The following is a 57,671-nucleotide window of genomic DNA, read 5'->3' as shown; positions in this document are numbered from 1 at the left end:
GTAAGCTATTGTGTGCAAAAGTATCTTCGTAATGTTTCATTTTGAAAAATTGTATATTGTATAATGTATAACAGTATATTGAACTTGAAAATACAATATACTTTTTACTTTTTATTACTTTTTGGTTTTAACGCTTTTTTCATTCCTTCCAATTGTTTTCTTTCTGTAGCTTTCAGTGGATATAAATGCGAAATTCCTGCTTTGTATTGATTTGGAATATCATCTGGTTCAAATTGTTCATTAGCTTGAGCATTTCGAACAAAATTAGCATCCAGCAATAAAGGTCTACCAAGTGCAACTAAATCGGCTCTTCCGTTTAATATTATCGTATTGATTTGGTCGATATCTTGAATAGAACCTGCAGTAATTGTCGGAATACGGACTGTATTTCGAATCGCATCTGAAAAAGGGGTTTGCCACATTCTACCTGTTGTTGGTTTTTGATAAGATACTGTATTTCCTGTTGAAACGTTGATAATATCGGCACCGGCATTTTTGAAAGCTGTTGCAATGGAGAAAATATCTTTTTCGGTTATTCCGTTTTCGGCCCAATCGGAAGCGGATATTCGCACTGACATGGGTTTTTCTTTAGGGAATACCTTTCGCATTTCATTAAAAACGCGCAATGGAAATTTTAATCGGTTTTCGATGCTTCCGCCAAATTCATCCGTTCTCATATTCGTTAATGGCGACAAAAAAGAAGCTAACAAAAATCCGTGATGTGCTTGCAATTCGATTAGATCAAAACCCGCTTCGTTGGCATTTTTGGTAGTATGAACGAATTGAGAAGTAACCAAATCCATATCGGCAAGTGTCATTGCTTTTGGAGGAGCGGAATTTTCATTAAATGGAATTGAAGACGCCGAAAGTAATTCCCAAGAAGTCCCATTAAAAGTTTCTTCCCAGGGTTTTTTAGTAGCACCTTTTCTACCAGAATGCCCTAATTGAATTCCGATTTTGGTTTGAGTGTTTTTATGGATAAAATTAGTAATTCTTTTCCAGGCAATGGTTTGCTCTTGAGTATAAATACCAGCACAACCCATCGTAATTCTTCCCGTTTCAGAAATGGCTGTAAGTTCAGTAAGAATAAGCCCTAAGCCTCCCATAGCTCGTGAGGTATAATGCTGAAAATGCCAATCGTTTACCACCCCATTTTCTGCCGAATATTGTCCCATGGGAGCCATAACGATTCGGTTTTGCAAAGCTACATCTCGTAATTTGAAAGGTGTAAAAGCAGCAGGAATTGGTTTTAGGTTTTGGGTTTTAAGTTCTAGAGTACTATTAAATTCCTCCAACACTTTATCAGTAAAAGAGGCGTCACGCAATCGTAAGTTTTCAAAGGTTACTTTTTTAGAACGCGTCATACATCCGAAGGCAAATTGATAAAACGGATGTTGTATGTTTCTATCCATGTTTTCAAACCAATCTAATGACACTAAAGCGGCATATTGAATCATTTCCACTGGATTTCTTCGTGTTTTGTCATATTGTTTGAAAGCGGCTTGCACATCATTTGGATTAGCAAGTACGGCATCGGATAATCCTATCGCACAATCCATCGCTAATTTAGTTCCCGAACCAATAGAGTAGTGGGCAGTAGCTTTGGCATCGCCTAATAGAACAATATTATCGTGATACCAATTTTCATTCGTTACGTGTGGAAATTGTCGCCAATGCGATTTATTCGAAATTAATGGATGTCCGTCTAATTCGTCTTTGAAAATTTCAGCTAATTTTTGAATGGTGTCTTCTTCATTCGTGATTTCAAAATTCAGGTTTTCCCAAGTTTCATTGCTGCATTCGAAAATCCAGGTACTCATTCCAGTTTCGTATTGATAGGTATGAGCCACTATTGTTCCGTGGGGTGTGCTTCTGAAAAAATAAGTAAATGCGTCCAATGGTTTAGTTGAACCCAACCAAACAAAACGGTTTTTCTTTAAAACAATTTTAGTACCAAAAGCGGCTTCGTTAGCTGTTCGAATACCGCTACCAATTCCGTCGGAAGCCAAGATAATATCAGCATCTTTATACTGACTTAGATCGTCTATGTTTTGTTCAAAGTGCAAATTAACACCTTCTTCACGACAGCGTTGTTGTAAGAGCTGTAACAAAGTTTTGCGTGAACATCCACAAAAACCATTTCCGGCAATACTTACTTGCTGACCATCACGAGCTACAATAATATCGTCCCAATAAGCAAATTTAGAACGTATTAATTCATAGGATTCCATATCACGCTTTAGGAATTCACCCAAAGTTTCATCAGAGAATACCACTCCAAAACCAAAACTATCGTCGGGTTTGTTACGTTCGTAAATATCTATTTGGCAATGAGGCATTGCTTTTTTGGTAAGAATCGAAAAGTATAATCCTCCTGGGCCACCACCTATTACTGCTATTTTCATATTTTAATTGATAATTAACAATTTATAATTGATAATTTTTAAGTTCTTTTAATTGAGAATACTTCTCCTATTTTACTGTAATTAGAACCAGCCAATCGTGCAACTGGCTTATAGGTTTCCATATTAATTTTATGATTGTCGAGCAAAATAGTTTCATCAATATGCATCATGACTATTCTACCAATTACGATGCAAGCACCGCCTTGTTTGTGGTTTTCTAGAAAATAATGGTGCACCATTTCACATTCAAATTGAATGGGACTTTCTTTTACCCGATTTGGTTTTATCTTGAGAGAAGCAATTGGAGTAAGTCCGACTAATTCAAATTCATCTACCTCAGCAGGAACCACTTGAGCGGTGGCATTCATTTGTTCAACAAGGTCTTCAGTGACCATATTTACAACAAATTGCTTCGTGGTCAGCACATTATTTAAAGTGTCTTTATTGGTATTGTTGTCTCTACGAGTTGAAAACATTACGTGAGGCGGATCATCGCCAATCATGTTGAAATAGGAGAAAGGGGCAAGATTGTTGATTCCATTTTCGTCGATGGTTGAAATCCATCCGATAGGTCTTGGAATAATGGAACCCGTTAGTAATTTGTAAATAGCCGACGCTTCGAGCGTATCGGGATTAAATTCCATAGTGAGATGTGTTTGTACAAATTAAAACTATTTTTTTGAATTTTTAGTACTATTCAGATGATTTTCTATCAATTCCTTAGTATTTTAATCAGTTTTATAGCAAAATAAGTTATATTCTCAGGCGGATGCCTTTTTTGTGACAATATGGTAGAAGCCTACAATGGGGTAGAAGCCCTTGCATATTATGAAAAACTAGAACAAGGCGCGGTGTCATTAGAAAATTTGCCCGAGGTTGTGTTGTTAGATTTGAATATGCATGTTATGGATGGATGGGATTTTTTTGAAACGTTTAAAAAAAGATTTCCCAAGTATTTTTCTCAAACCAAAATATTTATTTTATCCTCTAGCATCAATCCTTTGATGAAGCCAGAGCTAAAAAAGAAAAGAATATTGTAGCCTTTCTTGAGAAACCATTAAATAAAGAAAGTTTAGAGCATATTAGATCAAGTATTCGCAAGGATAAATCTTAATTAGGGTATTGACTACCTAAAATAGGTTTTTTGGGAATTACGCTGTATGTGTAATTAAGATTGTTTAACTCTGCTGTTGGAATTGAAGCTTAGATTTTGTAGTATTTGAACGGTATTAACACACACTCTACTACTAACTGTGTCATCATATTGATTTGTATACTCAAACCTTCTTTAGTAAGTCTTATAATGTTGTTATTAGTTGTAGGTAAACATGCCTTGTTTGTATAATAATCTATAAGCCGAGTGGTGCACGATTTACAATGGTATTGCTGCTTTCTATTTTTAGTAAAACCATTTTTAATGATTGCTTTAGATTTACATTTTGGACAAATTTGTGTATCACTAACTTTGACACATGAGGTTTCTTTAAGTATCATTTTATTCGATTTAAGACTTTATCTAATGTAAAAAGACAGCCGTACAGCTCGCCTTTCTTGCTTTAATTTTATAAGATTATTTGGTTTACAAATAGTTAAGTTCTTTAAATTAGTTCGTCACTAATTTTGATACATTACCCATTACCAACTTCATCGTTCAATGGGAAATTACAAGAGTTAATACTATATATGTTATTACAACTATAGTACTAATAATTTTTTCCCTATCGGTCTCTTTTTCATAATCTTTAATTATATAAAAGCATTTATCTTTATAAATAAAAATAAAAAAATTAAACAAACAAATAAATCCTATTAATATGGAGCCAAAGAATTTCGGAAAAGAAATTTTTTTAATGTTAATAAAATAAAATATCATTGGAGCAAAATTAAAAAATAATAATGCAGATATTAAAAGCATAGCTGTCCATGTTGCATCAACTGTACCAACTTTTTTTGCAAATTTATATAATCTAAAGTATAGATAATGATATAAATATTTAATCATATTTTTAAATTTAATTTCTAAACCCCGATAGCGCAGATTTGCAATCCGTGTCCACAATCAATATTAAAACAAATCTATCAAAATAATATTTAAATCATTATCTAATCCTGCATAATTTCTGGCTGAACTAAAATAATAATCTACTGTTGTTCTGGTTATAAAATAGGTTTCTTCGGTTGTTGCGGCTTTATACTTAGTTGACATGTTTTTAGCTTTTAACAAATTTAATAAAAAAAACCTACAAGTTTTTATCGTTGTAGGTTTTGTGTTTTTTATACTCTTTGTAAGCACGGATTGCAAATCGGAACTATCTGAACGGGGAGTTACAAGACAATCTTGTTAAAACACCTAATATGATGTATTCCCTAGTTTTTTACGGTACTAACTCGTTTTGATTTCGGAATACCAAAGCGTCATCAAAGGCATCTAACAAGATGATGCTTTCTGTAGTGACATGACCTCCTAAAATAGCTTTAGAGAGTTGGTTGAGGACTTCTTTTTGAATGATGCGTTTTACAGGACGTGCGCCAAATTGTGGGTCAAAGCCTTTTTCAGCTAAATATTCAATCGCCTCGGGTGTCGCATCCATAGTGATGTTTTGATGCGCCAACATTTTGATGATGTGTCGCAATTGAATGCCAACAATTTGTTTGATATTGGCATTGGTGAGTGGCGTGAACATCACAATTTCATCAATTCTATTAATAAACTCTGGGCGCACTGTTTGTTTTAACAAGCCCAGTACTTCTGTTTTGGCAGCTTCTATAGCGGCTTCTACTGAACCTTTTAAGTTTTCAAATTTCTCTTGTATGATATGACTACCCATATTGGAGGTCATGATGATAATGGTGTTTTTAAAATCGGCAAGCCTTCCTTTGTTGTCGGTGAGACGTCCTTCATCCAATACTTGTAGTAAAATGTTAAACGTATCGGGATGTGCTTTTTCAATTTCATCTAATAAAATCACCGAATAAGGTTTTCGTCGCACGGCTTCAGTCAATTGACCGCCCTCATCATAGCCTACATAACCTGGAGGCGCTCCTACCAAGCGACTCACACTATGACGCTCTTGATATTCGCTCATATCGATGCGGGTCATAGCATTTTCATCGTCAAAAAGATATTCGGCTAGTGCTTTGGCCAATTCAGTTTTTCCCACTCCTGTGGTTCCTAGAAATAAGAAAGTTCCAATCGGCTTTTTGACATCTTGCAATCCAGCACGACTGCGACGCACGGCATCACTCACCGCTTCAATGGCCTCTTCTTGTCCTACCACACGTTGGTGAAGTTCTTCTTCAAGATGGAGTAATTTTTCACGTTCCCCTTGTAGCATTTTCATGACTGGAATTCCAGTCCATTTTGCCACGACTTCGGCGATATCTTCACGAGTCACTTCTTCTTTGATAAGCGATTCCCCTTCTTGGTTTTCTTGCAATTGTTTTTGTAAGGCATCCAAGCGTACTTGGGCATCTTTAATTTTGCCATAACGAATTTCGGCTACGGTCCCATAATCGCCGTTGCGCTCGGCTTGCTCGGCTTGTGTTTTGAAATCTTCGATTTCTAATTTAACCGCTTGGATGCTATCTACGACATCCTTTTCTGATTTCCATTTGGTAAAAATTTCGTTGCGTTCTTCTTTAGCATTCGCCAAATCCAATCCCAAACCTTTCAATTTGGTTTCATCATTTTGTCTCACATTGCTATCTTTTTCAAAGGAGTTTGACGAATATTCTATTTCGCGTTTGATGGCTTCAATTTCTATTTCCAATTGCATGATTCGTCGATCCAATACATCCAATTCTTCGGGCTTCGAATTGATTTCCATACGCAATTTTGATGCCGCCTCATCCATCAAGTCAATGGCTTTATCGGGCAAAAAACGGTTGGTGATGTATCGTTGAGAAAATGTTACCGCAGCGATAATCGCATCGTCTTTGATGCGCACTTTGTGATGGGTTTCATATTTTTCTTTAATCCCTCGCAAAATAGAAATGGCACTTTCAGTATCGGGCTCGTCCACCAAAACTTTTTGAAAACGTCTTTCTAAGGCTTTGTCTTTTTCAAAATATTTTTGGTACTCATCAAGTGTAGTCGCACCAATAGCACGCAATTCGCCACGAGCCAAAGCGGGTTTCAAAATGTTAGCCGCATCCATGGCACCTTCGCCACCACCAGCACCAACGAGCGTGTGGATTTCGTCAATAAAAAGAACAATATCTCCCTCGGCTGCCGTGACTTCTTTAACCACTGCTTTGAGTCGTTCTTCAAATTCCCCTTTGTATTTTGCTCCAGCTATGAGTGCGCCCATATCTAATGAGAAGACAATTTTATCTTTTAGATTTTCAGGAACGTCTCCATCTACAATTCGGTGTGCTAAGCCTTCTGCAATGGCGGTTTTACCCACTCCAGGTTCGCCCACCAACATCGGATTATTTTTGGTTCTACGAGTTAGAATTTGGAGCACACGTCGAATTTCTTCATCTCGGCCAATTACAGGGTCGAGTTTACTAGAGCGTGCCAATTCGTTTAGATTTTTGGCATATTTATTCAAAGCGTTATAGGTTTCTTCGGCAGAGGCTGAAGTAACACGTTCTCCTTTTCGAACTTCTTGAATAGCACTTTCTAGCGCTTTTTCGGTAGCTCCTTGGTCTTTCAATATTTGGGCTACTTTACTTTTAGATTTAAAGATGGCCCAAACAATATGTTCTAAGGAAACAAAATCGTCTTTCATCTTTTTGGCGAGAAGACTAGCTTCGTTGAGTGTGGCTTGACACTCTCGAGACAACATGATGTCGCCACCCGAAACTTTCGGAAAACTTTGAAGCGTACTTTCTAGTATTTTTTTGAAAAGATCTGCTGAAATGCCTAATTTTTTTAGAAGAAAAGGAGTCACATTCGCATCTACTTCCAAAATGGCGCTACACAAATGTTCGTTTTCAATAAGCTGATGGCTATGAGCTTGCGCAATAAGTTGAGCTTGTTGTAACGCTTCTTGTGATTTGATGGTAAAATTATTAAAAGTCATTTTTTTGTGTTGTTTATTAGTTTTATTCAGGGTTTGTTTACTAGTGGTCAATTTATGTTCCACTTCAAACTTCGAGTCAAAATGACCGATTTTAGAGCCAATTTAGTGAAAAAACAAGTCAAAATGACCTAAACATACTGAAAAATTGTCTTGACGTTGCAAAAAAATGTTTCTAGAAGAAAGGAGTAAGTATCTTCTTAGTCAATTCCATTTAGAATGTATAAATTTGTAACCGAACTTATCTTGAACTTATGAATTGGATTGCATTGACCGAAAACGCACAATTGGATGAATTGATTTTACAATCACATGAAAAACCCGTAGTGATTTTTAAACACAGCACTCGGTGTGTGATTAGCCGTTTTGCATTAAAGAATTTTGAATCGGCGTTTCATTATGAAAACGAAATTTTACCTTATTTAGTTGATTTACTAAATTACAGATCAATCTCAGATGACATTGCGCGAGGGTTTCTAGTTGCACATCAATCGCCACAAATTTTGGTAATAGATAGAGGCGTTTCAGTTTATAACGCTTCTCATGAGTCTATTGATGCTCAGGATTTAAAACAATTTGTTGTTCAAAATAAATAAAGCTCTTACTTTTTTTGGTAAGAGCTTTTTCTTATTTTATCGCAATCATTGAAATTTCTACATTTACATTTTTAGGTAAACAAGCTACTTGCACGGTTTCTCGAGCTGGAGCAGTTTCATCTTTAAAGTAAGTTCCGTATACAGCATTAATTTTAGCGAAATCGTTCATATTGCTTATGAAAATCGTTGATTTAACAACATGTTCAAAAGACATTTCTGCAGCTTCTAAAACTGCTTTCATGTTTTCCATAACTTGTTTAGTTTCATTTTCTATGTTTTCAACAACCAATTTCATTGTTTCAGGATGCAAAGCAATTTGACCTGAAGTATACAATGTGTTGCCAACTAATACCGCTTGATTATAAGGGCCAATAGGCGCAGGAGCTTTTGAAGTTTGAATAATTTTTTTCATATAATAAAAAAAGGTTTTATCGTAATGTTCGGTCGGGTTGTGTTCGTTTATCCCATTTAATGTCTTTAAGCACCCCAGCTTTGATTCCAATGAAGAATCCCCAGTAGGAATTGGTGCCAAAAGGATTCCAGTTAAAACTCATGTTCCAACTTAGCAAATCTCTATTGAGACGTATTTGTGTAAATGTAACGCCTTTTCGAACAAAATCATACCCTGTAGAAACTCCAATTTTCCATTTCGGAGTCAAATCGGTATTGGCTGAAATCATTAAGGAGTTGCTAGCAATTTTTCGTTCGTTAAAATTATTTGAACAGGTAATAGAATAGGCTAGATTAAGATCCCAAGGAATTTTAGCATTATAAAAACCGCTAAATCCATCATCGTCTTCCTCTGATTTGGTGTCAGAATCTTTTGGGGTATTTAATTCGTCATTACTCCCAAATAAATCGTCTTCCCGTCCACCATTTTTCGAACCTTGCACATTTTTTTTCTTTTTGTCGTCTTTCGAACTTGCAAGCGTATAATTTATGGTCATATTGGCTGCTGTCATTCGGAAAAGACTACCACCCTCATCAATGTTGAACGTATTAATTCTTCCAGTTTTGGCCTTGTTTAAAGCATAAGGGTCTAAAGTGGCTGCAAAATTTACATTCATTTTTTGTTTGAACAACAAGGTTCCGCCACTCAAGCGCATGGGTGACCATCGCAAAGAATCGGCAGTGGCATCATAACTAGTAGAAAGATTGAAGTTATTTAACAGCATGATTTTCTTGGGCTCCGTTTTTGTCGAATCTTTATCACGTACTTTTGCTTCGAAAGTGTTGCTCAAACTAAAACCAATGTTATTTGAATAATATTTATTGGGCGCGCCTCCAATAGACCCTTCAAAACGAGAGTATTGGGTATAAATTGACTCAACAGGCAATCCTGTAGCTTTGGCATAAATTCTATCCGATTCGTAACTGTCGTAATATTTAGCATATCCAGGGACATAGGTGTGAGAAATTGCGGGACGCATTACGTGTCTAATCGACTGAATTTTTTTGTCTTTACCAAAATTAAATGTTCCATAGATAGTCGTCCCAACACTATTGGAGACCGAATAAGTTCTGTAAGAATCAAATCCATTTACTTTAGTGTCTACGACCTTGTAGGTTGCAAAATCCATACTTCTTTTGATGGTTTGAAGTGCCCATACTTCATTGTAATTAAAGGAAGATGAGACACTGAAATGCTTGAATATTTTAAAGTTTGTACTCAATGGAATCGTATGCTGGAATCCACTTCGAGCATTATCAAACATTTCTTTTTTAAAGAAGTAATCGTCTGTCGTTTGCATTTGATTTTCACCTCGAACACTATACTGTAAATTGATGTTTTTTATGAATCCTTTTTTAATCCCATTTTTTGGAACAAAAGGATAAATCCTATCAACACTCCCTTGAAATGTAGGCAGCGTCATATTAATTTGTTTAGTATTCGTGTTCTGTGAATGAGTGGCTGCCAACGAAAAATTTACTTGAGGCACACAATTGAAAGTTTTCGAATAGGAAACCGACGAACTCATGGTGTTGTTCAGGGTTGACCCAATATTGGCTAAGTTGATTGATTGTTGAAAGTATTGACTGCTTCCTAAGTTTACAGAAGCAGAGAATCTCGAATTGGGATTTGATTTTGCATCCTTAGTATGCGACCACTGAATGTTATAAATTTTAGTTTTGGAATAATCGGGATAGCCTCGCTCACTATTGATAAGATTTTCAAAACGGATATTGATACTTCCATTATATTTATACCGATTAGCATAACTGGATTGAAATCGTGTGGCATAACTTCCGTTTGTATAGTAATCACCTAAAACTTCCAAGTCATATTTGTCACTCAAAGCAAAGTAATATCCTCCATTTTGCAAGGCATAGCCTCGTGTATTGTTTTGTCCATAACTTGGAGGAATAATTCCCGAATGACTTTTTTCAGTAATCGGAAAGAAAGCAAAAGGTAACGCTATGGGAGTGGGTACATTTTCAATATACATGTTGGTAGTTCCGATAACAACTTTTTTTCCAGGTACAAATTTCATTTTACGAACATAGAAAAAATACTCAGGATCTTCGATGTCTTTAGCTGTTGTGAGGCGCGCGCCTTTCATAAAATAAACCGAATCGTTTTCTTTTTTTGAAAGATGTGCTTTTATGTTGAGTTCTTGTTGTGACGTTCGAGAGTTCCAAACCAAAGCTTTTTTGGTTTTATAATTAAAACGAATGGAATCGGGTTCTATCACACTTGAACCTTGTTTGAAATAGGGGATTTGGGTGTAATTTCCCATCGAATCCTTTAATCTTCCCGCATAGACTTCATTTTTTTCATAATCAAAAACAATAACTCCTGCTTTCAATTCATAATCTAAATAGTATAATTCGGCTTGATCGTGCAACGTAATTAGTTTCTTTTTTTGATCAAATTTTTCATATTTTTTAGCTCGATACTTTACTTTTCCTTCCAAAATAGACTTGACTTTAATTGTGTCGTTCTTTTTTGCAGAAGCATTAGAATTGGTGTTTTGGTCTTGTGTAGAAACTTTGTTGGATGTATTTTTTTTGGGAACGGATTGCCCATAAATAAAGGGCTTTCCAAAGCCTAGAAAGATTATTGTTAAAACGATATAAAATAAGTTTGTACGCAAAAGTTTAAATACTATTTTTGTAAAAATATGGCCCAATTTTTGGGATGCCAAACTTACATAATTATTTTTGTCAAAAATAGAGAATTAATAATTTTATAACAGCTTTGGAGTAATAAAATTAATGAAACTAAAACTATGATTTTTTCAAAGAGATACCGAATCGCTTTTTTTTCCTTTTTATTTTTAGGAATACCTTTTTTACAAGCGCAATCAGCTAAATTTAAAGTAACGTTGGATGCAGGTCATGGTGATCACGATTTTGGAGCGGTATATAACGGACATATCGAAAAAAATATCACCTTAGCCTTAGTGTTGAAAGTTGGGAAAATATTAGAAAAAAATCCTTCGATTGATGTGATTTATACGAGAAAAACCGATGTGTTTATTGATTTGATTGAGCGCGCTAACATTGCAAATCGAGCCGATGCCAATATTTTTGTTTCCATACATTGTAATGCCAACAAGAATACTGCTGCCGATGGAACAGAAACCTATGTGATGGGGATGTCAAAAAACGCTTCAAATTTGGAAGCAGCCAAACGAGAGAATCAAGTAATCACGATGGAGAAAGATTACAAAACAAAATATGAAGGGTATAATCCGAATAAGCCAGAGACTTTGTTGGGAATGACCATCATGCAGGAGGAATTTCTAGAAAACAGTATTGCATTGGCTGGAAAAATTCAGGATCGATTTGTGCAAGAATTGGGTAAAAAAAGCCGTGGAGGCGGTGTGAAACAAGCGCCATATATGGTTTTGCATAAAGCCTACATGCCTAGAGTTTTAATTGAAACAGGATTTATTTCCAATCCGGTGGAAGGTGAGCGCTTGGATTCAGAAGAGGGTCAGCAAGACATTGCAGAAGCCATTGCCAAAGCTATTGTTAGTTATAAAAAAGATTATTTTGATGGAGATGGTGATTCAGATGCGAGTTATAAACCTTCAGAGCGTTTAGATACAAAAATAAGTACACCAACTCCAGAAAATAAAAAAAGTGATATTGATGCAAAGAAAGTAGACAATACAGCCTCAGAGGATGTTCAAGATAAAAAAGGAATAGTTTTTAAAATACAAATCTCGGCTAGTCCAAAAAAAATAGAGTTGGAACCAAGTAATTTTAAAGGGTTGAAAAATGTTACTTGTGTGCATACAACTATTTATAAATACATGTATGGAAACACCTCTAGTTATGAAGAAGCTAAAAAACTATTGCAAGAGGCGAAGGCTAAAGGCTATGATTCGGCCTACATTTTAGCATTTAAAGATGGGAAAAGTGTCGATATTAAAGACATTATCAAATAATATAGTTATTTTTGCAAAAAAAAGAAGTTTTGAAAGTATCTAAAGAAGTTAAGACCGCCATATTAGTAATTGCTTCCATTCTTTTGTTTATTTGGGGGTATAGTTATCTTAAAGGAAGAGATTTATTGGTGAAATACAAAACATTGTTCGTAGAATATGAAAATGTAGAAGGGTTGGCAAAATCGGCGCCCGTAACCATAAACGGATTGGTCGTTGGTAAGGTAAGTAACATTACATTGGATAACACTACTGCAAAAATTAAGGTAGAAATTCAAATTAATTCCGATTTTCCCATTCGAAAAAATAGTGTAGCCGAAATTTATGCACCAAGTCCAATTGGAGGTAAAGAGATTGCGATTATTCCTTCAAAATCGGGACCAGAAATTGAAGACGGTGGCTTTTTTGTGTCCTCAAGTAAGTTGGGTTTAACCGATGAATTGGCAAAACAAATGGAACCACTTAAGGATAAAATCACAAAATTGTTAGACAATGCCAATGTCATGTTTGAAAATATAAATCAAGTATTGGATGCCAAGTCAAAAGACAATTTAAGAAAGAGTTTGGCTGATTTAAGCACTACTGTAGCACAATTTAAAAGTGTTGCTTCTGATGTCAATTCGATTGTGGCTCAAAACAAACCTAAATTAAACGCCACATTTTCTAATTTTGAAAAGACTTCGACTAATTTAAGTAAGATTTCAGACTCTATTTCTAAAGTTAATTTTGCGGCTACTGTGCAGTCTTTACAAAAAACATTATCACATGTTAACGGAATGATGGCCACTATCGAATCAGGAAAAGGGACTATGGGTAAAATCATGAACGATGAGGCTTTGTATCTGAATCTTAATAAGACTTCAAAAGAATTAGAATTGTTGTTACAGGACCTTAGATTGAATCCTACTCGATATATAAACGTTTCTCTATTTGGTAAGAAAAACAAACCGTATGCTGCTCCAGCAAAAGATACAATAAAATAGAACAATAAGATGATGAATTTAATAGATAATTTTTTCTTCGCAATACTACTAGCCTTAGGGTTTGGTTATTTTTTTAGTAATGTTAAAAAACTAATTAGAAACATTAAATTAGGTAAAGACATTAACCGAACTGATAATCCATCGGCTCGTTGGAACAATATGTTTATGGTTGCTTTAGGGCAATCAAAAATGGTAAAAAGACCTTTAGCGGGTTTTTTGCATATAGTAGTTTATGTAGGTTTTATTATCATAAATCTTGAATTATTAGAAATTATAATTGATGGATTGTTTGGAACCCATAGAGTTTTTTCGTGTTTAGGGGGTTTTTATAATTTTTTAATAGGTTCTTTTGAAATTTTAGCTTTGCTCGTACTTGTAGCGGTAACTTTTTTCTGGAGTAGAAGAAATATAGCCAAATTGAACCGATTCATTAGCAAAGATTTAGAGGGAGCGCCAAAAAAAGATGCAAATACAATTTTGTACTTTGAAATTGTATTGATGTCTTTGTTTTTATTGATGAATGCAGCCGATTTTTGGTTACAACAAGTAGGATTTTCTCATTACATACAAGCAGGTGCTTTTCCAGTGAGTCATTTTATTTCACCGATATTTAATGGAATGAATGAAACTACAGTAATGCTATTAGAACGTACTTTTTGGTGGTTACACATTATCGGAATTTTATGTTTTTTAAATTACTTATATTTTTCAAAACATTTGCATATTCTGTTGGCTTTTCCCAATACGTATTATGCCGATTTACAAGCAAAAGGGAAGTTTGATAATTTAGAGAGTGTAACTAAAGAGGTTAAACTCATGATGGATCCAAATGCAGATCCTTTTGCTGCACACCCCATAGATGAAAACGCTGTTCCAAGTAAATTTGGTGCCAGTGATGTCATGGATTTGAATTGGGTGCAACTATTGAATGCTTATACCTGTACAGAATGTGGTCGTTGTACCTCAGCTTGTCCTGCTAATCAAACAGGTAAAAAGTTGTCTCCACGTAAAATTATGATGGCAACACGTGACAGATTGGAGGAAGTTGGAAGAAATATTGATAAAAATAAAGGGGTGTTTATTCCCGATTCAGTGTCTTTGTTGAATGATTACATCACTACTGAAGAATTGTGGGCTTGTACTTCATGCAACGCTTGTGTTGAAGAATGCCCTGTAAATATTAGTCCATTATCCATTATCATGGATATGAGACGCTATTTGGTTATGGAACAAAGTGCTGCGCCTCAATCGCTCAATGCTATGATGACCAATATAGAAAACAACGGAGCTCCATGGCAATACAACCAAATGGATCGTCTAAATTGGAAAGATGAAAACTAATAATGACTGAGTGCGTTGAGTTGATTATTGAATTATAAATTATAAAAATAAGTACAAAAAGAATATATAAACCATGATGATTTTCCATAAGTGAGGATTGGAAACTTGTCTGAATGATAATTGAAAATTTTAAAAAAAATTAAAAGATGAAAGCAGAAGACATTAACAAATCCTTACAAGCAGTAACTCAAAATGGACAACATTTGAGCCCAATTTTACCCGAAGGAGTAAAGAATTATTTAATTGATATTGATGGAACTATCTGTGATGATATTCCAAATGAAGAGCCTGAAAGAATGCTAACCGCGGAGGTATATCCTGATGCTTTAGCTACATTAAATAAATGGTATGATGAAGGACATATTATTTTCTTTTTCACTTCAAGAACCGAAGCGCATAGAGAATATACAGAACGTTGGTTAAAACAACATGGATTCAAATATCACGGAATTCTTTTTGGTAAACCTCGTGGTGGCAATTACCATTGGATTGATAATCATTTAGTAAAAGCTACTCGTTATCGAGGAAAATTTACAGACTTAATTGAAAAAGAAGTAACCATCGAAGTTTTTGATGATGGAAAACATGAATAAATATATTGGATTAACGGATAAATCTTTAATCTAATAATCTAAAATCTAAATAAATGGCAGAAAATTTAGTTGTGCCAACAATGGCAGAAATGTTAGCTCAAGGTAAACAACCCGAAGTATTATTTTGGGTGGGTTGTGCAGGTAGTTTTGACGACAGAGCAAAAAGAATTACTAAAGCATTTGTTCTAATTTTAAATCGTGCCAAGGTCGAGTTTGCCGTACTTGGAACCGAAGAAAGTTGTACTGGTGATCCAGCCAAACGCGCAGGAAATGAATTTTTGTTTCAAATGCAAGCCATGATGAATATTGAGGTGCTCAATGCATATGAGGCAAAAAAAATAGTAACGGCTTGTCCTCATTGTTTTAATACTTTAAAGAATGAATATCCAGAATTGGGGGGAACTTACGAAGTGGTTCATCATACAGAATTTTTAAAACAGCTTTTGGAAGCAGGAAGATTAACGATTGAAGGAGGTCAATTCAAAGGAAAACGCATCACATTTCATGACCCTTGTTATTTAGGAAGAGCAAACAATGTGTACGAAGCTCCAAGAGATTTGATTCAAAAATTGGATGCCGAATTAGTTGAAATGAAACGCTCAAAAGCCAATGGTCTTTGTTGTGGGGCTGGGGGCGCTCAAATGTTTAAAGAGCCAGAAGCTGGAAATAAGGATGTTAATGTAGAAAGAACAGAAGACGCTCTTGAAACACGTGCCGAAATAGTAGCAGCAGGTTGTCCTTTTTGCAATACAATGCTCACCGATGGTGTGAAAGCTAAAGAAAAAGAGAGTCAAGTTGCGGTGATGGATATTGCCGAACTTATCGCTCAAGCACAAGATTTATAATTTTTTAGAAACAATGTTTGTACCATTTGATCAATTACCAGAAGATTCAAGAATTTGGATATACCAATCGAGTAGAAAATTTACAGAGGAAGAAGTTGTAGCCATAACAACAAGTCTTACCCAATTTCTAAATCATTGGAATGCGCATGGAACCCCTTTAGAATGTTCTTTTGTGCTTAAGTATAATCGGTTTTTAATTTTAGCGGTCAATCAAAATGTTCAAGCTGCCTCTGGTTGTGCTATTGATTCTTCAGTAGCTTTTATTCAAAAATTAGAACAACAATTTGAAGTTGATTTATTAGATAAAATGAATGTCGCATTCAAACAAGGCGAATTTATTACTTACAAAACACTTCTTGATTTTAAAAAATTAGTTAAAGATAAATCAGTTTCAGAACATACTATTGTATTTAATAATCTCGTTAATACAATTGAAGAGTGGAAAGATTCTTGGGAAGTACCAGCTTCTGAAAGTTGGCATAGCCGTTTCTTTTAATCTTTAATTTGTGTATGAAAAATTGTAAAACACTTTCCTTACTTCTTATTTTAGTCCTTTTTACGTATTGTAAATCGCTAACTTCTCCTGCGATTTCTCCGGGTACCATTCAAAAACCTGAGATATCTTATGATGATGATGAGGTGTATGTTCCTGTTGTTAAGTCAAATAGGAAGCAGTTTTTTAAAGATTCACAAGCTGAAACAGCTTGGGTTGATAGTATTTATACAAGAATGTCTTTTGAGGAAAAGATAGGGCAATTGTTTATGGTAGCGTCCTATTCTAATAAAGATAGTGTTCATTTCAAAGAAATCGATAAATTAATTACTGAGAATAAAATCGGAGGTTTAATTTTCTTTCAAGGCGGACCTGTTCGGCAAGCCAAACTAACCAATCGTTTTCAGTCAAAAGCTAAAGTTCCCTTATTTATTGGTATTGATGCCGAATGGGGATTGAGTATGCGTTTGGATTCTACATATAAATACCCTTGGAATACTACTTTGGGTGCTATTCGAGATTTAAAACTTATTGAGCAAGTTGGTGCGAATATGGCTAAAGAAGCAAAACGTATTGGTGCTCATTTTAATTTTGCTCCGGTTCTTGATATTAATACTAATCCGAAAAATCCCATTATCGGAAACCGTTCTTTTGGTGAAGATAAAGTAAATGTTACCGAACACGCGATTGCAATGATGAAAGGGATTCAGGGACAAGGTGTATTTTGTACTGGAAAACACTTTCCAGGGCATGGTGATACGGCTTTAGATTCGCATTACGCATTGCCGTTGGTTAATTTTTCCAAAGATAGATTGGAAAAAGTAGAATTGTATCCCTATAAAAGAATGTTTGACGAAGGATTAGTTTCTGTGATGGTGGCGCACTTAAATGTTCCAAGTTTGGAAGCCCGTGAAAATTACCCTTCTTCAGTTTCTTATAATGTAGTGACCGATTTATTGCAAGGTGAACTTGGTTTTGATGGATTAATATTTACAGATGCTTTAAATATGAAAGCAGCTAGTAAATTTATGAAACCAGGAGATATAGATTTAGAAGCTTTTTTAGCTGGAAATGATATTTTGCTTTTTGCTGAAAATGTTCCTTTAGCCTATGAAAAAATATGTGAGGCCTATCAAAATGGGTTGATTTCAAATGAAAGGATTGAGCGATCTGTAAAGAAAATATTACATTATAAGTATAAGATAGGGTTACATCATTATAAACCAATTGACTTAAAAAATATTTATAATGATCTGAATCCTACGTTTAATGATGCCCTTCAATATCAATTATATGAGCATGCCACTACGGTTTTAAAGAATAATGAAACGCTTCTTCCTGTAAAAGATTTACATAAAAAGATTGCTTATGTAAAGCTGGGCGATGACTCAAACACATCCTTTGTTTCTACATTAAAAAAATACACCGAAATTACAGAAGTAACAGCCCCCTCAATAGATTCTTTGAATTATAAGTTAAAAAATTTCGATTTGGTCATTGTAGGGTATCACAAATCGGATAAAGCTTGGAAAAAGCATGATTTTTCAGATATTGAGTTGCAATGGCTTCAAGAAATAGCCAAAAATAATGTTGTGATCTTGGATGCCTTTGCAAAACCCTACTCTTTATCTGCAATTAAAAATTTTGACGATATTGAAGCGGTAGTTTTATCCTATCAGAATAGCGAAATTTCACAAATTGTGGGTGCTGAATTAATTTTTGGAGCCATTAGTTCGCAGGGTAAATTACCAGTTACAATCAACGATCAATTTAAAAATGGATTCGGATTATTTACGGATTCTTTAGGTAGACTAGGGTTTACTGCTCCCGAAAATGTTGGGATGAGTCCGAAAATTTTATCCAATATTGATTTGATAGTTAAAAAAGCGATTGATGCCAAAATGACGCCTGGAGCTCAGGTATTGGTTGCACGAAGAGGAAAAGTTATCTTTCAAAAATCTTATGGGAATCATAGTTATGACGATTCCATAAAAGTTCAAAATTCGGATATCTATGATGTTGCTTCTGTAACCAAAATGGTTTCAACGCTTCCTAATGTGATGCAACAATACGATAAAGGTGCTTTCACTTTGGATTCGCAACTTGGTTCTATGTTAGAAAGTTTTAGAGGAAGTAATAAAGAAACCATTACCATGAAGGAATTGTTATCACATTATGCTAAACTACAAGCATGGATTCCTTTTTATAAAAGTACTTTAGACGCAGATAAATGTCCTTTAGATAAATACTACAGTTTTTTTCCTAGAACAGGATTTACGAAACAAGTTTCCGAAAATTTATATATTCGAAATTATTACCAAGATTCGATTATTAAACAGATTGTTGATAGTAAACTTTTAGAGAAAAAAGAATACAGATATAGTGACTTCACATTCATTATTCTCAAAGAATATTTAGAAAAACTGACAGGTAAATCGTTAGATTATTTAAGTTCTACTCATTTTTATCAATCGCTTGGAATGAACAATACAATGTACAATCCATTAAGTAAATTTGATAAAAATTCTATTCCTCCCACAGAGAATGATACTTATTATAGGCATTCTACTATTCAAGGATATGTTCATGATATGGCAGCAGCGATGCAAGGGGGCGTTGGAGGTCATGCAGGAATTTTTTCGAACAGTATGGATCTTGCTAAAATGATGCAAATGTTTCTACAAAAAGGAGATTATGGAGGAGTACGTTATTTTTCTTCTTCTACATTTGATGCTTTTAATACCTGTTATTATTGCTCAGAGGGAAATAGAAGAGGGTTAGGATTTGATAAACCTCAACTGGGAAAAGAAGGGCCCACTTGTGGATGCGTTTCTAAGCAAAGTTTTGGTCATACTGGATTTACAGGGACTATGGCATGGGCCGACCCAGAAACGGAAATTGTCTATATATTTCTATCAAATAGAACATATCCCGATTCAAATGCCCCCAATACGCTTTCTAAAGAAAATATCCGAGAAGACATTCAAAAAATAATTCAAGAAGCTATTTTGGATAAGTAGTTTTTGGTGGGAATTGTTTACCTTCGTATCTCAAAGAATCATCATGAAAATAGCGATAGTGTGTTACCCAACTTTTGGGGGTAGTGGCGTAGTAGCCACCGAATTAGGATTAGAATTAGCTCATCGAGGACATGAAATACATTTCATCACTTACAGGCAACCTGTACGTTTGGCTTTGTTGAATTCTAATGTCTTTTACCATGAGGTGAACGTACCAGAATATCCTTTGTTTCATTACCAACCCTATGAGTTAGCACTTTCCAGTAAGTTGGTAGATATTATAAAACTCTACAAAATAGAACTTCTTCATGTACATTATGCTATTCCTCATGCCTATGCAGGGTTTATGGCAAAACAAATGTTGAAAGATCAAGGAATCAACATCCCCATGGTTACCACCTTGCATGGAACTGATATTACACTTGTTGGAAATCATCCAAATTATAAAACAGCGGTAAGTTTTAGTATTAATAAATCGGATGTTGTGACTTCAGTATCTAAAAGTTTGAAAAATGATACGTATAACCTTTTTGATATTAAAATAGACATTTACGTAATACCCAATTTTATTGAGCTTGATAAACATCGAAATAAACCACTCATTTCCTGTCAACGTTCCGTCATGGCGCGTTCGGAAGAAATGATTATTACCCATATTAGTAATTTTAGGAAAGTGAAAAGAATTCCAGATGTTATTGCTGTATTTTCTAAAATTCAACAAACGATTCCTTCTCGATTGATGATGGTAGGTGATGGTCCTGAAAAAGAAAAAGCAGAACGATTATGCGAAGAATTGGGACTTTTGGATAAAGTGATTTTCTTCGGTAATAGCAACGAAATTGATAATATTTTAGCCTATTCTGATTTGTTTTTATTGCCTTCGGAAACAGAAAGCTTTGGATTAGCCGCTCTCGAAGCTATGGCTTGGGGTGTGCCTGTAATATCTAGTAATTCTGGAGGTTTGCCAGAGGTAAATGAACATGGATATTCGGGGTATTTAAGTGCCGTAGGAGCTGTTGATGAAATGGCAACCAATGCAATCAAAATTCTAGGCAATAAAGAAACTTTAGATTCGTTTAAGAAGAATGCCTTAGCACTTGCTAATAAATTTGATATTAAAAATATTTTGCCGTTGTATGAATCTATATATCAAGAAGCGCTTCGTGTCTCAAAAGAAAACTTTTAAAAGGTTTAAATTAAGCCTTATGGCTTTATGTTTTTTATTGTTTTTTTCTTGTTCGACTCAAAAACAACCCTTGGTTTCAAGTCTGAAATATGATATTCTTTTTGGAAATGATTATGGAGGGGCTTCGTTTCAATTTTACGAAATCATCACTGAGCAAGATGAGTTTACTATTTTGTTGACCGACGATATGATAAAGCCTTATGTAAAAAAAGACGATATTGAGAAAAATAATTTTATTTTAATCAATTTAGGGGAAAAAAAATCGAAGGGCTACACTATTAAAATTCAAAAAATAGAGGAACGCTCTGATAAAATTATCCTTACAATCAAAGAAATAGAACCCAAAGGAAATGTAGTGCAAACTACTACAAATCCTTGTTTCGTATTAAAGGTTAAATCTAAAAAACCAATCGAAATTAATGGATTGCCCTAACACTATCTCATTTAGTTTATATGATATGCTGTTAAGTATTCATCTTGTGTAGCATTTTGACTTAACGGGATATTACTAGGTAACAAAGTGGCTACTGATGGATTCAAACTGTAATTGAAAAGCGTATTGCAATACACCATACCAATCCCATTACTGTAATGTAAGGTAGAAGTAATAACATCTTGAGCGTCCATTATAACTACGGTGATTGGTGTAGGAACTCCAGTGATAGTTTGTGTGGTAGTAATTTTTAAATTCAAAATTATTTTGGATTTTTTTACATCGGCATAGGTTACTCCATTTGAATTCAAACTAGCTAAATTTTCACCAGCTTCCGAACGTAACGAATACTCAAAAGTAACAGGCATATTATTTATAGTTTGTGTTACACTACCAGGAATAGTTCCCAAGACATCTCCAGAAGTTGCATTTTGTTTGAAAATTGTAAAATCATTTAGTTGAAAAGAAATTGGATCGGTAAGTCCTGGAAACGAATAATTTATAGTTCCAGTCATTTTTAAAGAACTACCGTCAATTCGAAGTTTATTGTTATTTAACGTCGTACAATAAAAACCTGTAGCCGTACCACTAGGATCAGCTGTACCACTCATTAGATTGTATGTTATCGAATTATCCACTACGCTTGAACCCACAGTAAGAATATCGTTCGAATTGTTTCCTTGAGACGAAACAAGGTATTTCCAGTAGTTTGAATTGGTAAGAGAGAAGTAAGTTGTGGGAACAGAATCTCCATTGTTTGTTGGGGTGTAACTATCGTCATGATCACTTGAACATGACGTAAAAAAGAATACGAAAAAGAAAGCTGCTATAATAAAATTAGGTTTCATTTTAATGAGTTATTTGTTTGTGTGCTAATGTAGTAATTCTTTTTTGTTTAAAAAAAGATTATAATAGTATTAACATTGTGTATAATATTTTATTTTTGTTGAAAACATACACACATGGCAGGCAATAGTTTTGGAACACTCTTTAAACTGACAACATTCGGGGAATCACATGGTGAAGCCATAGGGGGAGTCATCGATGGCTGTCCTTCAGGAATCGAATTGGATTTTGAAGCAATTCAACATGAGCTTTCGAGGAGAAAACCAGGGCAATCTACCTTGGTTAGTCAACGAAAAGAACACGATGAAGTTGAATTTTTATCAGGGATATTCGAAGGGAAAACTACAGGTACGCCAATTGGTTTTATAATCAAAAATAAGGACCAAAAATCGTCTGATTATGATACCCTAAAAGACACTTATAGGCCAAGTCATGCGGATTTCGTCTATGAAAAGAAATATGGTATACGAGATTATCGCGGAGGAGGCCGGAGTTCGGCTAGAGAAACCGTCTCACGAGTGGTGGCTGGAGCCATTGCCAAACAGGTAATAAAAAACATACAAATCAATGCTTTTGTCTCATCAGTTGGAACCATTTTTATAGACAAACCGTATCAAGCATTAGATTTTTCTTTGATTGAATCCAATGCCGTTAGGTGCCCCGATGTTCTTATTGCACAAAAAATGGAACAGTATATTAAGGAATTAAAAAAAGAGGGCGATACGGTAGGAGGAACCATCACTTGTGTTATTCAAAATGTTCCTATCGGATTAGGTGAGCCAGTTTTTGACAAGCTCCATGCCGAAATTGGTAAAGCGGTATTGTCTATCAATGCTGTCAAAGGAATTGAGTTTGGAAGTGGTTTTTGTGGGGCTCAAATGAAAGGAAGTGAGCATAATGATTTGCATAATGTTGATGGTGAAACAATTACAAATTTGTCGGGTGGAATTCAAGGTGGAATTTCAAATGGTATGGATATTTATTTTAGAGTAGCTTTTAAACCCGTGGCAACAGTATTAAAAAAACAACAAGTCCTTACCAATAAAGGAGAACTAATCGAACAGCAAGGAAAAGGACGACACGATCCCTGTGTAGTACCTCGTGCTGTGCCTATAGTTGAGGCTATGGTTGCTTTGGTATTGGCAGATTATTATTTAATTCACAAAAAATATAAAGGATAAAGTATGGAGCAACATAATAAAAAATCAAAATTAACAAGAAATATTTTCATTGCTTTAGTAATTGGAATCGGTTGCGGTTTTTTTCTGAACAAATACCATGTAAATGATGAGAATGCTAAAATAGACTATTATATAAAGCAAATTGATAAAGCCAATGTGTCTTTAAAACAGTACTTGCCTGATACGACTCAAGTGTCATATAAAATTTTGGCGACTCAAATTCAGAATTTAGAAACCAAAAAAAATAAAATTGAACAAGCAATACATCGTACTCCCAAAGCACTAGCGATTCAATTACAAGATATTAATGCTATTGAAAAAGCACAAACACGAATTCGTACATTACAATTAAAACCAAGAAAAGATACTTTAACGGAAGCGTATTCAAAATTTGTTGCGGTAAAGAAATTTTCAGAAACACAATTAAGTACTCTCACAACTGAAAGGGATAAAAAAATAGAATGGTTTTCAATTATTGCAGATATTTTTCTTCGACTCATAAAAATGATAGTGGCTCCGTTGGTGTTTACTACTCTAGTAGTTGGAATCGCTAAGCTAGGAGATATTAATACGGTGGGCCGCATAGGAGGGAAGACTATGCTATGGTTTGTTTCGGCGTCTTTAGTAAGTTTGTTTTTAGGAATGATTTTAGTTAATTTTTTTAACCCAGGTGCTATGATGAATTTAACACTACCTTTAGAACATCAAGATACTGGAATAGATAAAGCAGCCATTTCTGTAAAAGATTTTGTTATGCATGTGTTTCCTAAAAGTTTTTTTGAAGCTATGGCATCAAATGAAATATTACAGATTGTTGTTTTTTCAATTTTTTTCGGAATTTCAGCAGCTGCTCTTGGTTCGAAAAGCGATAAAATTATTCATGCACTTGATGATGTAGCACATATTATTCTAAAATTGACGGGTTTTATCATGAATTTTGCCCCTTTTGCAGTTTTTGGTTCCATGGTCGTAGTGATTGCAAAACAAGGAGTTGGGATATTAACTACCTATGTTATTTTTATCTCGGAGTTCTATTTTGGATTATTGATATTGTGGTTAGTATTGATGTTGGCAGGCTTTGTTTTTATTAAACATCGCATTTTTGATTTGTTAAAAAGAATTAAAGACCCCATTTTAATTGCTTTTAGTACAAGTAGTTCGGAAGCGGCTTTACCAAAAACCATGTTAGAACTCGAACGATTTGGATGTAGTAATAAAATTACAAGTTTTGTATTACCTTTGGGGTATTCGTTCAATTTAGACGGAAGTATGATGTATATGACATTCGCATCAATTTTTATAGCACAATCATACAAAATACACTTGCCTCTTGAAACACAACTAGCGATGCTATTGGTATTAATGCTTACGAGCAAAGGAATTGCAGGTGTTCCAAGAGCTTCGTTAGTGGTTATTGCAGGCACATTAGCGAGTTTTCATATTCCAGAAGTAGGAGTCGCTTTATTATTAGGGATTGATCCTGTTTTAGACATGGGACGAAGTGCTACCAATGTAGTAGGGAATAGTATTGCTACTGCTGTGGTGAGCAATTTAGAGGGAGAATTAAAAACTTGAAGTAATTACAAGTTAAAAAAAATGAAAAAAAAGTTAATTTATTTGTGTAATAAAATTATATGAGTAAATTTGTTACTTAATTATTTTAAATAACTAAAAAATATGAAAAAATTATTACTTTCTTTTTCTTTAATAGCTTGTTTATCAAGTTATGCTCAACGTGACAACGTCTTCTTTGAAGATTGTTCATCAATGACTGTTGGAAATATCGGAACTGATTTGACGGGTACTAATGCTGGTCAAAATGGGTGGTTAACTTTTGTTTCTTCTACTGCCAGTCCAGCAGGACAAAATTCAGATTTTCAAGTTGTAAACACGGGGTCTCCTCAAGGAAATGCGATGCAAATTACAGGAACTACTGCAAGTGTTACTGGGCAAGCTCGTTATTTGTTCAAAGATATTAGTTCTGATTGGACAAACAGAACCTCTGGAAATGATATTGCTCAAGTAGAGTTTAAATTGTTTACAGGACCTGCTACTGCTTCAGTAAATACATTTAGAATGTATATGTTTGATGCTTCTGGGGCGACTGCATTGTGTGGTTTTTATTATGTGCCAAGTACAAAAGTTTTAAAAGGATGGGCTCATTATGATAATGCAGGAACTGTTGGATATTATGTATTTCAATTAGGTTCAGGTGCTGATATTACTTTAACAGAAAACACTTGGTACAACATTGCAGTTTCTTTTGATTATAATACAGGTGATATTACTTGGAAAGAATCAAATGGTCTGTTTTATGGAGGGGTAACTGGAGCTGATGCCGGTGTAGATGTTGGGGAATTAGATTTCTTGATTACTCAAGCTGCTGCTGCTAATACTGCTGCTGCTCAAGTTATTGTTGATGATGTTTACGTTAATTTTGATTCTACTGAAACATTGTTAGGAGTAAAACAAAATTCAATCGTAGCGAACAAAACAGCAGTTTATCCAAACCCTACAAAAGATATTGTGAATGTGTCTAATACTGAAGCATTAATCAATTCTGTAGAAATCAGTGATGTAAATGGAAGAGTTGTTAAAACTGTAAAAGTTTCTGATTTAAACAATGCTCAAATCAATATTGCTGATTTATCTCAAGGGGTTTATATGATCAAAATTAATTCTGATAAAGGTACAGCTACTAAAAAAGTTGTTAAAGAATAAACTTATACAAGTTACAAATAGAACTGCCTCTTCATGAGGCAGTTTTTTTTTATTCAAGTTTAACTAATATAATTCCAAATCGATTTCTTTTTTGAAAGTTCAATAAATACCTCTTTCATTATTTTAAATTCAGGATTCATCATTTGTGGGTCAGTTTTTAATATAGATAAAGCGTATGCTCTAGCCTGTATTAAAATTTCTTGATCTTTAACAATATCAGCTATTTTCAAATTTAAAACACCACTTTGTTGCGTTCCTAAGATATCTCCTGGACCTCTCAGTTTTAAGTCAACTTCGGCAATTTCAAAACCGTCATTGGTACGGCACATCGTTTCGAGTCTTATTTTACTTTCATTACTCAATTTAAATCCTGTCATTAAAATACAATAACTTTGTTCAGCGCCTCTACCCACACGACCTCTAAGTTGATGTAATTGAGACAATCCAAATCGTTCGGCGCTTTCGATAACCATAACACTAGCATTTGGTACATTAACTCCTACTTCAATCACGGTAGTTGCAATCATAATATTTGTTTTTCCCGATGCAAAACGTTGCATTTCAGCTTCTTTTTCTGCGGGTTTCATTTGTCCGTGTACGATAGAAATGGTATAATTTGGAATCGGAAAGTCTCTTGAAATACTTTCATAGCCATCCATCAAATCTTTATAATCCTGTGTAGCACTTTCATTAATTAAAGGATAGACAATATAAATTTGTCTCCCTTTTGCAATTTCATCTTTTAAAAATTTCCACACTTTTAGACGATTCGAATCAAAACGATGAACAGTTTGAATAGGTTTTCTGCCTGGAGGTAATTCGTCGATAACAGAAATGTCCAAATCCCCATATAAACTCATAGCCAGTGTGCGTGGAATTGGCGTTGCAGTCATCACTAAAATATGAGGCGGTATTTCGTTTTTCTTCCAAAGTTTGGCTCTTTGTTCCACTCCAAAACGATGCTGCTCATCAATAACGGCTAATCCTAAATTTTTGAACTTTACCTTTTCTTCGAGTAAGGCGTGGGTGCCAATTAAAATGTCTAAACTACCATCTTCTAGTGCCTCATGAATCACTTTTCGTTCGGAAGCTTTGGTAGAACCCGTAAGAAGTTTAATGGATATATTACACGATTTTGCTAATTCTGAAAGCCCTGAGAAATGTTGTATTGCCAGTATTTCTGTTGGAGCCATCAAACAACTTTGAAAGCCATTGTCTTTGGCTAATAACATGCACATAAGCGCAACAATAGTTTTCCCTGATCCCACGTCACCTTGAAGCAAACGATTCATTTGAGCATGGCTTCCCATATCGTTACGAATCTCTTTGATGACTCTTTTTTGGGCTTCTGTTAGCTGAAAGGGTAAATGATTATTGTAAAAATCGGTAAAATAATGTCCTACGACTTCAAAAGGGTGTCCTTTAATTTTATGTTTTCGAATACTGTTTTTTGTAATCAGTTGTAATTGAATAAAAAACAGTTCCTCAAATTTTAATCTGAATTGCGCACGAGCCAAATGATTCTGACTTTTAGGAAAATGGATGTTAAACATAGCTTCACCTTTTGGCATCAATTTTAATTCATGCAAAATAGATGAAGGAATGGGTTCACTAAACTGGGCTTTTGTTTCAATAAAAATTTGTTGAATGGCTTTACTAATCACTCGGTTTGAAACCCCACGCTGACTTAATTTTTCACTGCTTGGATATACTGCCTGCATGGCGCTTCGCAAATTAGATTGGTGTTCTTCTAATAATTCCAATTCGGGATGTGCCATGGAAAACTGATTTTTATATTCAGACAGCCTTCCAAAAATTATGTATACTTCATTTAGTTTCAAACTTTCTCGAATCCATTTAAGACCTTGAAACCATGTGAGTTCTATTTGTCCAGTCTCATCGATAAAAGTGGCTACCAAACGTTTTTGGTTTTTTCCAAATTCGACTGTTTTAATGTGTATGATTTTCCCAATGATTTGCACCTCTGCAAGGGTGTTTTGTAATTCGTTAATTTTGTAATAACGGGTTCGGTCTATGTACCGATTTGGAAATAAATTTATCAAATCACCATAGGTTTGAACATTCATTTCCTTACGCAACAAATCGCCTCGGTTTGGACCGATTCCTTTTAAATATTCAATTGGCGTATGTAACGATACTATAGGCATACTTGGGTTAAAAAACAATCTTTTTGCGAAGTTAGTTTTTTCAATTCAGATATTAAAATTTGTATGTTTGTGTTTTGATTTATGATATGAAAAAGCTCGTATTTTTACTCCTTCCTTGTATAGCCTTGGCGCAACAATTAAAACAAGTTGATTTTATATCTTGCAATGCCATCCTTACCCCCCAATTAGAAGCTAGAGCACTTACAGGCAAGGTGATTTACACGTTTCATGTTAAAAAAGACATTGATTCTATTCGAATTGATGCAAAAAACATGACCTTCTCCGAAGTTTTAGTGAATAATAAAAACGTGTTATATAAAAATAATGGGAAACAAATTGTTCTTTTTCAAGGGTATAAAAAGGGAAAGAATACCGTTACTTTAGTCTATAAAGCCCAACCCAAACAAACGCTATACTACACGGGAAAGGAAGAATCATTACAAATTTGGACACAAGGACAAGGGAAATATTCGAGTCATTGGTTTCCTAGTTTTGATGACATGAATGAAAAAGTACTATTTAATATTACTATAAAATTAGATTGTACGAAAGAATATGCTCGTAAATTTGAAGTTGTTTCTAATGGTGTTTTGAAAGAAAAGAAACAAGAAATAAATCTTTCTACAAAAGAAAATTACAGTGTTTTTTCCTTTGAAATGCAGCATCCCATGGCATCTTATTTACTTATGTTAGCGATTGGTAATTTTAAATATAAAACCGAACAATCAGCTACAGGAATTACTTTAGAAAATTATTTTCAACCCAAAGATAGTGCCAAATATGATTTTACGTTCAAAGACTCCAAAACAATATTTGACTTTCTAGAAAAAGAAATCGGTGTTCCATATCCATGGCAAGTATATCGGCAAATTCCCATAAAAGATTTTCTTTATGCCGGCATGGAAAATACGAGTTCAACGTTGTTTGATCAAGATTTTGTTGTCGATGAAAGTGGATGGAATGACAGAAATTATTGCAATGTTAATGCTCATGAATTGGCACATCAATGGTTTGGGGATATGATTACAGCTCAATCTGGAACCCATCATTGGCTTCAAGAAGGTTTTGCGACCTATTACGCTCTTTTAGCAGAACGAGCTCTTTTTGGGGAAGACTATTTTTATTATGCGCTTTATCGAAATTCACTGTTATTGCGCAAAGAAGCGAAAACAGATACCATTCCTATTCTTAGTGATAAAGCGAGTTCCTATTCCTATTATCAAAAAGGCGCTTGGGCATTGCATGATATTAGAGAAACAATTGGTGCCGACAATTTTAGAAAAGTCATTCAAAATTATTTGAAAAAATACCAATTTAAAAATGTTCAAACGAAAGATTTTCTCGATGAAGTACTCGCAGTAGTTCCTAATTTTGACGCTCAAAAATTTCAAAAAGAGTGGTTGGAATCGTATCAATTCCCTAGTCAACGAGCTCAAGACTTACTTTTGAAAAGTGACTTTATTAAAAAGTTATTTGAAATCCAAGAAAAGAAAAACCTTAACTTGTTGTCTAAGTTTCATTTTTTTCAAGATATTTTACAATCGGATGCTTCGTATTTTCTGAAAAAAGAAATTATTAATCAACTTAAAAATGTTCCTTTCGACCAAAAAGAATCGTTGGTAATGTTAGCCATGCGCTCCAATAGTATTGAAATCAGACAAACTGTAGCCAAAACAATTACGTCTATCCAAATGTCGTTTAAAAATGAATATGAAACACTATTAGAAGATAAATCGTATGATACTCAGAAAGAGGCCTTTCTAAATTTATGGAAATCATTCCCTGATTCAAGAGCAACCTATTTGGATAAAGCTAAAAACTGGCAAGGCAAAAACGATAAAGAACTCCGTATTTTATTTTTGGTTTTATTTCTTGACTATTATAAAAAAGATAAAGATTTTCCAATGTATCAATATTATTTCAAGGAACTCAAAAGCTATACAGGTCCAGATTATGAAAGTATAGTCAGAGAAAACGCGATTGAGAATATTTTATATATCACACCATATGATCGAGATGTTTTAAAAAATTTAGTAATGGGTACAGTACATCATAAATGGCAGTTTGTAAAATTTTCAAAAGACACCATTCGAACACTTTTGAAAAAAGCAGAATATGTAAGTCTTTTTACGAAAATACTCCCCGAACTTCAAGCTGATGAAAAAGAACAATTGAATAAATTATTGCTGGAACTATCAACAAATACATTAAAAAACTAAGAGGACATTTATTGTCCTCTTAGCTTTGAAATTATAAGTTTAACAATTTGATATCACCGTTAGCTGTAATAACATAGTAACGATTGTTGCGAATGATGGTGTTTTTAGGCAATTGGTCTTCACGCAGTTTAATGCGAATGGTAATGTCATAAAACGCCTGAATGGTTGGCTCCGTAATGTCGGGATTGATTACAAAATTATGGTCTTTCACCAATGCTTGATTGTAGTATTGTGTGGTGTTCTTTTTAATATTATGCACCTCGCTTTTAGGATCAAAACTAGCATCGGCTTGTGAAAACGCTTGATAACTTCTGTAGCTTTCCATTGGATAGGTCACATTAAAGCCTTCTTGAATGATTTTTTCTTTTTTACTCAAATCCGTGTTCATGATAGAAGAGTAATTGGCCATTTGATCTCTAAATACTTCTAAAGCTCTTTTTTGCATCGTGCTTCTCACTTGGTCAAAATTGGTAGTGACATAATCTACTTTAGCGATGTCATAGATTTCATTTTTACCACAAATAGCTAATATTTTGTCAAAGTCGTTGTTGTTTCTAAATTTAATGAGAATGTTCTTTTTCAATTCAAATCCAGATGGTTTTTCATTATACGTTTTCGGATTGAAAATCTTTTTATCGACTGCGTAGTCATAGGTTGGAACAAACGAAATCATGTCGGTTTCCACCTCAATCTCTTTATTGAAAGCACTTAGTTCTTTCATCACATTGCCAATGCGTTCGTCAATTAAATAAGTGGCTTCTTCGGCCGTTTTACCCAACTGTAAGACAGCAAAAGTGGCAATTTGTGCAGTAGCGCGCTCGTTGTAAATTCCTTTAATAACAATCACCATTTCATCTTGGCTACTGGAAGTAGTCGGAATGGTATTCACTCGGTTCACCGTATAGCTGCCGTAACCATAGCCAGCATTACCATAATCGGCGTTGCCTTTTTTCTCGTATTGTGCATTGCCCATGTCTTGTGCGTGGGTCATTGAAAAGGTTGCTAAAAGAAGCATAGCGGTCATCAAATTTGTTTTCATAATAAAATTGTTTTTAAGATTACTGTTGCAATAGTACGGCTGCTTTCCAAAGTAGGTTTGGTAAAACCACTTTCTACTTACTGTAAAGTTTTTTACTTACATTTACAGCACATTTACAGTGGATTTTCAGTGATAAAATCTAAGGGTATTTTTACTTTTGAATCGAATTAGTAGCATGACCGAACTTGAAAAATTTCAGGAATTGAAACACAAGGTGCTTTTGAAATACCAAGAGCAGTATCCTTTTTTTCAAGGCAACTGGAAAACATTCAGTTCGCAGGACATTCAAAATTTGATTGGCTTAATCGAAGTGCAATGCAAACAATCGATTAGTGAAAAATGGATTTACACGCATTTAAAACCTGAAACAAACCATAAGATTCCGAGAAAAGATATGCTGAACATTCTGTCGGAATTTGTTGGGTTTTCGGGTTGGGATGAGTTTTCATTTGAAGAAAAAATAGTTCAAACTATTGAAAACACGTCATCAGAACAATCTAAAACTTCTAAAAAGTGGTGGTTGCTGTTGTTGGTTCCATTGGTGGTTTTTTGGGTGTTTTTAAACAAAAAAGAAACGGCTTCACATACCATTCAGCTAAAAAACGAATTTACTAAAGAGCAGGTCAATAGTAAAGAAGTAAAAGTATTTGAAGTAAAAGATTCGGTACAAAAAGAATTAGAAATACACGAAGGTAAGGTTCAAGTTTCTAATGCGGATGAAAAGCCCACGAAGTTAGTCATTAAGAGTCCGTTTTACCGATCTAAAACGGTGGTTTTAAATGTGAATAATTCCAAAACTGAACCACCTAAAAGTATCGATTTAAAACCTGATGATTATGCGATGGTGCTCAAGGCTTTTATGGTGTCGGACATTAAAGATTGGAAAACAAGAAAAGAGCAGTTGAATAAGATATTGTCCGATGACCTTGAGGTAATTGTAATGCTCAAAGAAGATTTGGGTGCTGAATATTTTAATAAGAAAGAGTTTTCACAAAAGTTAATTGTGCCTACACCTTCTTTAAAAAAGTTACAGATTGTTGAGATTAAAAATGATGCTGACAATAAAATTCAATTCATCAGAATCAAACAAGAATAATATGATTAAGAACGTTTTCCTTATTCTAGTTCTGTTGTGTGGTTTCTTTACAGAGGCTCAATCTACTATGCAAGAAAGTGTGAGTGAGAAAAAGGTGCAAAAGGATTTTACGGTTACCTCCTTAAGTCAAAGATTTACTACCAAAGTACTGAATGCTTATCAAGACAATTCTAAAACTAAAGTAGCCGATGCCTTTGCTTATTTTCAAATGCTCACCGATGCTACTTTAGATGCTGATGGGAAAAAAGAAGTTATCAATACAATCTATTTGATGTTTCAAAATCCAAGGGTAATGGTCATCGATTTTACTTCAGAAACCCTCGATAAGATTCCATTATCACAATTTGTTCAGAAATTATTGATTTCAGAGCCGTTGCTATTTACTGTTTCTGATGAAGTGCGTTATGATGGTGTGGATTATCAAAGTTGGATGACCAATTACACGGTTACCAGAACAAAATCAGGTGTGACTTCAACAACCAATGTGAGACAAACCATCTATTTTTACGAAAACTCTAAAGATTTCGGTAGCGAAAGGAAAGTTGTTTTTACAACACTTTTAGGATCCATGTAATTATTTAATATTTCGCAACGCTTCTCGCTGACTCAAAGGTTTCAAATGGGTAGCATTCACATATTCAGTAACCCCACTAGGATTGTACCGACTGTAATCACGTAACGCCCAACCAATCGCTTTTTGAATAAAAAACTCATTTGAATTTTTATGTTTCTCACATTCAGCTTTTAATAAATCAAAGTTGGTTTTTTTTTTATAACTCAATTGAAAAATGATACCACTTCGGTTCAACCACATATTTTCCGAATTTGAAAAGCGTTCTATAACAGGATAGGTTTCATTAGGAAATTGCTGTAGATAGCCACCAAGTAAATATTTTGCGACAACATCAACCGAATCCCACCATGAGTGGGTGCTAATCAACTTTTCAATGAATTGGATATCATCCAGAACGTAATTTTTTTTAAACTCTTTTACTAATAAATCGATAGCACATTGATGAAACTCGCGTTCTTTTTTATTAAATAATTCCCAAGCAATGGTCCTAAAATGTGCTTTGATTTCGGCTTTGTGTTTTTCGTAATTGGTTTTGAAAATAGTTCTTCGTTCTTCGGTTTTAATGCCTAAAAACTGGAATTTGTTTTTCATATAATTTTCCATCGGAACCGCAGCTTCTCTGTTGCTATTCTGACGCATTTCTTGTTCTAAATCGTTTATGAAATTCATTTTAATTCAATTAATTTCTTCTGACAATGGGCTCTTAATTCTTCAAAAAATAGGGTAAACTCTTCCTCAAATTCGGAATAATATTTTTTGACTTCTATTATGGCTTCTTGCATGTTTACTCTATTTTTAGTACGATGATCCATTTGAAAAAGTATCCTCTCCAAACCTTCTAGTGAGGCATAACTTACTAACCAATTTCGAGCAATCATATAAGGAATCATTTGCTGAGTTTTTTCCGTTAGAAGGTCATAATGATTTCGTAAAAGGTGATAAAAATGTTGAGCGTATAATTCCAGCGGGGTACTGTGATAGTTATTCCAATTTTTTGCTAAATAATGGTCATATACAATATCCATAATCACTCCCGAATAATGCCCATATTTTTCATGCAAGCGGTGTTTACTTTTTCTATAAATGGGATGCGCGTCAGTAAACGTATCAATAGCTCGATGCAGTAAAATTCCTTTTTGTAGGTTCCCTTCGTATGCCAAATAACGATTTCCGCGAACACTGTCTGCCATGAAATTTCCAATTTTCAATGCTTCATCGTCTCCCGATAGATAAATATGCGCTAAAAAATTCATAAAATTATTTAAAATAGATACGAGGTAGACTCGAAGTTTTTTATAGATTTGTAAATATATTACTTTTAAAAGTTTTTCGTATCTATAGAATCAAAACATTTATTTTTTTATGACATTAATAAAATCAATTTCAGGAATCCGAGGCACTATTGGTGGAGGTGTCGGAGATAATTTAACACCAGTTGACGCGGTTAAATTTGCGTCGGCTTATGGGATGTTTTTGAAACAAAATATAAATAAAGATAGGTTGACCGTGGTAATAGGTCGTGATGCAAGAATTTCGGGGCCAATGATTCATAATTTAGTTGTGAACACATTAATTGGTTTAGGAATTGATGTCATTGACTTGGGGTTATCTACCACACCAACGGTTGAAGTGGCGGTTCCTTTGGAAAAAGCAGATGGAGGTATTATTTTAACAGCTTCGCATAACCCAAAACAATGGAATGCGCTCAAATTACTCAATGCAAAAGGAGAGTTTTTGAGTGGAGCAGATGGAGCTAAAATTTTAGAATTGGCTGCAACTGAATCTTTTGATTTTGTTGACGTAGATTCATTAGGAACCATTACGACAAACGATGCATACATGGACATTCATATCGATGAAGTGCTTAATCTTCCTCTTGTGGATGCCGAATTGGTGAAAACTAAAAAATACAAAGTAGTTGTTGATGCTGTTAATTCTTCAGGGGGTATCATTATTCCAAATTTATTGGAGCAAATGGGGGTAGAAGTTGTAAAATTGTACTGTGAGCCAAACGGTCATTTTCCTCACAATCCTGAGCCTTTGAAGGAGCATTTGGAGGATATTTGTAAATTAGTTGTAGAAGAACAAGCCGATTTTGGAATTGTTGTTGACCCCGATGTTGATCGCTTAGCTTTTATCTCTAACGATGGGGAAATGTTTGGAGAAGAATATACTTTGGTCGCTGTTGCCGATTATGTATTGAGTAAAACTCCAGGAAACACAGTTTCAAATATGAGTTCTTCTCGTGCTTTACGAGACATTACTCAAAAGCATAACGGCAATTATCAAGCGAGTGCCGTAGGAGAGGTAAATGTGGTGGAATTAATGAAAAAGACTCAAGCTATCATTGGCGGTGAAGGAAATGGGGGAATCATCTATCCAGAATTGCATTATGGTCGTGATAGTTTAGTGGGCGTGGCCTTATTCTTGACCTATTTGGCAAACCAAGAGAAGTCGGTGGCCGAATTGAGAGCAAGCTATCCACAATATTATATGAGTAAAAATAAGATTGAGTTGACCCCTCAAATTGATGTAGACGCCATATTGGAAGCGATGACAGCGCGTTACAAAAAAGAAGAAATTAATACTATTGATGGGGTTAAAATTGATTTTGCTACCGAATGGGTACATCTTAGAAAATCAAATACGGAGCCTATTATCCGGATATATACGGAAGCGCCCACGCAACAAGAAGCCGATGCACTCGCTATCAGGATTATTGATGAAATTAAGACTGTTGCGGGAATTTAAACACGGATATGTTAAAAAGTAAAGCCTCTTTTGAGGCTTTTTTTTATCATACAGTCATAGAAAACAATTCGGTTTGAGGCGTATTTCTCCTTAAACGTAAATCGAAAGCCATACATAAATTTCGAACAAACGGTTTTCCTTTTTCAGTGACTTTAATTTTTTTAGGAAATATTTCAATGAGTCCGTCGTGCTCCATTTCATGTAATTGCTCCATTATATCCTGTAATTCGGGAAAAAAGTGATGGTCATCTTCCCAAGAAGTTTCAAATTGACACATCAAATTTAAAATATGTTTTCTTATAATTAAATCTTCAGAAGTTAGAAGATGTCCTCTAAAAACGGGTAATTCATTTTGTTCTAAACGGGCATAATAGTCTTCGATGTTTTTTTCATTTTGCGCAAAACTATACCAACTATCACTAATGGAAGAGACTCCTAAACCTATCATGAGTTGGGTTTTAGAAGAGGTATAGCCCATAAAGTTTCTATGAAGTTTTCTGTCATTAAAGGCATGAAACATACTATCTGTTTTGAGGGCAAAATGATCCATGCCAATTTCATGGTAATTATTGAGCGCTAATCTTTTCTTACCTTCCTCATACAAAGTTCTTTTTTCTTCATTTTTAGGCAAGTCTTCATCTCTAAATCCTCTTTGTCCATTTCCTTTAATCCATGGCACATGAGCATAACTATAAAAAGCCAGTCTATCGGGTTGAAGCGAATTGGTTTTATCAATAGTGTCAATCACATCTTCCAAAGATTGAAAAGGAAGTCCAAAAACTAAATCATGTCCCACAGAAGTATATCCGATTTCTTTTGCCCAAAACGTTACTTTTGCCACATTATGAAAAGGTTGTATACGATGAATAGCGGTTTGCACCTTATTCGAATAATCTTGCACTCCGAAACTCACTCTTCTAAAGCCCAAATCATAAAGCGTTTGTAAATGTTTTCGAGTGGTATTATTTGGATGTCCTTCAAAACTAAATTCGTGTCCTTTTGCTTTTTCAGCGCGTTTAAAAATTCCTTGAATAAGTAGTTCTAGGTTTTCAGGAGAAAAGAAAGTAGGCGTACCACCCCCTAGATGAATTTCTTTAATAAGGGGTTTGGAGGGAAATAGATCACAATATAAATCCCACTCTTTGAGTACCGCAGTGATATAAGGATGTTCTACATCATGCCGTTTAGTGATTCTTTTATTGCATCCACAAAAGGTGCAAAGACTTTCACAAAAAGGCAAATGAATGTAAAGACTAATGCCCTCTTCTAGATTACTTTCTGTAAACGATTGGATAAACGTTTTTTTCCATGAGTCAATTGAAAACAATTTTTCTTCCCAATACGGTACAGTCGGATAGCTGGTATAGCGAGGTCCTGGCACATTATATTTTTGTATTAATGAAATTGACATGACATAGAAATATTAAGTACCAAAATTATTTACTATAAAAAAAATAAAAAATGATAATTATCATAAAACAAAAAAGCCCACATTTACGTGAGCTTTTCAAGTTATGCTTGTTTATTAAGTTCGTTTATTTGTTTCAACTTATCTTTCCAAGACTGCAATTCTTCTTTATGTTTCTGAATTGTTTTTCGTACCTCTACCACAATAGCATTTTCTTTTTTAGCATTTTTGGTATTTTGGAAAAATTGAATGTTGTTCTCTAGTTGGAAAATTTCATTTTGAACCTCCTCAATTTTACGAATAATGAATACTTTTTCATTATCAAGTTTTCGAGAATCATCAGCACTTGCTAAAGCATCCAACTTATTTGCAAAACGCATTTGCTCACTTTCTTTTTTACTAGAGCTCAACTTTTCGAATAAAGCATCCAATATTTTATTGAATTTACCTTCAATATGTCTTCTATTGAAGGGAACTTTTCCAATGCTTTTCCATGCTTCAATATGTGCTTTGATAGCATCTAAATCAGTTTTGTGATTGCCTACCAATTCAAAACTTTTCATGCTTTCTAAGTATTCTTTTTTCTTTTCAAAAGCAGCTAATTCTTCTGCATTTTCTTCTTTTCTACTGTCTTTTAATCGCTCAAAATAGTGATTGCATGCGGCTCTAAATTCTTTCCAAAGGTCGTCTGAAAATTTTCTAGGAACGTGTCCAATTAACTTCCAATCCTCTTGAATTTGTTTCATTATAGGTGTAGTTGCTGCAAAATCTTCAGAATCTTTTAATTCATTAGCTTGAGCAATCAAAGCTTGTTTTTTGGCTAGATTTTCGTTTTGGTCCTTTTTGATTTCTTTGTAGAACGAATTCTTCAATACGTTGAAATTTCTAACAGCCGTTTTAAAAGAAGTCCATGTAGCTTCATTAACATCACTAGGCACCTTACCTATTGAAAAAAACTCGTTTCGAAGCGCTTCTACTTTTTCAATTTGTCCTAACCAAGCTTGGTGCGAGTCTACTTTTTCTTGGGCTAAGCCTTCTAGTTGGGCAATGATGGCGTTTTTCTTCTCAAGATTGTGGGTCTCCCTCATTCTAAAACTTTCGTAGAAAGCTTCTCTCTTGTCATGCATTTTTTTGGTAAGATCGCTAAACTCATTCCAAAGAGCTTCACGATGTTCTTTTGAAACAGGACCAATATCTTCTTTCCATATTTTATGCAAATCTTGCAATTCACGGAACGCTTTGTTAATGTCGTTTTCTTCCAATAACTCGGTCACACGAGCTATAATACGTTGCTTGTGTTCTAAATTATTTTTAAATTCTATATCTCTAGCTTCTCTGTCTAAATGAAGGAAATCATAAAAATTTTCAATATGGAAATGATAATTATTCCAAACATGATTGTATTTATCTTTCGGAATGGGACCCGCATTTTTCCAACGATCACGAATGTCATTAAGCTGTTTCAATACATTTGCGATATTAGTACCTGGGTTGTGAACCAAATTTTTTAATTCCTCAACAATAGCCATTCGCTTTTCTAAATTGGCTTTCAGGTTATTTTCAATCGACTTGAAATGAGCTGCTTTTTTATCTCTGTATTGATTGTATAAAGTATCAAATTTAGTTTTTAAAGGGAAATGAAATTGAAATTCCTCAGTTGTTTCCGGATTTTCAGCGAAAAATTCGTCTTTTTTCTCGTCTTTTAAATGATAAAATTTAGATAAAAAAGCTTTTTTTACTTCTTCAACATGCTCTCTAACCGACATGAAGTTTTCGTGAGCCACAAGTTCTTCCAAAGTATCTACCAATTTTTCCATTGGTAAAGCTTCAAAATCTTGAAGAGGCATATCATAGCGCTCTTTCAAACTTTCGTCTTCACTTTCTTCGGCATTTAAATTGGTAATGGCATCAATTACAGCATCATTTTCTGATACTTCTGTGGCATCTTCGGGTTGTGAAACTTCAACCGTTTCTTCTGTTGAAGATTCAATGATTTCAATAGGTTGATTTTCAGTTTCTATCACGTTTTGTGATTCGTTGTTTGCGTTTCCGTCTACCAAGTTTTCGTTGACAGGTAGGTTATCATTCATTTCTTCAGACATTTGTTTAAATGTGTAAGGTTATACAAAATTTGAGGCGAAAGATACTAAAGAATCTATAAATAACCAAAGAAACAAGGGTTTCTCTAATGTATTATGTTAAAAGAAAAGCGTATGGATTTAATTATCAATTACTTGTTCCATATTTTCCATGCTTTTTCAGCTTGAAAGACCAACATTTGATATCCGTTTTGGGTTTGTGCTCCCATAGCTTTTGCACGACTTAAAAAAGTGGTTTCTTCAGGATTGTATATCAAATCAAAAGCGATGTGTTGTTTTGTAAGGTGTTGGTAGGGAATGGGTGGGCAAGCATCCGTATTTGGACTGGTACCCAGAGGGGTGCAGTTGATGATGATTTGATACTCTTCCAATAGTGCTTGGTTCAATTCGTCATAAACAAATCCTTCGTTTTGTCTAGTTCTCGAAACATAACGATAGGGTATTTGTAGTTGTTCTAGTGCAAAAGCAACAGCTTTGGCAGCCCCGCCTGTACCTAATAAAAGCGCTTTTTTATGATGATTTTCTAATAAGGGAAACAATGATTTTTTTAAGCCATACCAATCCGAGTTGTATCCTTTTAACTTCCCTTTTTTGGTGATTCTAATCACGTTGACGGCACCAATTTTAGAAGCTTTTTTTGAAAGAGCATCCAAATAAGGAAGTATAGCTTCTTTATAAGGTATGGTTACATTAAGTCCTTTGAGGTCGGGATTGTTTTGTAACAAAGTTTTAAAATCCTCTAAAGAAGGTATATCAAAATTTTCATAAGTACAATTTAGATGTAATGTTGAAAATTTTTCAGTAAAATATTTTTTAGAAAAGGAATACGAAATATTTTTTCCTAATAATCCGTATTTACTATTAGTTGGAGGCATAAACTGAAATAGGAACCATGAATGAACATCTCACTTTTTTGCCATTTTGCTCGGCGGGTAACCATTTAGGCATCATTTTTAAAACTCTTAAAACTTCTTTATCTGTACTCACATGTAGTCCGCGAACAATTTTAATATCAGTAATGGAGCCATCCTTTTCAACAATAAATGAAGCTATAATTTGACCTTTTAGGTTCGTGTCAATCATGTCTTCAGGATAATGAAAATTTTTAGAAAAATACATGTAAAAATTCTTTTCGCCACCAGGAAAAGTAGGTTTTACTTCAGCACTAGAGGCATTCAATGGGGTCGTGTTATCAGGACCTTCATCAAACACAGGAGCATCTTGACTGTCAGTTAGGGTATTTGGATTGCGCTCTTCAACTACAACTTTTTCACTTTTAGAGTTTTCTTTTTTGGATTGATTTGTTTTTTTTGCTTGTCCAAAACAAATTCCCATACTAAGAAGCATGAATAGGCAGCACGTCTTCATTATTTTTTAAAGTTTTTAATATAGTCTTGAATAGAAGAATTGTTCCAACACGTAGGAAATAGTTCTTTTAGTATTTTATGGTTTTTAAAACTTAAGCTCAATCCATTTTTTAGGTTGGAAAACCCTTTTTCATCTTCTTGATTTTGAAAATGCAACCCAGCTAGTCGATAGGATATTTCATAAGATTTTGGATAATGTTCTTGTGCTTGCTCTAACGCTATAAAAGCACTTTCTATTTCACCCAAAAGGAGCAAGCTATCTGCCCAAAACAGCCAAGTGTCCAATTCAAAATTACCACATTCAATGGCTTTTCTGTAACCATATTCGGCTTCTTCATGCATTTGTAAAGCTTTATTAATAGTTGCAAAACGTTTCCAATACGCCTGGTTTTGATCGTCTATAGCCAAGGCTTTATTGACAAAATATAATGCTTTTCGGAAATTTTTTAATCTAACATAATAATCTGTGATGGCAATCCATCCTTTGTCTAATAGAGGGTCTTCATGTACCGTTTGATTATAATACGTAAGTGCCTCAGTGGTATTTCCTATTTTTTCAAAACACTTTCCAATTCGTAGCAACGCATAGGAAGTAGGATCCTCCAATTCGATGGTTCTTTGGTAGCTTTCAATAGCTTCTTCATAACGTTCTAGACGTTCTAGCGCTTTCCCTTTTTCCATAAAAGCACCCAAAAAAGTTTCATCAATGTAGGTTGCATATTCAAAAGCTCTTACGGCACTTTCATACGCCTTAATAGAATAATACAAGCGCCCTTTTTGATGCCAGGCAATTTCACTGTAGGGATTACGGTCTATATATTTTTTTAAAAAAGCAATTGCCTCATCATATTGGTCTAAGAATTCGAAGCAATAAATAACATTGTAAAGAGCTGATTGATCTTCAAGATCTTCATCAAGGCACTTGATAAAATTAGCTTTGGCCAATTCTAGATTATCCATAAAAAGATACTCCATACCAATTAAGTTGTACACATCGGCATAATCTTCTGTGTATTTTAAAGCTTCTTCCAAAAGCGCAACCGCTTTTTCATGATTGTCACGTTTGGAATAGATGTTCGCTTTTTGGATGTAAATTTCTTCATTATGTGGTTCCAAGGCATAGAGTTCATTGAGCATTTTTTCTGCGACCTCTAGTTTGTCCTCGTAAATCAATAACTCCACTTGAACTAATTTCAATCCTGTTGATTTTGGATGTTGTTCCAAACCAAGTTTCAAAGCTTTTTTTGCCAAACTTGTTCTTCCTGTATCAAGATAGTGAAGGATGATTTCTTCAAATTCCTCAGAATCAAAGAAAAAAACTTTATTAGTTTTTAACATAGATTCAAATCTAGATAAAGATAAATTGTAGTCGTCTTCTTCGTGATCTAAGTGCATTGTAGTCTTATTTTTTCAAAAATAAAGGTAGTAAACTATTTTTTTGCGTTAGGTAAAAAAGCGTTTTGTTTTGAACAATTTAATTAACAAGTTATTTTAGTAATAAAGCTGATTTTCAAAGAGATGTCTTATGTGGATTGGTGAATTTCATCCATAACTTCTAGCAAAATCTTACAGCCTTCTTTAATTTCGTCTTCAGAAATTGTTAAAGGCGGAGTGATGCGTATGGCTTTTCCTTCAAACAACAACCAAAATAAAATCAAACCTCTATCTTGGCATCGTAAAATAACTTGATTAGTTATTTCAGCATCGGCAGTCATAGCAGCCAACATCAATCCTTTGCCTCTCACTTCTTCAATCAAGGGATGTACTAAAAGCGATCTAAACAATTGTTCTTTTTCTAGGGATTGTTTGGCATAGTCTTGTTCCAATACTTCTTGTAAGGTTGCCAAACAAGCTGCGGCTATTACAGGATGTCCTCCAAAAGTAGTAATATGCCCTAATTTTGGATCATGACTCAACAAATCCATATATTTTTCATGTGCAATGAATCCGCCCACAGGCATGCCTCCAGCCATTCCTTTTCCAATAATGACTACATCGGGAACCACATTATAATTTTCAAATCCAAAAAGTTTTCCTGTGCGTCCAAATCCGGGTTGGATTTCATCTATAATAAGCAGTGCGCCCACTTCTTCACATCGTTTTTTTACCTTCGCGAGAAAATCATTTTTCGGCTCTATAAATCCTGCGCCTCCTTGTATGCTCTCCAAGATAATTCCAGCTGTTTTGGTTGTGATTTTCTCCAAATCAGCTTCGTTATTGAACGTGATAAAATCCACATCGGGGATTAAGGGCCTAAAAATTTGTTTGCGTTCTTCAAATCCCATCACACTCATGGAACCCATTGTATTGCCATGATAGGCGTGATGACAAGAAATGAGTTGACTTCTACCTGTGACTCTTCGAACTAATTTTAGCGCACCTTCACACGCCTCAGTTCCCGAATTTACTAAATAGACCTTATTGAGTTCTTTAGGTAAATGAGAAACCAAAAGTTTGCAATACTGCACGGCTGGACTTTGCGAATATTCGCCATATACCATTACGTGTGAATATTTATCCAATTGGTCTTTTATGGCTTGATTGACTCTGGGGTGTTGATGCCCCAAGGAGCATGCTGAAACCCCCGCTACAAAATCTAAATATTTTTTACCATTAGTATCGTAAATGTAACTACCAATGGCATGTGATACTTCCATTCCTAAAGGATAGGGGGAAGTTTGAGCTTGATATTTTAGGAAATCGGGATTCAAAATATTATATCAATTTACTACTAGGTTTTATCCTTAATTAATACTTATGATAAAAATTCTTTAATTTCTGATTTTAAGTGATCTAAAGCAATTTGAGTAGGCGATTCTGTTTGAAATAATTGGGTCATAATTTCTTCTCTAAGTTTGTCTGCATTGACAATATCAGCTTTCAGACACGTTTTACGAATGTTTTGAATAATCGAATTTTTCGCTGTGACAATCAAAGTCCAACTCTCGTCTGAAACATAGATTTGTTGGGTTAGATTGTGTTCAAATTCTTGTTCGATATGATGAATTAAAATATTCTGATAGTCATTTTTATTGTCGTTAACTGGCGGTACACGGAGTAATAATTTGGAGGGATTGATGCGTTCTAGCAACAAAGCCAATCGTTCGTATGCTTGTAATTTGATTGGAAGCGTCTGTTTTTGATTTTCACGCATCAACATAAAACGTCTTCTATGCTCGTCATTTTTTGAAAAGTTTTTAAATGAATATAAAGCGACCAATCCTGTTACTACGGCTGGTAGGGTATAAAAAGCTAATTCAAATAATTTATCGGTATTCATGTTATTTTTAGTTAAAACGATTTTCTTCCTGCAAAAGTATTACATTATGAAGAAATAAAATAGAGGGCGCTTGATTTTTAATTTTGGAATCATCACACAAAAATTAATTTTAAAAATCAACTTCAAACTTTGTACTTCGTATTTTCTACTTGCTAAACGGTCAACTTATAATTTAAACCCTTAAACTCTTGAACTTTCAAAATAATTTACAAAAACAAACGTCAAAAATTGTGTTTCAAAAATAGGAGTTCTATTTTTGTGGATTAGATTCAAATGAACATGCAACGATATATTAGCCAACTTAACGAAGCGCAGCAATTGCCCGTTCTCCAAAAAGACGGACCTATGATTATTATTGCTGGTGCAGGTTCTGGAAAAACAAGGGTGTTGACCATGCGTATTGCCTATTTGATGAGTCAAGGTGTCGATGCGTTCAATATTTTAGCTTTGACCTTTACGAATAAGGCTGCCCGAGAAATGAAAAAGCGTATAGCCGATATTGTAGGCTCTAATGAAGCCAAAAATCTTTGGATGGGAACTTTTCATTCTGTTTTTGCGCGCATTCTTCGCAGTGAAAGCGATAAATTGGGTTTTCCGTCCAACTTTACCATTTATGATACGCAAGATTCGGTGCGCTTAATTTCGGCGATTATCAAAGAAATGCAACTCGATAAAGAGGTTTACAAACCCAAACAAGTATTGGGAAGAATATCGTCTTATAAAAATTCGCTCATCACTGTTAAAGCCTATTTTAACAATCCAGAATTACAAGAACAAGATGCGATGTCCAAGAAACCTCGTCTAGGAGAAGTCTATGCCAACTATGTGGACCGTTGTTTTAAAGCAGGTGCTATGGATTTTGACGATTTATTGCTAAAAACCAATGAATTACTCAATCGTTTTCCTGATGTTCTAGCCAAATATCAAGATCGCTTTCGCTACATCATGGTCGACGAGTATCAAGATACCAATCATTCGCAGTATCTTATCGTTAGAGCGCTATCAGATCGTTTTCAAAACATTTGCGTGGTGGGAGACGATGCTCAAAGTATCTATGCCTTTCGAGGAGCCAACATCAATAATATTTTGAATTTTCAAAAAGATTATGATCATGTCAAAACCTATCGATTGGAACAGAACTATCGTTCTACAAAGAATATTGTGGAAGCGGCCAATTCGATTATAGATAAAAATAAGACCAAATTAGATAAAGTGGTATGGACGGCCAACGATTTTGGTCCGAAAGTAAAAGTACATCGCAGCATTACCGATGGGGAAGAAGGGCGTTTTGTAGCAGGTGAAATTTTCGAACAAAAAATGCGTAACCAACTGCGAAACAATCAATTTGCTATTTTATACCGCACCAATGCACAATCCCGTGCTATGGAAGATGCCTTGCGCAAGCGAGACATTCCGTATCGTATATATGGAGGACTATCGTTTTACCAACGAAAAGAAATAAAAGATATTTTATGCTATTTGCGTTTGGTCATCAACCCCAAAGACGAAGAAGCCCTAATTCGCGTTATCAATTATCCTCATCGTGGAATAGGGGAAACCACCGTTGAAAAGTTGACCATTGCTGCCAATCATTACAAGCGTTCCATTTTTGAGGTTATGGAACATATTGAAAAAATAGATTTGAAATTAAATTCGGGTACCAAGCAAAAGTTACAAGATTTTGTGACCATGATTAAAAGTTTTCAAATAATCAATGAAACCCAAGATGCCTACTATCTTACCGATCATGTCGCTAAAAAGACAGGGCTGATTCAAGAATTGAAAAAAGATGGCACTCCCGAAGGTATTGCTCGCATTGAGAACATCGAAGTATTGATGGGAGGAATCAAAGACTTCATAGAAGGACAGAAAGAAATCGATGGCGCTCGTGGGGCTCTTTCAGAATTTTTGGAAGATGTAGCTCTGGCCACCGATTTGGACAATGATACTGGCGATGACGACCGCGTGGCACTGATGACAATTCACCTTGCCAAAGGGCTCGAATTTCCTTATGTCTTTGTTGTAGGGATGGAAGAAGATTTATTTCCTAGTGCGATGAGTTTAAATACACGAAGCGAACTAGAGGAGGAGCGAAGGCTGTTTTATGTTGCCCTCACTAGAGCCGAACATCAGGCGTATCTTACCTATGCACAATCGCGCTATCGTTGGGGAAAATTAACCGACAGCGAACCTTCGCGATTTATAGAAGAAATTGAATCTTCTTATCTGGAATATATCAATGTGGGAGGCCCCGAACGCTATCAATACAAACCTATGATGGATATTGATATTTTTGGCGATGTAGACAAATCAAAATTACGTTTGTCAAAACCTATTGCAGGCACACCACCTAAGAAATATGGCGACGAACCTATTTCTGCTGTAAACATTAGGAAACTCAAACCCATGTCGAGTAAAGCGCCGAGTCAGGAGGCTTCCAATTTATTTGACAGCAAACTAACCGTGGGCAATATTGTCATGCACGAACGCTTCGGTAAAGGAGAGGTGATGAGTCTCGAAGGCGTGGGAAGTGACAAAAAAGCCGAAATACGCTTTGAAGTAGGCGGTATCAAAAAGCTGTTGTTGAAATTCGCTAAGTTGCAGGTCATTGGGTAGGACTATAAGTAGTAAGAATGTGTTAAATTCTAAAAAATAGAGCGCGATGAGTCAGTTTATCAAAATATACGAAGACAAACCCAGTGAGGCCGCCATCAAGAAAGTGGTCGATGTCTTAAAAGATGGAGGAATTATCATCTATCCCACCGATACCGTTTACGGATTGGGATGTGATATAACCCATTCAAGAGCTTTAGAACGCGTTGCTAAAATTAAGGGTGTCAAATTAGAAAAAGCCAATTTCTCTTTTATATGTAGTGATTTGAGTAACCTTTCAGATTATGTAAAGCAAATTGATACCGCCACCTTTAAGATTTTAAAACGTGCCTTACCAGGTCCATACACCTTCATTTTGCCAGGGAATAATGATTTGCCAAAAGAGTTTCGCAAGAAAAAAACAGTAGGTATTAGAGTTCCCGATAATAACATCATCATCGAAATTGTAAAAATGTTGGGCAATCCCATTGTCTCTACGTCCATCTATGATGAAGACGAGGTGATTGAATATTCTACCGATCCCGAATTGATTTTTGAAAAATGGCAACATCAAGTAGATCTTGTCATTGATGGGGGTTATGGAGATAATATCGCATCTACGGTAATTGACCTTTCTGGATATGAACCCGAAGTTATCCGTGAGGGGAAAGGAAGCTTGGATGTTTTATAAAGGATTGCTGGATTATTAGATTTTTAGAGGGTTAGATAATTGGATTCTTTTCAATGTCAAAATTAATACCTTAGAGCCTTAGAGTCTTAGTATCTTAGAACCTCATACTTCATATTTTCTACTTGACGAACTGATCACTCACAACTGAAAACGGATTACTCCAACCTTAGTCTCTTAGTCCCTTAGAACCTTAATACCTTATACTTGACGTACTGCTCACTGAAAACTAACAACAGACTCTCGCTTATCACGAATTCTTCCCTAGATGTTATGCGGTACCAAACCATTTTAGTACTTTTACACTTTCAAATATCTAAGATATGTCTGTAGCAAAAAAAGATTACAAAAGAATCACTACAAAGTCGTTAATAGAAATGAAGGCCAATGGCGAGAAAATCTCGATGCTCACGGCATACGATTTTACTATGGCGAAGATTGTGGATACCGCTGGCGTCGATGTGATTTTAGTGGGCGATTCGGCTAGTAATGTCATGGCAGGTCATGAAACAACCTTGCCCATTACCCTAGATCAAATGATTTATCATGCTTCGAGTGTAGTACGTGCCATTGAACGTGCGCTTGTGGTGGTCGATTTGCCTTTTGGAAGCTACCAATCCGATTCGAAAGAAGCACTACGCTCTGCCATTCGAATCATGAAAGAAAGTGGAGGACATGCGGTGAAATTGGAAGGTGGAAGCGAAATTAAAGATTCTATCAAAAAAATACTACATGCTGGAATCCCTGTCATGGGGCACTTGGGCTTAACACCACAATCCATCTATAAATTTGGCACCTACAACGTGCGCGCCAAAGAGGAAGCTGAAGCAGAAAAACTATTAGAAGATGCCAAAATGTTGGAAAAACTAGGATGCTTTGCTGTAGTACTCGAAAAAATCCCTGCTCATTTGGCTGAAAAAGTAGCCCAAAGCATTTCCATTCCTGTCATTGGTATTGGCGCTGGGGGAGGCGTTGACGGTCAAGTGCTAGTCATTCACGATATGCTAGGGATGAATAACGAATTTAGCCCGAGGTTCTTGCGTCGCTATTTAAACTTATACGAACAAATGATTCAAGCCATCGGAAACTATGTATCTGATGTGAAAAGTCGCGATTTCCCCAATGCAGGAGAGCAGTATTAGGGTTGGGTTTATTTGTTTAAAAGTTTAAAGGTTTAAAGGTTTAAGAGTTTAAAGGTTTAAGAGTTTAAAAGTTTATCAAGTAAAAAATACAAGTTACGAGATACAAAGTTTGAAGTCAAAGCGCTATATGGTCTATTCCAAGTGAAACGCCTTGAAAAAAACTATGAAAACTAAGACTCTATGTGGTTTAATTAAAAAGGTTCAGTTAAGAAAGTATAAATAGGGAATACAAGTTTAATAGTTCCTATTGAAAGTTGAGTTTTAAGAACATATTTTACAGGTGATAATTTCTCGTCAGTTGGCTTGAATTCAAAGAAAGTAACATCAAGAACGAGAAAAATACACAACCCTTTTTTAAAAAATAATTTTGGCAGAGAAAATCATTTCCCATAAATCCAATCTCCAGATTTTGCACGAGGACAACCACCTTATCGTGGTGAATAAGCGTGTGGGGGATCTTGTGCAAGGGGATAAAACAGGCGACAAACCGCTTCCCGATGTAGTCAAAGAATACCTTAAAGAAAAGCATCAAAAACCGGGTGCGGTATTTCTTGGTGTGGTGCATCGGTTGGATCGTCCCACCACGGGGCTCGTGGTTTTTGCCAAAACCAGCAAAGCCCTTGAACGCATGAATAAAATGTTTAGCGAACGGGAAACGCAAAAAACCTATTGGGCTGTAGTCAAAAACAAACCGCCCCACGACGAAGCGACGTTGGTACATTTTTTGAAACGCAATGAAAAAAACAACACTTCCAAAGCGCATCTCAAAGAAGTACCCGACAGCAAAAAAGCCTCGTTGACGTATAAGATTATCCAAACGCTAGACCATTATGTTGCTCTTGAAATTCAACTTCACACGGGCAGACACCATCAAATTAGAGCACAACTCGCGGCTATTGGTTGCCCCATAAAAGGCGACTTAAAATATGGGTTTGACCGTAGTAATCCCGACGGAGGCATTCATTTGCATGCCCGAAAATTGGTTTTTACTCATCCCGTGACCAAAGAGGAGCTTACGCTTACAGCTCCCACGCCAAACGATGCCATTTGGAATTGTATAAAATAAGTTGTACATTTACCTAACCTCATTTCTAAAGTTTGTTTAACGGCTTCTCGAAGCGTAATACTCAAGAACTATGAAAAAAATTGTCCTTGCCCTTTGTACCCTCAGCAGTGTTTTTGCCTACAGTCAGGAGCACTTCACAGGATTGTCGACATCCTCCCGTGTGGGACTCTTAAACGCAGGAATCAACCCAGCGGAATTGGCAAACTTGTCTAAAAAAATCGAAATCAACTTTTATGGTTTTAGCCTCAATGTGAGCAACAATAAAATTGGCTATAGCGATATTGTCAATGGTTCCAATTTGGAGTCGCTCATTTTTAAAGGAGCCGATGCGGTCAATATGCGTTCCGATGTTGAATTGTATGGTCCTGGAGTTGCCGTAAGATGGCGCAAATGGGGCTTTGGCGTGACAACCAAAGCAGTGGGACGTCTCGATTTGGTCGATATTGATACCCACATTGGAGACGCCATCACCAACAACGGCATTAATTTTAGTGGTCCTACCGTGATAAAAAATGATTACAACCAACGGTTGAACGGAACGACTTGGGGCGAAGTGGGCTTTTCTATTGCGCATACCTTGTATGAAAACGACAAACACCGTTTTAATGCAGGGGTAACTTTCAAAATGATGTTTCCTGGGTCTTATGCGAATATGGGAACTGATAAATTTTCGGGAACCATCTCCAATACAGCCACGGGATCGTATATGAGTAATGCCGATGCCACCCTAAACATAGCCTATTCGGGGAATCTAGCGAATAGTTTTAGTAAATTTAACGACTACAGCCAATCGGTTTTTGGAGGTTTGCATGGATTTGTAGGCGATGTGGGATTCAACTACCAATGGAAAGATGGCAAAAAATACAAACTTAACCTAGGGGCTTCGGTGCGCAATATGGGTAGTATGACGTTTAGCGACAGCAACAATGCCTCTACCTATTACCATTTGTCAATACCTCAAGCCACACCAACCAATCCTGGGCTGGATTTAAGTCAATTTCAAAATGTGAATAGTTTGAAAGACGTAGAAGCAAGGCTGTTGAGCAGCGGGTATTTGACTGAAATCTCTCAGAATAAAGATTTTAAAGTAAAATTGCCTACCCTTTTTACCGCCTATGCCGATGTAAAAATTGTCCCTAAGCTGTATGTTTCAGTCTATGGGCAACAAAAAATGCACAGCAACAGCAAAAACGACCAAATCACAGCACAAAATATGATTACCGTAACACCTCGTGTGAACCTCGGGTTCTTTGAAGCCTTTTCATCTTGGTCGAGCAGCGAGATTTCTGGGTTTAATGGAGGCTTTGGTTTCCGTTTGGGAGGGTTCTACCTCGGTTCAGGTTCGGTGGTTACCGCGCTACTTAAAGACAGCAAACAAATTGATGTGTACACGGGCTTCCGTTGGGCGTTTTTATAAAGGAGCATGGTTATAAATAAGGAAAGTAGGCTAGAGCCTACTTTTTTTTTTGAGTCCTTGGGGTGGTAGGTTATAGGTAGTAGGTTATGGGTTTATAAAGTTTAAGAGTTTAAAAGTTTAAGAGTTTAAAAGGTTTATAAAAGTATCGTTTGTCATGCTGACGTAGGAAGCATCACGCAAGATGGGAGTAGGTTATGGGTGGTAGGTTTTAGGTTTAAAGGTTTAAAGGTTTAAAGGGTTTATTAACGTATCGTTTGTCATGCTGACGTAGGAAGCATCACACAAGAAGGGATTAGGTTGTGGGTTTAAAGGTTTAAGAGTTTAAAAGTTTATTAAGTATAAAGGTAGAAGTGTTCAGTGATCAGTTGTGAGTAATCAGTTCGTCAAGTAGAAAGCACTATGAATTCTATTCCAAGTGAAACGTCTTATAATAAAAACTATGTAATCTATCTTTCTATGTGTTTTTTTAAAAGTTTAAAAGTGCAAAGTTGAGGTTTTGGGTTAAAATTGTCAAAAAAGCATTCTTCTACTCCTTTCAAAACCGTAAATCAGCAATTTTTCCTAAAAATTATAAGATATGTAAATAATTCCCATTAAAATTAAGGACTGTGTAATTTTTATTGAAAAAAAATACATAAAATGTTTTTGTATATTTGCTAAATTAGTATATTTATGCAAAATTTATATATATGGAGATTTTAGCTTGTCCGAAATGTCAAAACGACGAGATTGTAAAAAGTGGTGTTATCAAAGAGAGACAAAGGTTTTTGTGTAAAAAATGCAATTACTATTTTACTGTAAACAAACTGGGAAAAAAGATAGACAGTTATTATGTAACCAAAGCCTTGCAGTTGTATTTGGAAGGATTGAGTTATCGAGAAATTGAGCGCATTATCGGGGTCTCGCACGTCACGGTGAGCAATTGGGTGAAGGAGTTTAAAATAAGCAAACCCAATCACACCGATTATCATCCTACTTATAAGATTTATAATCACTTAGAATTGGTCGAATTTCTAAAAAACAAAGACCAATTGAAAGGAGCGGGAATGATTATTACCGAGTTGGGCGATAAGTTTATGCTTATCAAATGGGAACGTTTCAAAGATTAACTATAGCGTTTACATAAATATATATAATAATTTTTTTCATTCCTAAAAATTCAGAATTTGGTCAAACGAAAAAACAATACTAACCAAAATTTTAAACCTTATGAAAAAAATTATTATGTTATCTTTTGTAGCTTGTTCCTTTATAGGAAATGCTCAAACGACAACTCCTTCTACTCCAGCTGCACCTGCAGAAAAAGAGTGGGATGTAACAATGTACGGTTTTATTAGAACCGACTACATTTGGGATACCAGAAAATCGGCTTCTGTACGTGAGTTAAACTTAAACCTATATCCGAACGACGAAGCGAAATTGGCTGACGGTTCAGATAAAAATGACGTAGGGCAATCCAACTTCCTTTCGGTTGTTTCGCGATTGGGTACTAAGGTAAAAGGGCCAAACGTGTGGGGGGCTAAAATGAGCGGAATCTTAGAAGGAGACTTCTTTGGAAATACAGAGAGCTCGCCTTCTTCTATTGGAATGTTCCGTTTGCGTCATGCTTTTGTAAACATGGATTGGGCAAAATCATCTCTAACGTTAGGACAAACATGGTATCCTAATTTTATACCAGAGTGTTTTCCAGGGGTAGCCAATTTCAACACAGGAATTTTATTCAATCCGTTTGGATGGGCTACTCAAGCACGTTTTAAACAAAATCTTACCAAACAATTATCGATTGCAGTAACAGCATACAAAGAAAGAGAGTTTACGACCAATGCGGCTACTGATGGCACAACTACTGCTACACAAAACTCAGCCACCATCAATTCGTCAATCCCTACATTCAACGGACACTTACAATTTAGAAGTAAAAATTGGTTGGCTGGAGTACAATTTGAATACAAATCCATTCAACCTTTGACTGTTTCTAACGGAAAAATGACGACTGAAAAAGTGACTAGCACGTCGATCATGGGATATGCAAAATACAGCAACGATGCTTTTTCTGTTAAAGCCTACGGAATTTCGGGAGGAGATATGAGTAATCTAGTGATGTTGGGCGGTTATGTAGGTTATACAACAGGTACAGAAGTTCAAAAATTTGAAGCATCAAAAACATCGTCTTTCTGGTTGGATATTGCGAGCAATGGTAAAAAAGTAGCTCCAGGATTATTCTTTGGGATGACCAATAATAAAGGAACAGGGCATACACTTGCTGCTGGAGAAACCGCTTTTTATTATATGAGAGGAACAAATTTGCCTACAGCACCAACTAGAGTAATTGATAAAGTTATTCGTATATCTGGCAGAATAGATTTTAAACAAAATAAATTTAGAGTTTCCCCAGAGTTGGAATATACATCGGCTGTTTGGGGCGATTTAAATACGAACGGAAACGGAAAAGCAGATGCTAATCAAGTAACGGTAGGAAATATGAGAGCGATGGTTTCTTGTGTGTATACGTTCTAATAATTTAATTATATTAATCTTAAAAAACGCAATATTATGAGCGATAAATCAGCAAAAGGAATTTGGAAAGTAATTTCCGCATCGTCGTTGGGGACGATGATTGAGTGGTATGATTTTTACATTTTCGGGAGTTTGGCGGTTGTATTATCGACCAAATTCTTCCCAGCCGATAATCCAACAGCGGCCTTCTTATCAACTTTGGCAACCTTTGCCGCAGGGTTTGTAGTACGTCCCTTTGGAGCCTTATTCTTCGGAAGATTGGGTGATTTGATAGGAAGAAAATATACCTTTATGGTAACCCTAGTGTTAATGGGGGGAGCCACGTTTATGATAGGATGTATTCCAAGTTATGAAACCATTGGGTTTATGGCGCCTTTGTTAGTGTTATTATTACGTTTGTTACAAGGTTTGGCGCTTGGAGGTGAATATGGTGGCGCTGCGACTTATGTGGCAGAACACGCGCCAAGAGGACAACGTGGGTATTGGACCTCTTGGATTCAAACTACGGCAACAGTAGGGTTGTTCATTTCGTTGATGGTAATCTTAATCACAAAAGGTCTTTTGTCTAAAGAAGAGTTTGAAAACTGGGGTTGGAGAGTACCGTTTTGGGTATCAATTTTGATGGTGTTTGTATCGTACTTAATCCGTAAAAACATGGATGAGTCTCCGGTGTTTGCCAAAGCAAAATCGGAAGGAAAAACGAGTACGAATCCTTTAAAAGAGAGTTTTGGTCACAAATTGAACCTTAAATATGTTTTGTTGGCGTTGTTTGGAGCAACTATGGGGCAAGGAGTGGTTTGGTACACTGGACAGTTCTATGCCATGAGTTTTATGAAAACGGTACAAAGTATTGATTCCTCACAAGTTGATACATTATTAGGAATTGCATTGTTATTTGGCACCCCGTTCTTTGTAATTTTTGGATGGTTGAGTGATAAAATTGGTCGAAAAACCATCATGATGACGGGGATGTTATTGGCTATTTTTGCATATCGTCCTATTTACCGCCAAATGTATCATTTGACCGATGCTAAAGAAATGGTGAAAAAGAATATCACGGTAGTACAAGACAGTTGTAAAGCGCTTGGAGGTGCCGTTGCGACCATTAAAACAGAACCTGATGCTAAAGATTCATCTGTAAAAAACACCAAAGTATTTATCGACTTTAAAACGGATACGTTGTATTCTAATGGTGCTAAATTCCATTACACGAAAACCGATACGTTATATTTAGCGAAAGAATTAGCCTTTGATGCTAAAGCGGCTGCTAAAAACGAAACTTGGATTAAATTTGACACTAAAGACAAAGCAGGAGAGATTGTACATCAAGTGGTGAAAGTGAAAAACGACTTGGAAAAAGACGAAAAACCAATGAAGGTTGATACGTTACAATCTTTAGCTTTAAAAACGTTTACAGGAGGTGAAGCTAAACACAAATCACATGTGGACGGCTTCAGCATCAAACCGAATGTAGCGGTGGTAAAAAACATTACAGAAGATGTAAAATGGTACTTGGTATTCTTGATTTTTATTCAAGTGATTTTTGTGACGATGGTATACGGACCGATTGCGGCATTCTTAGTAGAGATGTTCCCTGTTAAAATTCGCTATACATCCATGTCTTTGCCTTACCACGTTGGAAATGGAATTTTCGGAGGATTATTGCCTGCAATTTCAACCTATTTGGTAACCACAGCCAAAGGGACAGGTCCAAAACCATTAAATCCAGAATTCTATTTGGAAGGATTGTGGTATCCTATTATCATTGCCGCCATTTGTTTTGTCATCGGAATGATTTATATCGATAAAAAAATTAATACCCTTCACGACTAATACTTAGAAATTATGATGAACGCAATAAAAAAATATATTGGAATAGTTTGGATTGCTCTTGCAGCAGCGGTAGCATATTATTCTATTGGAATTTTCGGAGGAAAATTAACCTCAGGAAAACAAGACGATTTGGTTTTCGGAATTATTATCTTCTTTGTTTTATTACCCCTTGTGGTGACCGGTTTGACCATTTTTGGTTGGTATGCCATGACCAATGAATATGAAGATTAATTCTTGTTATGATGTGCCTTGTTGTTAGTTTTGACGGGCCACTTTATAAGGAATTTAAGCAAAAGCGACACAATTCCAGTTATTAATTTGATGTAAAAAGCGCTTCGTGTAATTTTCACGAGGCGTTTTTTTTGGGCATAATTTCTCAAGGATTTGGGAATACACGAAATTTAGTTTCTAGTTTCTGTCAATTCCCGTACTTTTGTGCTTCTAAAACAGCATCAAGTGATTACGACCAACAAGTTAAAGATTTTTAATGACCCGATATATGGATTTATTTCCATACCCAATTCTCTAATTTATGATTTAATTCAGCATCCCTATTTTCAGCGGTTGCGACGCATCTCACAAATGGGTTTGTCTTATTTGGTCTATCCTGGTGCGCATCATACTCGTTTTCATCATGCGTTGGGGTGTATGCACATGATGCAAAAAGCGGTTCAAACGCTTCGGTTTAAAGGCGTATTACTATCGGAAGAAGAAGAAAATGCCTTGTATATAGCCATATTGCTGCACGATATTGGACATGGACCGTTTAGTCATGCAATGGAGCATAGCATTGTAGAAGAAGTTCATCATGAGGAGATTTCGCTTCGGTTTATGGATTTACTCAATCAAGAGTTTGATGGCAAACTCACCTTAGCGTTAAAGATTTTTAAAGGGGAATACCACAGAAAATTTATGTATCAACTCATTTCTAGTCAGCTCGACATGGATCGAATGGACTATTTGAAACGGGATAGTTTTTACAGCGGAGTAGCCGAAGGGAATATCAATAGCGATCGATTGATTCAGATGTTGCATGTAAAAGATGACGTGTTGGTCATAGAAGAAAAAGGAATTTATTCGGTAGAGAAATTTCTCATTGCCCGTCGCCTCATGTATTGGCAAGTATATTTACATAAAACGTCGGTCGCTGCCGAATTGATTTTGACCAAAATATTAAAACGCGCTAAAGAGTTGACCCAAAAAGGCTTGGAGTTGCCTTGCAGCATGCCGCTTTCATTTTTCTTGCATCATAAAATTACATTGGATTCATTTGACGAAGCCATTCTTAAAACCTTTGCTTTGCTTGATGATTATGATGTGATGGGGGCTATAAAAGGCTGGCAGTTTCATTCCGATTTTGTGTTGAGTACTCTGTGCAAAATGATTCTCAATAGAGATTTGTTAAAAATAGTACTGCTTGACGAGCCAGCCAAAGCTGATGTTATGACGCAATTGAAAACCCAATGGGCGTCTCAACACGCACTTTCGGAAAAAGATGCGAATTATTTTATTTTTAAAGGAAAACTTAAGAACCAAGCATACAATAAGGAATCGGAACCCATTAGTATTTTGAAAAAAGACGGCAGTATTGAGAATTTAGTGGATACGCCCGACCAATTGCAAGTAAAAGCGCTCTCAAAAGCGGTGACAAAATATTTTATGTGCTTTCCAAAAGTTCTATGGAATACCTAGGGTTTAAATAAATTTTATATTTTTGTGCTGAAAAATAGGTTTTCTTGTGGCGTGTTTTATTTTAAAAAGACTATTACGAAATCTCTTTTTTCAGATATGTATATAAACTAGATGAAATTTACAGCAAAACAGATTGCCGATATATTAGAAGGTGTCGTGGTGGGAAACCCTGATGCTGAGGTATACAAGTTGGCAAAAATTGAAGAAGGTACTGAAGGCGCTTTGACTTTTTTGTCTAATCCTAAGTATCAAAAATATATCTATACGACACAAGCCACGGTGGCTATTGTCAACAATGCATTTGAACCTGAACAACCGCTTACGACTACTTTGATAAAAGTAGAAGATGCTTATCAAGCTTTTACCAAGTTGTTGGAATATTACAATCAGGTTAAACTCATGAAATCGGGTATTGAACAACCTTCTGTACTTTCCGAGAATGTAACCTATGGCTCTGATTTGTATTTGGGTAGTTTTTGTTATGTTGGAAAAAATGTAACGATTGGAACTAATGTGAAAATATATCCTAATTCTTTTATTGGAGATAATGTGACGATTGGAGATAATTGCATTTTATTTGCTGGGGTACGAATTTACTCTGAAACAGAAATTGGAAATCATTGTGTGATTCATTCAGGGGCCATAATTGGTTCAGATGGTTT

Annotated in this window: 49 protein-coding genes (2 of these 49 only partly in view); 29 read left to right on the top strand and 20 right to left on the bottom strand. The window is 35.4% G+C overall.

From position 1 onward, the window contains the following. The 3 genes from CLV55_RS00530 to CLV55_RS00520 form a co-directional block, all read right to left on the bottom strand. Positions 1–40, bottom strand: the 5' portion of a protein-coding gene (locus tag CLV55_RS00530) for an AMP-binding protein (protein WP_112111785.1). 1,550 nt of this gene lie to the left of the window's left edge; 40 of the gene's 1,590 nt are visible here — the first part of the coding sequence; its start codon is at positions 38–40; its stop codon lies off the left edge, out of view. Positions 41–104: 64 nt separating this feature from the next. Then, positions 105–2,405, bottom strand: a complete 2,301-nt coding sequence (locus CLV55_RS00525) for an oxidoreductase (RefSeq protein ID WP_112111784.1) — start codon at positions 2,403–2,405, stop codon at positions 105–107. Positions 2,406–2,443: 38 nt separating this feature from the next. Beyond that, entirely contained in the window at positions 2,444–3,049 is a 606-nt protein-coding gene (locus tag CLV55_RS00520; RefSeq protein WP_112111783.1) for a flavin reductase family protein, read from the bottom strand. 144 nt (positions 3,050–3,193) lie between these two features. On the opposite strand from CLV55_RS00520, the gene CLV55_RS00515 reads away from it, so the two are divergent. Further along, positions 3,194–3,445, top strand: a complete 252-nt coding sequence (locus tag CLV55_RS00515; protein ID WP_112111782.1) for a response regulator transcription factor — start codon at positions 3,194–3,196, stop codon at positions 3,443–3,445. A gap of 163 nt (positions 3,446–3,608) precedes the next feature. Here CLV55_RS00515 and CLV55_RS13110 read toward each other — a convergent pair whose 3' ends face one another. The 3 genes from CLV55_RS13110 to clpB all read right to left on the bottom strand — a co-directional run bounded on the left by CLV55_RS13110 (position 3,609) and on the right by clpB (position 7,432). Then, the gene (locus CLV55_RS13110; RefSeq protein WP_112111781.1) at positions 3,609–3,899 is read right to left on the bottom strand and encodes an IS1/IS1595 family N-terminal zinc-binding domain-containing protein; all 291 of its coding nucleotides are present in this window, start codon (positions 3,897–3,899) and stop codon (positions 3,609–3,611) included. Between the two features lie 571 nt (positions 3,900–4,470). Next, positions 4,471–4,611, bottom strand: a complete 141-nt coding sequence (locus CLV55_RS12920; RefSeq protein WP_211306473.1) for a hypothetical protein — start codon at positions 4,609–4,611, stop codon at positions 4,471–4,473. A gap of 169 nt (positions 4,612–4,780) precedes the next feature. Continuing rightward, on the bottom strand, positions 4,781–7,432 hold the full coding sequence (gene clpB, locus CLV55_RS00495; protein WP_112112201.1) for an ATP-dependent chaperone ClpB: 2,652 nt from the start codon (positions 7,430–7,432) through the stop codon (positions 4,781–4,783). Between the two features lie 251 nt (positions 7,433–7,683). Between clpB and ytxJ the strand changes: the two genes are divergently transcribed. Continuing rightward, positions 7,684–8,025 (top strand): bacillithiol system redox-active protein YtxJ, encoded by a 342-nt coding sequence (ytxJ, locus tag CLV55_RS00490; RefSeq protein WP_112111779.1) that lies wholly within the window; start codon positions 7,684–7,686, stop codon positions 8,023–8,025. A gap of 31 nt (positions 8,026–8,056) precedes the next feature. On the opposite strand, the gene CLV55_RS00485 is transcribed toward ytxJ, so the two are convergent. After that, positions 8,057–8,437: a RidA family protein gene (locus tag CLV55_RS00485; RefSeq protein WP_112111778.1), complete on the bottom strand. Its 381-nt coding sequence runs from the start codon at positions 8,435–8,437 to the stop codon at positions 8,057–8,059. Between the two features lie 16 nt (positions 8,438–8,453). Beyond that, on the bottom strand, positions 8,454–11,171 hold the full coding sequence (locus CLV55_RS00480; protein ID WP_112111777.1) for a putative LPS assembly protein LptD: 2,718 nt from the start codon (positions 11,169–11,171) through the stop codon (positions 8,454–8,456). Between the two features lie 84 nt (positions 11,172–11,255). Here CLV55_RS00480 and CLV55_RS00475 point away from each other — a divergent pair, with 84 nt between their 5' ends. The 9 genes from CLV55_RS00475 (at position 11,256) to CLV55_RS00435 (ending at position 21,313) form a co-directional block, all read left to right on the top strand. Beyond that, positions 11,256–12,422 (top strand): N-acetylmuramoyl-L-alanine amidase family protein, encoded by a 1,167-nt coding sequence (locus CLV55_RS00475; RefSeq protein WP_112111776.1) that lies wholly within the window; start codon positions 11,256–11,258, stop codon positions 12,420–12,422. Between the two features lie 29 nt (positions 12,423–12,451). Then, positions 12,452–13,402 carry an MlaD family protein gene (locus CLV55_RS00470; RefSeq protein ID WP_112112200.1) on the top strand — a complete coding sequence of 317 codons (951 nt, stop codon included), beginning with the start codon at positions 12,452–12,454 and terminating at the stop codon, positions 13,400–13,402. 12 nt (positions 13,403–13,414) lie between these two features. Continuing rightward, the gene (locus CLV55_RS00465) at positions 13,415–14,743 is read left to right on the top strand and encodes a (Fe-S)-binding protein (RefSeq protein ID WP_112112199.1); all 1,329 of its coding nucleotides are present in this window, start codon (positions 13,415–13,417) and stop codon (positions 14,741–14,743) included. A 146-nt stretch (positions 14,744–14,889) separates the two neighbouring features. Further along, positions 14,890–15,336 (top strand): LNS2 domain-containing protein, encoded by a 447-nt coding sequence (locus tag CLV55_RS00460; RefSeq protein WP_112111775.1) that lies wholly within the window; start codon positions 14,890–14,892, stop codon positions 15,334–15,336. A 53-nt stretch (positions 15,337–15,389) separates the two neighbouring features. Beyond that, on the top strand, positions 15,390–16,181 hold the full coding sequence (locus tag CLV55_RS00455; RefSeq protein WP_112111774.1) for a (Fe-S)-binding protein: 792 nt from the start codon (positions 15,390–15,392) through the stop codon (positions 16,179–16,181). Positions 16,182–16,194: 13 nt separating this feature from the next. Further along, positions 16,195–16,677: an ABC transporter ATPase gene (locus tag CLV55_RS00450; protein WP_112111773.1), complete on the top strand. Its 483-nt coding sequence runs from the start codon at positions 16,195–16,197 to the stop codon at positions 16,675–16,677. A 14-nt stretch (positions 16,678–16,691) separates the two neighbouring features. Continuing rightward, the gene (locus CLV55_RS00445; RefSeq protein ID WP_112111772.1) at positions 16,692–19,694 is read left to right on the top strand and encodes a glycoside hydrolase family 3 N-terminal domain-containing protein; all 3,003 of its coding nucleotides are present in this window, start codon (positions 16,692–16,694) and stop codon (positions 19,692–19,694) included. A gap of 43 nt (positions 19,695–19,737) precedes the next feature. Further along, the gene (gene bshA / locus CLV55_RS00440) at positions 19,738–20,880 is read left to right on the top strand and encodes an N-acetyl-alpha-D-glucosaminyl L-malate synthase BshA (protein WP_112111771.1); all 1,143 of its coding nucleotides are present in this window, start codon (positions 19,738–19,740) and stop codon (positions 20,878–20,880) included. Positions 20,881–20,899: 19 nt separating this feature from the next. Then, on the top strand, positions 20,900–21,313 hold the full coding sequence (locus tag CLV55_RS00435) for a protease complex subunit PrcB family protein (protein WP_158527007.1): 414 nt from the start codon (positions 20,900–20,902) through the stop codon (positions 21,311–21,313). A gap of 11 nt (positions 21,314–21,324) precedes the next feature. On the opposite strand, the gene CLV55_RS00430 is transcribed toward CLV55_RS00435, so the two are convergent. After that, complete coding sequence (locus CLV55_RS00430) at positions 21,325–22,161, bottom strand: hypothetical protein (RefSeq protein WP_112111769.1); 837 nt, start codon at positions 22,159–22,161, stop codon at positions 21,325–21,327. A 114-nt stretch (positions 22,162–22,275) separates the two neighbouring features. On the opposite strand from CLV55_RS00430, the gene aroC reads away from it, so the two are divergent. From aroC to CLV55_RS00415, 3 genes are all read left to right on the top strand, one after another. Further along, positions 22,276–23,340, top strand: a complete 1,065-nt coding sequence (gene aroC / locus CLV55_RS00425; protein WP_112111768.1) for a chorismate synthase — start codon at positions 22,276–22,278, stop codon at positions 23,338–23,340. Positions 23,341–23,343: 3 nt separating this feature from the next. Further along, complete coding sequence (locus CLV55_RS00420) at positions 23,344–24,915, top strand: dicarboxylate/amino acid:cation symporter (RefSeq protein WP_112111767.1); 1,572 nt, start codon at positions 23,344–23,346, stop codon at positions 24,913–24,915. A 102-nt stretch (positions 24,916–25,017) separates the two neighbouring features. Continuing rightward, positions 25,018–26,061: a T9SS type A sorting domain-containing protein gene (locus CLV55_RS00415; protein WP_112111766.1), complete on the top strand. Its 1,044-nt coding sequence runs from the start codon at positions 25,018–25,020 to the stop codon at positions 26,059–26,061. Between the two features lie 59 nt (positions 26,062–26,120). Here the strand turns inward: CLV55_RS00415 and recG are convergent, their stop codons facing one another. Further along, positions 26,121–28,229 carry an ATP-dependent DNA helicase RecG gene (recG, locus tag CLV55_RS00410; protein WP_112111765.1) on the bottom strand — a complete coding sequence of 703 codons (2,109 nt, stop codon included), beginning with the start codon at positions 28,227–28,229 and terminating at the stop codon, positions 26,121–26,123. A gap of 86 nt (positions 28,230–28,315) precedes the next feature. Between recG and CLV55_RS00405 the strand changes: the two genes are divergently transcribed. Further along, positions 28,316–30,448, top strand: a complete 2,133-nt coding sequence (locus CLV55_RS00405; protein ID WP_112111764.1) for a M1 family metallopeptidase — start codon at positions 28,316–28,318, stop codon at positions 30,446–30,448. A 31-nt stretch (positions 30,449–30,479) separates the two neighbouring features. On the opposite strand, the gene CLV55_RS00400 is transcribed toward CLV55_RS00405, so the two are convergent. Continuing rightward, entirely contained in the window at positions 30,480–31,487 is a 1,008-nt protein-coding gene (locus CLV55_RS00400) for an SIMPL domain-containing protein (RefSeq protein ID WP_112111763.1), read from the bottom strand. A 175-nt stretch (positions 31,488–31,662) separates the two neighbouring features. Between CLV55_RS00400 and CLV55_RS00395 the strand changes: the two genes are divergently transcribed. Together CLV55_RS00395 and CLV55_RS00390 are read left to right on the top strand one after the other, a co-directional pair. Further along, positions 31,663–32,583 (top strand): hypothetical protein, encoded by a 921-nt coding sequence (locus tag CLV55_RS00395; RefSeq protein WP_112111762.1) that lies wholly within the window; start codon positions 31,663–31,665, stop codon positions 32,581–32,583. Position 32,584: 1 nt separating this feature from the next. Further along, on the top strand, positions 32,585–33,157 hold the full coding sequence (locus CLV55_RS00390) for a hypothetical protein (RefSeq protein WP_146739513.1): 573 nt from the start codon (positions 32,585–32,587) through the stop codon (positions 33,155–33,157). Here CLV55_RS00390 and CLV55_RS00385 read toward each other — a convergent pair whose 3' ends face one another. Beyond that, positions 33,158–33,826 carry a DNA alkylation repair protein gene (locus CLV55_RS00385; RefSeq protein ID WP_112111760.1) on the bottom strand — a complete coding sequence of 223 codons (669 nt, stop codon included), beginning with the start codon at positions 33,824–33,826 and terminating at the stop codon, positions 33,158–33,160. Continuing rightward, positions 33,823–34,410, bottom strand: coding sequence for an acyl carrier protein phosphodiesterase (locus CLV55_RS00380; RefSeq protein ID WP_112111759.1), 588 nt, complete (start codon positions 34,408–34,410; stop codon positions 33,823–33,825). The genes CLV55_RS00385 and CLV55_RS00380 overlap by 4 nt, the downstream gene beginning before the upstream one ends. A gap of 109 nt (positions 34,411–34,519) precedes the next feature. Here CLV55_RS00380 and glmM point away from each other — a divergent pair, with 109 nt between their 5' ends. Next, complete coding sequence (glmM, locus tag CLV55_RS00375) at positions 34,520–35,908, top strand: phosphoglucosamine mutase (RefSeq protein ID WP_112111758.1); 1,389 nt, start codon at positions 34,520–34,522, stop codon at positions 35,906–35,908. A gap of 46 nt (positions 35,909–35,954) precedes the next feature. Here the strand turns inward: glmM and hemN are convergent, their stop codons facing one another. From hemN to CLV55_RS00340, 7 genes are all read right to left on the bottom strand, one after another. Continuing rightward, the gene (gene hemN / locus CLV55_RS00370) at positions 35,955–37,319 is read right to left on the bottom strand and encodes an oxygen-independent coproporphyrinogen III oxidase (RefSeq protein ID WP_112111757.1); all 1,365 of its coding nucleotides are present in this window, start codon (positions 37,317–37,319) and stop codon (positions 35,955–35,957) included. A 101-nt stretch (positions 37,320–37,420) separates the two neighbouring features. Then, complete coding sequence (locus tag CLV55_RS00365; RefSeq protein ID WP_112111756.1) at positions 37,421–39,418, bottom strand: DUF349 domain-containing protein; 1,998 nt, start codon at positions 39,416–39,418, stop codon at positions 37,421–37,423. Positions 39,419–39,546: 128 nt separating this feature from the next. Beyond that, entirely contained in the window at positions 39,547–40,290 is a 744-nt protein-coding gene (locus CLV55_RS00360) for a shikimate dehydrogenase family protein (protein ID WP_112111755.1), read from the bottom strand. Beyond that, positions 40,277–40,783, bottom strand: a complete 507-nt coding sequence (locus tag CLV55_RS00355) for an energy transducer TonB (RefSeq protein WP_112111754.1) — start codon at positions 40,781–40,783, stop codon at positions 40,277–40,279. Before CLV55_RS00355 ends, CLV55_RS00360 begins: the two co-directional genes overlap by 14 nt. Further along, on the bottom strand, positions 40,783–42,177 hold the full coding sequence (locus tag CLV55_RS00350) for a tetratricopeptide repeat protein (protein WP_112111753.1): 1,395 nt from the start codon (positions 42,175–42,177) through the stop codon (positions 40,783–40,785). Before CLV55_RS00350 ends, CLV55_RS00355 begins: the two co-directional genes overlap by 1 nt. A 128-nt stretch (positions 42,178–42,305) precedes the next feature. Further along, entirely contained in the window at positions 42,306–43,493 is a 1,188-nt protein-coding gene (locus CLV55_RS00345; protein ID WP_112111752.1) for an aspartate aminotransferase family protein, read from the bottom strand. Positions 43,494–43,537: 44 nt separating this feature from the next. Beyond that, entirely contained in the window at positions 43,538–44,062 is a 525-nt protein-coding gene (locus CLV55_RS00340) for a DUF7935 family protein (protein ID WP_112111751.1), read from the bottom strand. Between the two features lie 279 nt (positions 44,063–44,341). On the opposite strand from CLV55_RS00340, the gene CLV55_RS00335 reads away from it, so the two are divergent. The 11 genes from CLV55_RS00335 to lpxD all read left to right on the top strand — a co-directional run. Next, positions 44,342–46,678, top strand: coding sequence for an ATP-dependent helicase (locus CLV55_RS00335; protein WP_112112198.1), 2,337 nt, complete (start codon positions 44,342–44,344; stop codon positions 46,676–46,678). Positions 46,679–46,724: 46 nt separating this feature from the next. After that, positions 46,725–47,345: an L-threonylcarbamoyladenylate synthase gene (locus CLV55_RS00330; protein WP_112111750.1), complete on the top strand. Its 621-nt coding sequence runs from the start codon at positions 46,725–46,727 to the stop codon at positions 47,343–47,345. 320 nt (positions 47,346–47,665) lie between these two features. Continuing rightward, positions 47,666–48,484 carry a 3-methyl-2-oxobutanoate hydroxymethyltransferase gene (gene panB, locus CLV55_RS00325; protein ID WP_112111749.1) on the top strand — a complete coding sequence of 273 codons (819 nt, stop codon included), beginning with the start codon at positions 47,666–47,668 and terminating at the stop codon, positions 48,482–48,484. 367 nt (positions 48,485–48,851) lie between these two features. Then, complete coding sequence (locus tag CLV55_RS00320) at positions 48,852–49,550, top strand: RluA family pseudouridine synthase (RefSeq protein ID WP_112111748.1); 699 nt, start codon at positions 48,852–48,854, stop codon at positions 49,548–49,550. A gap of 70 nt (positions 49,551–49,620) precedes the next feature. Next, positions 49,621–50,967 (top strand): hypothetical protein, encoded by a 1,347-nt coding sequence (locus CLV55_RS00315; RefSeq protein WP_112111747.1) that lies wholly within the window; start codon positions 49,621–49,623, stop codon positions 50,965–50,967. 689 nt (positions 50,968–51,656) lie between these two features. Next, positions 51,657–52,076, top strand: coding sequence for a transposase-like zinc-binding domain-containing protein (locus CLV55_RS00310; protein WP_112111746.1), 420 nt, complete (start codon positions 51,657–51,659; stop codon positions 52,074–52,076). 100 nt (positions 52,077–52,176) lie between these two features. Next, the gene (locus tag CLV55_RS00305; protein WP_112111745.1) at positions 52,177–53,484 is read left to right on the top strand and encodes a hypothetical protein; all 1,308 of its coding nucleotides are present in this window, start codon (positions 52,177–52,179) and stop codon (positions 53,482–53,484) included. Between the two features lie 36 nt (positions 53,485–53,520). Continuing rightward, on the top strand, positions 53,521–55,317 hold the full coding sequence (locus CLV55_RS00300) for an MFS transporter (protein WP_245902659.1): 1,797 nt from the start codon (positions 53,521–53,523) through the stop codon (positions 55,315–55,317). Positions 55,318–55,329: 12 nt separating this feature from the next. Further along, entirely contained in the window at positions 55,330–55,548 is a 219-nt protein-coding gene (locus tag CLV55_RS00290) for a DUF6814 family protein (protein ID WP_317048356.1), read from the top strand. A 225-nt stretch (positions 55,549–55,773) separates the two neighbouring features. After that, a complete protein-coding gene (locus CLV55_RS00285; RefSeq protein ID WP_112111744.1) occupies positions 55,774–57,009 on the top strand; it encodes an HD domain-containing protein in 1,236 nt (411 codons plus the stop codon). A 111-nt stretch (positions 57,010–57,120) separates the two neighbouring features. Then, a protein-coding gene (gene lpxD, locus CLV55_RS00280) for a UDP-3-O-(3-hydroxymyristoyl)glucosamine N-acyltransferase (RefSeq protein WP_112111743.1) crosses the window boundary here: on the top strand, positions 57,121–57,671 show its 5' portion. It continues 469 nt past the right edge of the window; only the first 551 of its 1,020 coding nucleotides appear in the window; it begins with the start codon at positions 57,121–57,123; the stop codon falls past the right edge of the window.

The organism is Flavobacterium aciduliphilum (assembly GCF_003268855.1).
In the GTDB taxonomy this organism is placed as follows: domain Bacteria; phylum Bacteroidota; class Bacteroidia; order Flavobacteriales; family Flavobacteriaceae; genus Flavobacterium; species Flavobacterium aciduliphilum.
The sequence above is the reverse complement of the archived record's forward strand: the minus strand, read 5'-3'. Positions and strand labels throughout refer to the sequence as shown.

Bases quoted from the DNA above. Each gene is read 5' to 3' on its own strand.
- CLV55_RS13110 (WP_112111781.1), bottom strand. From the start codon at position 3,899: ATGATACTTAAAGAAACCTCATGTGTCAAAGTTAGTGATACACAAATT.
- CLV55_RS00290 (WP_317048356.1), top strand. From the start codon at position 55,330: ATGATGAACGCAATAAAAAAATATATTGGAATAGTTTGGATTGCTCTT.
- CLV55_RS00380 (WP_112111759.1), bottom strand. From the start codon at position 34,410: ATGAATTTTTTAGCGCATATTTATCTATCGGGAGACGATGAAGCATTG.
- CLV55_RS00400 (WP_112111763.1), bottom strand. From the start codon at position 31,487: ATGAAAACAAATTTGATGACCGCTATGCTTCTTTTAGCAACCTTTTCA.
- CLV55_RS00450 (WP_112111773.1), top strand. From the start codon at position 16,195: ATGTTTGTACCATTTGATCAATTACCAGAAGATTCAAGAATTTGGATA.
- CLV55_RS00390 (WP_146739513.1), top strand. From the start codon at position 32,585: ATGATTAAGAACGTTTTCCTTATTCTAGTTCTGTTGTGTGGTTTCTTT.
- CLV55_RS00415 (WP_112111766.1), top strand. From the start codon at position 25,018: ATGAAAAAATTATTACTTTCTTTTTCTTTAATAGCTTGTTTATCAAGT.
- CLV55_RS00460 (WP_112111775.1), top strand. From the start codon at position 14,890: ATGAAAGCAGAAGACATTAACAAATCCTTACAAGCAGTAACTCAAAAT.
- CLV55_RS00395 (WP_112111762.1), top strand. From the start codon at position 31,663: ATGACCGAACTTGAAAAATTTCAGGAATTGAAACACAAGGTGCTTTTG.
- CLV55_RS00355 (WP_112111754.1), bottom strand. From the start codon at position 40,783: ATGAAGACGTGCTGCCTATTCATGCTTCTTAGTATGGGAATTTGTTTT.
- CLV55_RS00430 (WP_112111769.1), bottom strand. From the start codon at position 22,161: ATGAAACCTAATTTTATTATAGCAGCTTTCTTTTTCGTATTCTTTTTT.
- CLV55_RS00360 (WP_112111755.1), bottom strand. From the start codon at position 40,290: ATGCCTCCAACTAATAGTAAATACGGATTATTAGGAAAAAATATTTCG.
- CLV55_RS00350 (WP_112111753.1), bottom strand. From the start codon at position 42,177: ATGCACTTAGATCACGAAGAAGACGACTACAATTTATCTTTATCTAGA.
- CLV55_RS00435 (WP_158527007.1), top strand. From the start codon at position 20,900: ATGGCTTTATGTTTTTTATTGTTTTTTTCTTGTTCGACTCAAAAACAA.
- aroC (WP_112111768.1), top strand. From the start codon at position 22,276: ATGGCAGGCAATAGTTTTGGAACACTCTTTAAACTGACAACATTCGGG.
- CLV55_RS00315 (WP_112111747.1), top strand. From the start codon at position 49,621: ATGAAAAAAATTGTCCTTGCCCTTTGTACCCTCAGCAGTGTTTTTGCC.
- CLV55_RS00365 (WP_112111756.1), bottom strand. From the start codon at position 39,418: ATGTCTGAAGAAATGAATGATAACCTACCTGTCAACGAAAACTTGGTA.
- CLV55_RS00340 (WP_112111751.1), bottom strand. From the start codon at position 44,062: ATGAATACCGATAAATTATTTGAATTAGCTTTTTATACCCTACCAGCC.
- CLV55_RS00485 (WP_112111778.1), bottom strand. From the start codon at position 8,437: ATGAAAAAAATTATTCAAACTTCAAAAGCTCCTGCGCCTATTGGCCCT.
- CLV55_RS00515 (WP_112111782.1), top strand. From the start codon at position 3,194: ATGGTAGAAGCCTACAATGGGGTAGAAGCCCTTGCATATTATGAAAAA.
- bshA (WP_112111771.1), top strand. From the start codon at position 19,738: ATGAAAATAGCGATAGTGTGTTACCCAACTTTTGGGGGTAGTGGCGTA.
- glmM (WP_112111758.1), top strand. From the start codon at position 34,520: ATGACATTAATAAAATCAATTTCAGGAATCCGAGGCACTATTGGTGGA.
- CLV55_RS00420 (WP_112111767.1), top strand. From the start codon at position 23,344: ATGGAGCAACATAATAAAAAATCAAAATTAACAAGAAATATTTTCATT.
- CLV55_RS00525 (WP_112111784.1), bottom strand. From the start codon at position 2,405: ATGAAAATAGCAGTAATAGGTGGTGGCCCAGGAGGATTATACTTTTCG.
- CLV55_RS00475 (WP_112111776.1), top strand. From the start codon at position 11,256: ATGATTTTTTCAAAGAGATACCGAATCGCTTTTTTTTCCTTTTTATTT.
- recG (WP_112111765.1), bottom strand. From the start codon at position 28,229: ATGCCTATAGTATCGTTACATACGCCAATTGAATATTTAAAAGGAATC.
- hemN (WP_112111757.1), bottom strand. From the start codon at position 37,319: ATGTCAATTTCATTAATACAAAAATATAATGTGCCAGGACCTCGCTAT.
- CLV55_RS00520 (WP_112111783.1), bottom strand. From the start codon at position 3,049: ATGGAATTTAATCCCGATACGCTCGAAGCGTCGGCTATTTACAAATTA.
- clpB (WP_112112201.1), bottom strand. From the start codon at position 7,432: ATGACTTTTAATAATTTTACCATCAAATCACAAGAAGCGTTACAACAA.
- CLV55_RS00385 (WP_112111760.1), bottom strand. From the start codon at position 33,826: ATGAATTTCATAAACGATTTAGAACAAGAAATGCGTCAGAATAGCAAC.
- panB (WP_112111749.1), top strand. From the start codon at position 47,666: ATGTCTGTAGCAAAAAAAGATTACAAAAGAATCACTACAAAGTCGTTA.
- CLV55_RS00305 (WP_112111745.1), top strand. From the start codon at position 52,177: ATGAAAAAAATTATTATGTTATCTTTTGTAGCTTGTTCCTTTATAGGA.
- CLV55_RS00465 (WP_112112199.1), top strand. From the start codon at position 13,415: ATGAATTTAATAGATAATTTTTTCTTCGCAATACTACTAGCCTTAGGG.
- CLV55_RS12920 (WP_211306473.1), bottom strand. From the start codon at position 4,611: ATGTCAACTAAGTATAAAGCCGCAACAACCGAAGAAACCTATTTTATA.
- CLV55_RS00310 (WP_112111746.1), top strand. From the start codon at position 51,657: ATGGAGATTTTAGCTTGTCCGAAATGTCAAAACGACGAGATTGTAAAA.
- ytxJ (WP_112111779.1), top strand. From the start codon at position 7,684: ATGAATTGGATTGCATTGACCGAAAACGCACAATTGGATGAATTGATT.
- CLV55_RS00445 (WP_112111772.1), top strand. From the start codon at position 16,692: ATGAAAAATTGTAAAACACTTTCCTTACTTCTTATTTTAGTCCTTTTT.
- CLV55_RS00405 (WP_112111764.1), top strand. From the start codon at position 28,316: ATGAAAAAGCTCGTATTTTTACTCCTTCCTTGTATAGCCTTGGCGCAA.
- CLV55_RS00335 (WP_112112198.1), top strand. From the start codon at position 44,342: ATGCAACGATATATTAGCCAACTTAACGAAGCGCAGCAATTGCCCGTT.
- CLV55_RS00455 (WP_112111774.1), top strand. From the start codon at position 15,390: ATGGCAGAAAATTTAGTTGTGCCAACAATGGCAGAAATGTTAGCTCAA.
- CLV55_RS00300 (WP_245902659.1), top strand. From the start codon at position 53,521: ATGAGCGATAAATCAGCAAAAGGAATTTGGAAAGTAATTTCCGCATCG.
- CLV55_RS00330 (WP_112111750.1), top strand. From the start codon at position 46,725: ATGAGTCAGTTTATCAAAATATACGAAGACAAACCCAGTGAGGCCGCC.